Raw genomic sequence first — 56141 nt, forward strand, 5'->3', positions numbered from 1 at the left:
TGAGCAAAAGACTGTAAACTACACGCCACCAACGGCAACGCTATAGCAAGTGATTGTATTTTCATAATATTACCTTTTAAAATGTGTATCCAAACCCTCTAACTGGGCACACTTTTTTAACATAACAGCAATATTGCATACAATATATTTTATATAATATTATTTCATAAATAGCAGGATAAATTCGTTATCTTGATATTTGAAATACTGGATTATTCCTGTTGGAATGACATTGCTTCAACACTTAAAATCAAGGTAAAGCAAGTAAAGACAAATAGTTATGGAATGTTAGGACACAATTTTCCAAAGAGGCAAAGCAGCCATTCAGCTGTAATCGTTTTAGAGAGCTTAGTCAGAGGTATTTTTATTTACATATTGAATATTCACCACGCCTTGATTGCGCATGGTCACTAAAACTGTTTGCTTTTCCAATCTTAATGGGTACTCGCCATCTGGTAAATTTTTGCTTGCTAAGTTATTTAACCCTGTAATTAGGCCTAGCGTTTGTGCCTCATCATGGGAAGGAATATGTACTTGTCCACGAGTCTTTAAATAATCAACGCCTTTATCAACCGCGCCTTCTACGACTGACTTAGCAATTTTTCTACTCGCTTCATTTTTCAACGCTTTAAAAAATAATGATTTAAATATAGTTGCGATCATGCCAGTGCCCTAATGCTGAAACTTAACTTTATTGTGACATATGAAATTATTACACTCCATTACACCTACTGATTAAAGCAGCTTTTTAATTTAAGATCCGTCACGAATTAGATACAAATCGTTTCTAAATGTTTCCTGTATATACACTTTAAATTTATATTTACAGTAAAACTGCTTTTATATCTCGCCAACGCGTATTGTCGATAAGCGGGTCATGATCTAGCTTCATATAATGCGCTGCACCACCAATTTGGTTAAAACTGGGGACTTTTGCATGGCGTGCTGCTCCATGTGTGATCGCTGCCAATGCGTGTAAACGAGTTAGGCATTGTCCTGAATCTAATGTACGCTCATCGCAAGAGTAGTTTTCAGGCATCGCTTCAATATCACGTTCGGTGGCAATTTCAGCTAACCTTAACGGACACAAAGGCTCTCGTGGAAAATCACTGTGCAAACATAAATTACTGCCGTTGTGTAAAATGCGATTACAAGGCACAAATAACTCGTCATAATGATACTCATGAACCCACTTATATCCACATGTCGCCAATCGGCCAATAGTAATGGCAACTGACACCTTTTCATCAAGGCGCTCTAATTGAGATGTTTTCATCACCTCGCAGTGATCAACCCGTGCAAGGTCGTCAATGTGGGTTTGATAGGTGTAATAAGTAGAAAAACGATGTTTGTCCGAAGTACTTTGAGTAAGATTATCAAACAATAGTTCTACAAAGTGGCTTTGCAAAGCTACCTCAAAATAACTGATCCCACGCTTTTTACCCTGATCTACAATCGTATTAAATGTACTAGGGAGCGTACCTAGCTGACCCAATAGCTCCTTATCACTAAACGCCCAAGGCAAAATAGACATACCTTCTGCATCAACATAGCCCAAAGCCTTAATCGACTCGATAAATCCACTAAACGCAGGCGATCTGCCAATGGCACTTTGTTCAATTTTTTCTAACAGTGCACTATTAACAAACGCCATAGAAAAGTTATTACTTACAATGCAAACTGGACGCTCCAAGGCCAACTCATCCAGTGCATCCACATTTAAGGCACACAGTGGTTTGCCCCAGTTTAGTAAGTAGGGGTCTAACCCAAAGCAAAATAAACAATCACCTTTATCCAAGCTACTGTTCAAGTAATCCATTGTATTAAACAAATAGGATAAATTGTAATCGTGCATCACACGTTTAGCACTGCCACATAAACCAAATAAGCCAATGTCTGCATAGCCACGACACAAAGCGGCCTCAACAAGGTAGCTATGTACAGTGACACAACTTGGAGTAATCACTTCTCCCCCTTGCAGACTATGAATCCTTAGCATGGCTGGACGCCTTTTTGCATCCTGATAGACCGCGTCAAATGTACCTATGTTGAGTAGTTGGCCATTGCAAATTGATAACGCCTGCACTTTTGAGTCTGAATGTAAGAAGTCTCGGTAAATCGCGCCTTCATAAAGGCTATCGTACACATCAATAAACATTTCAGAATTCGCACTGACCGAATCACTGCTGAAGTTTGAAAATAAGTTGGAGCTATATTTATCTGCCAGCCGATTAAGCCAAGTTTGAATAAACGCGCTTTCCATTGGGTGATTTTGCAGCATGGGATTAAGAAAGTGCATAAAGTGATCACTCCTAAGCCGAGCAAAGATAGCTCGACAAAACATTCCACATTTATTGTGTTAACCGTCTAAAACTAGCCAACTGGTTAAATAAAGAACATTACACCTTATTACAGCTGCGCTTATTCTCCATATATAGCCAGCGAAACATGTTGCAATGTGCGCGCCTTGGTTTTTCATGTACACTAGCAGCCAAGTGTATTAATCCAGCATTATTTAATTTATTCAGCTACTTGGAAGTACTATGGCGAATTTCTCTACACATTTAAAAGCGTCCACCATTGTCAGTGCAACTTTCAGTTCATTGCTATTGAGCATCGCGGAAGTAAATGGCTTTCAAGCGCTTGGATTGTTCATCGTTGGCGCATTAGCTGGGTTATTACCTGATCTTGACTCAGATAAGTCCAAATCTCTCAATAGTCTGTTTAGTATTTTTGCCATTCTGGTCGCGGGTATTTTACTGCTGAATTATCAATTTAACTCTGTCATCGAGACTTGGCTCATAGGCGCACTTATCTATGCGGGCTTTATGTATGTGATTAAGCCAGTTTTTGAGCATTTTACAGTGCATCGCGCCACGTTACACTCTATCTCGGCGGTCATTATGTTCTGCTTACTCACATTTCATGGCACCATTTTGCTTGGCATGAGCTTGCACATCACTGCACTTTGCTGCTTATTTGTGTTTGTCGGTGCAATGACACATTTAATCCTAGATGAGTGTTACAGCGTCGATATAGACAATAAAGAGCTCAAAGCTTCCTTTGGCACAGCAATGAAACTCATTGATTTAAGATACCCTTTAACTTCTATATCTCAACTTGGGGTAACAGCTGTGTGCCTATATTTTGCAATGCCTTACTTTGATGATATCTCTTATTTAGTAATGAATTGGCACGATAAATTACAGTCTCTAAACTTTTTACCTGATTTAGACAACCTTTCTTGGCAAAGCATAATTTCTTAAGATGAATTGACGCCTCAGCGATGTAAACACAGGCTATGCAAACAATACTGTACAATTGAATTCGACGCAGTAATTTCGTATAGATGCCAAGTTGTGGTAAGTTACGCGCTCAAAATTATTCGTTACCTTAAATTAAAGGATATCCGATGGCTGAGTTTTTTAATCAAATCAGCGGCCTGTTGTGGGGACATATTCTTATATACCTCCTGATCGCAGCCGGTGTTTTCTTTACAATCCGACTTGGATTTATTCAATTTGCTCAATTCCCGCATATGGTCAAAGTCATGGCCAATAGCCGAAGCGGCGCAGGTGAAGGTATCTCTTCATTTCAGGCATTTTGTACCTCACTCGCAGCACGTGTAGGCACTGGTAATATGGCCGGTGTGGCGGTAGCCCTTTATTTAGGTGGTGCAGGTGCTATTTTCTGGATGTGGCTTATCGCCTTAATCGGTATGGCTACCAGTTTCGCAGAAAGCGCTCTCGCTCAGCTTTATAAAGTGAAAGATGAAGACGGTAACTACCGAGGCGGACCTGCTTATTACATGCAGTATGGTTTGAACAAGCGCTGGATGGGAATATTATTCTCACTCTGTCTTATCCTTGCTTTTGGCCTAGTATTCAATGCAGTACAATCAAATTCCATTGCCGCAGCATTTGAAGTGGCATTTGATGTACCTAAATATGTAATGGGCATTGTGCTTGTTATTGGCTCTGCGTTCATCATTTTTGGTGGTCTGAAAACCATCGCACGCTTTGCAGAGCTCGTTGTACCATTCATGGCATTAGCTTATCTGTTAGTTGCACTGTACGTGTGTTTTAGCAACTTTGAGCTACTACCAGATGTATTCATGCAGGTTATTAACAGCGCATTCGGTTTAGAGCAAGCAGCTGGCGGTGCTGTAGGCTATGCCGTTATGCAGGCGATGATCCAAGGTATTAAACGCGGCTTGTTCTCTAACGAAGCCGGTATGGGTAGTGCGGCAAATGCTGCTGCAAGTGCAACACCAAACCCAAATCACCCAGCATCTCAGGGCTACGTGCAAATGCTTGGTGTATTTGTTGATACCATTGTGATCTGTAGTGCAACTGCAGCCCTTGTTTTGCTATCAAACCAGCTGGTGCCTGACTCAGGTGTTACCGGTATTGCATTAACACAGGCAGCGCTTGTAGAGCACGTTGGTCAATGGGGTGCAATCTTCATTGCCGTTGCTATTTTCTTCTTCGCATTCACATCAATTGTAGCGAATTACAGCTACGCTGAGACTAACCTGATGTTCTTGCAGGAAAACAAAACAGCCATGATGGTATTCCGTCTGTGTGTACTAGGCATGGTGATGTTTGGTGCTGTTGGCGAACTTGGCCTTATTTGGACGCTGGCTGACATCTCAATGGGTATGATGGCCATTGTGAACGTTGCTGCGTTATTCATGTTGTCGGGTATTGTGATCTGGCTTGCAAAAGACTACAAAGCCCAGCTTAAAGAAGGTAAAACACCTAAGTTTGACCCAAGCAGTCGACCTGAAATAGCAAAAACGCTTCCTAAAGGTATTTGGCGCAAGTAAATTACCACTCACCTTTACCTAAAAAAGCGGCAGTTAATCTGCCGCTTTTTTTGTTCTCCTTGCCATTCAAAGCCATTAAATCCACTAACTTATATTAAGAGCCTATTAACAACAGGATGAACACCATTCTTAGAAAGACAACAATTGTTATAGTATAACATTTCAAATATAATGCGCGGCAACCGTCACACAAGTGTGAAAAATTGGAGTATGTAATGCAAAGTGATAATCAGCCGATCTCGGCTATACCAACTAACATCATCACCGGCTTTTTAGGGGTAGGTAAAACCTCAGCAATTAAGCACCTTCTTGCGCAAAAGCCTGAGGATGAAAGATGGGCTATCTTGGTCAATGAGTTCGGTGAGATTGGCATTGATGGTAATTTACTCAGCGGCAAACAAGACGAACAAGTATATATTCGAGAAGTACCCGGTGGCTGTATGTGCTGCGCATCAGGTTTGCCAATGCAAATTGCGCTCAATCAACTACTCAATGAAGCTAAGCCGCATCGCTTACTCATTGAACCCACAGGACTTGGTCACCCCTTAGAAGTGCTGCAATTATTATCAAATCAATATTACCAGCAGCTGCTTAGCCTTGAAAAAGTCATCACCCTAGTCGATGCACGCAATCTTACAGATACCCGCTACACAGAGCATGCTACATTTAATCAGCAAATCGCCATCGCTGATGTCGTTGTCGGTAATAAATTAGATTTATATCAAGACACTCAAAAAGCGCAGCTTAAGCTATTTTTGACTGAAAAGGGCTTTGAGAGTAAGCAATTAGAATTTTGCTCACACGGGCAACTCAACCCCCATTGGCTTAGCGGCAAAACCATCAATAACGCTAAACCACCTTGTCATCACCACCATCACCATGATGCCGATCCAGCAAGAGACATTAACGCAGAACCTTTCCCTGAAGATGGCTTCCTAAAAGCTCAAAATGAAGGAGAGGGCTTTGTTAGTGTGGGCTGGCGTTTCGCCCCTGATCAAGTATTTGACCGCGAGAAGCTGAGGGTATTTGTCACAAGTGTCGACGCAGAGCGTTTAAAGGCGGTGTTTATCACCATGGATGGCATTTTTGGCTACAACAAAACAGCCGATGGCACGACAGAAATAGAATTAGACGAATGTATTGAAAGCCGCATTGAGATCATTGGTGAAAACCTAAATCCAGACCTTGAAGCTACTCTGCTTACGTGTTTAGTAGCCCATCAATAAACACTTAGTGACAATAATTTATTAGATTATTGTCAACAAAACTTTAAACAAAGGAGGGGTTAAAAGTATCCATAAAAACCAGCTGTAAAACAGCTTTAATAAGCGAATCAAAGAAAGAAAATAAAATGAAAACAAACACATCAATACTCATTGCCGCATTTGCAACGCTGGTATTTTCAAGCGTTACCAATGCATCCGCAATAAATCAAACGAAAGGGAACTTTGAAGACAGGTTCCGACAATTAGACGAAGTGTTGCCAACACCAAACGTGTATCGCAATGCTGCGGGGGAGCCAGGACAACAATACTGGCAACAAAAGGTAGATTATAAGATCAAGGTCTCACTTGATGAGCAAAAACGTCGATTGACAGGTCATGAAAAAATCACCTACCACAACAACTCCCCTTATCGTTTAAAGTACCTTTGGGTGCAACTCGATCAGAATATCTTTAAAGATGACTCCATTGCCAATATGGCAAATAACTTTGGTGGCGTTGGTCGCCGAGGCCCTTACACCAAGCACGGTGATGAAAATAAGCCAGCAAAAATCAGCTTAGGTGAGCTCAGACGCCAACAGTTTATGATGGACAATGAACTGGGCTATGAAATAAGCGCAGTCACGGATCATCGTGGCAAGAAACTCAGCTTTACCATCGTCGGCACACAAATGCGAATAGACTTACCTAAGCCACTTAAATCAGGTGACTCGGTTAAATTTGCCATTGATTTTGCATTTAACATCGTAGAAGAAGACGCTGTATCTGCCCGCTCAGGATATGAGCACTTTGCTGATGATCCGCGTCCAGGCGGTAACGATATATTCTTGTTAGCACAGTGGTTCCCAAGACTCCATGCTTACACAGACTATGAAGCATGGACTAACAAAGAGTTTTTAGGCCGTGGTGAATTCACGTTAGAGTTCGGCGATTATGAAGTTGAAATCGATGTGCCTGCCGACCATATTGTCAGTGCCACGGGTGTATTAACCAACCCAAAAGACGTGTTAAGCAAAACCCAGCGTAATCGATTAAAAGCTGCCAAAACGGCCAAACGCCCAGTCTTTATCGTTACCGAAGAAGAAGCGCTTGAAAACGAAAAAGCGGGCACAAACAAGCGTAAAACTTGGAAGTTTAAAGCAGAAAACGTCCGTGACTTCGCATGGGCGTCATCGCGTAAGTTCATGTGGGATGCACGCGGCTACCAGCAAGGCGGTGAAGAGATGCCTGTGGTTATGGCCATGTCATTCTATCCCAAAGAAGGCGGCGACCTGTGGAAGAAGTACTCAACTGAGTCTGTGATCCACACCATGGAAGTCTATTCACGCTTTTCTTTCGATTACCCTTACCCAACTGCACAATCAGTCAATGGCCCTGTCGGCGGCATGGAATATCCCATGATCACTTTCAATGGTCCACGCACCGAGCTGCAAGATGATGGTACACGTACCTATTCTCAAGCAGAAAAACGCTTTTTAATTGGCGTGGTGCTCCATGAGATCGGGCATATTTACTTTCCGATGATAGTTAACTCTGATGAGCGCCAGTGGACATGGATGGATGAGGGCTTAAACAGCTTTTTAGATGGCGTAGCAGGGCGCGAATGGGATCCAAACATTCCTTGGGGTGTTGAGCCAAGAGACATTGTCGGCTACATGAAATCTGAAAATCAGGTACCGATCATGACGCAATCTGACAGTGTCTTGAATTTAGGCCCTAATGCCTACACTAAGCCCGCTGCCGCATTGAACATTTTGCGTGAAGTGATCCTAGGCCGAGAACTGTTTGATTTTGCATTTAAAGAATTCTCAGAGCGGTGGCGATTTAAACGCCCTACCCCGTCTGACTTTTTCCGTACCATGGAAGAAGCTTCAGGAGTTGACCTAGACTGGTTCTGGCGCGGTTGGTTCTACTCGACCGATCAAGTTGATATCTCCATCGATAAAGTTTATCAGATGCGCTTAGACACTTATGATCCTGACATCGATTTTTCGCGTCAGCGTCAGTTTGAGCAAGATAAGCCTTCTTCATTATTTGTTGAACGCAACAAAGCGGAAGGCAAAAAGTTGTGGGTAGAGCTCAACCCAGATATTAAAGACTTTTATGATGACAATGACAGATTCACCGTCACCAATAAAGAGCGTAACGAGTACAAAGAGTTCTTGGAATCTCTTAAGCCTTGGGAGCGTAAAACACTTGCTCGCGCACTAGAAGAAGACAAAAATTATTATGTACTGGAGTTTTCGAATATTGGCGGTTTAGTGATGCCGATTTTGCTCGAGTTAACCTATGAAGATGGCAGTAAAGAGAGCCAATATATCCCTGCTGAAATCTGGCGCAGAACCCCTAAACACGTTCGCAAACTAATCGTCACCGACAAAGATAAAGTACTGACCAACGTGGTTGTCGACCCTGGTTGGGAAACGGCCGATGTGGATGTAGAAAACAACCACTACCCACGCAGTATCATCCCATCTCGTGTTGAAGCGTATAAAAAAGCCAAGAGTAAAGACAAGGTCAAGCGCGATATCATGCAAGATATCAAAACAGAGCTTAAAAGTGATAAAAAGGAAGTAAGTAATGACTAACTACCTAAAAACTTTCATTATTACATTGGCTTTACTGCTCAGCGCGGTGGTTTTTGCACATCAACAAAAAGCAGCTGAAACCACAGTTTTATTCAATAAGAACTCAGGCCAATTAGAGATCATGCACCGCTTTTATCTGCACGATACTGAGCATGCGGTCCAGTCTTTATTTGATAAAAAAGCCGATATCCTTAATTCAAAAGCAACCCAACAACAATTTGCAGATTACGTCGCGAAGCATTTTCAGTTGAAAGCGCTGAATGACCAGTCAGTCGAATTAACCAATGTAGGTTTTGAAGTTGAGGGTAAGTTTTTTTGGGTTTATCAAGAAACAACCCTACCCCAACAAGCACAAGGCTTAAAAATGTATAACGGCTCACTGCGAGACCTTTGGCCTGCACAGATAAATATGGTCAACGTGGAAGGCAAAGGCAAGGTGCGCACCTTGTACTTTAGCAGCAATGATAAGTGGCTCGTGACCAAGTTTTAAAGTAACTACTAGGTGCAACTGCAAAGTTGCGCCTTTTTAACACACCGCTATTTACGCCCAATAACAAAATTCAAGCACCCAATACTACCAACCCGCCCTATCTAAGCTGTTATGACGAATTAATGTCCAAACAAACCAATTAGTTATTGCCTTTTAAAATAAAATCATTATAGTGACAACCAAGTCGGCATATAGCGCAGCTTGGTAGCGCACTGTCATGGGGTGTCAGGGGTCGCAGGTTCAAATCCTGCTATGCCGACCAGCTTTTCCTCTCCCTATTCAATCACTTACGTAAAAACTACTACTCCTTTTCAAAAATCCATTTGTATTATATTTGTATTTCATTTGTATTATTAATTTACAGATGTGCTTTGCTGCGCCTGCTTTTCCATAAAATTAGCTAATCTTTTTTCTCGCTTGCGAAACTATATCTACTAGATTTATACTGTATATATAAACAGTATAGGTAACGTATGAAAGTAATACCCATAAAGGCACAAGCTGGGATCACAGGATTTGAGTCTCCCGCAGCCGAATACCGAGAACTAGGACTGTCTTTAGATCAATTATTAGTGCAACACCCAAATGCAACGTTCATTGGCTTGGCGTCCGGTGACTCGATGCAAGGCGTGGGAATATTCGACGGCGATTTACTTTTAGTAGATAGAGCCGTGCAACCGCAACAGAATGACGTGATAGTTGCGAATTTTAACAATGAGTTTGTATGCAAACTTATAGATATTGAAAACAGACTATTACGCTCTGCATCTCCTGTATATTCACCTGTAAAGATCAGCGAGTGTGACAATTTTCAGCTAGAAGGTGTCGTCATTGGCTCAGTGCGTATGCACCGCTCTAACTCGGAATTAACTAAATGTATGCACTAGTAGATGCAACATCGTTTTATGCGTCTGCTGAGAAAGTATTTGATCCGAGCATACGGAAAAAGCCCGTTGTCGTTTTATCTAACAATGATGGGTGTATCGTTGCAGCCTCTCCCGAAGCTAGAAGGTTGGGGATTCCAAAATTTGAACCCTACTTCAAATTAAAGGACATTCTGCAAAACAATAATGTTGTTATTAAGTCGTCTAACTATGAACTGTATGCTGACCTGTCAGATAAAATGATGAACGTCATTAATCAGTTTAGCGACAATCACTATATCTACTCTATCGATGAGTCATTTTTAAAGTTCGACGGCTATAGTGGTGTAGTTTCATCTTGGTATGACTATGGCCATTTAATACGCCGCTCAGTATGGCGCAAAACTAAATTGCCTGTCGGGGTTGGCTTTGGCCCTACTCCGACTTTAGCCAAAGCAGCAAACCACGCAGCTAAAAAGTTTCCTGGTGCAACAGGTGTTGCTGTGATTGATAATGAACAAAGCCGCAAGCAAATACTTTCTAGAATGGGCGTTGGTGATGTGTGGGGCATTGGACGCAGGCTAACTAAGAAACTCAAGCTATTCGGCGTCGAAACAGCGCTCGACTTAGCAAAGCAAAACCCGAGGCTCATGAGGCAACAATTTAGCGTTGTGCTCGAGCGCACTATTACAGAGTTAAATGGTGAGGAATGCCTGTCTTGGGACGAAGTAAAGCAACGTAAAAAAGAAGTTTATAGCACCCGCAGCTTTGGCGAACGTATTACTGATCCATTTTCCCTTAAAGCCTCCTTAGCTAGTCATTGTTCTATCGTCACCAAAAAGCTAAGGAAGCAAAACTCATTGGCAAAACGTATTGTGATATTTGCCCACAGTTCTCCGCACGAGAACGACTATTTCAAAAAGTCTTTCATTAAAGAGCTACCCGTTTCATCCAATGATGCAACCGTATTTGCTAATGCAGTTGAGAGTACCTTTAGTCAATTGTATAAGCCTGGTGTTCGATACTATAAAGCTGGCGTAGGTGCTATTGAGCTAGAAGACGATGTATTCCAGCAGTCAGACATGTTTAATCAATCTCAAGATAAGCCGGAGCTGATGAAGTGCATGGACGAAATAAACAATAGATACGGCTCTACCGCTGCGCGAATTGGCTCTGAGCTGCAAACTAAAAGCTGGGAAATGCGCAGAGAGTTTTTATCTCCGCGCTATACCACTAGGTGGCCTGATATCCCCGTTATTAAGTGCTGATATTTTATCCACAATTTTTGTGTGCAGAGTGTGTTTAGCCCTGATCAAGTAACAATGAATATTCCAATATCACGGTTTTTTTTCATTCAAAATTTTCTTTGAGAGGTTAAGTGTCTCTCCCAAGAAACCAGGTAAAGCCGCCTTTAAGAAATCTTCCAAAGGGTGCTTATCTTTTCCGAAATCTACACCTGAGAATTTCTCTGCATAAGGCTTTAGAAGAGGAACAAGCAATGCACTTCTAAATGATGCTAGTTCTAAATTTCGCTGAGATTGCCTCTCGCTGATTGAATCAGAAGGAGAAACAAACTGACCATCTTTATAATTGACGTATAAACTTTCATTTTTCTTATCATTTCTTGCTTTTACGGTAGAAAATACGTGCTCATATTGAAGCAAATCAGAGTCGTTTTTTTTGGTAGCAGAAGCTTCAACACCGTGCAGTACTAAGCGTGACAAGAAATTGTCATTAATAATCTTTTGCTTATGACATCTAAGCCGCTTCTTAAGCTTTTTCCAGTTTACTTTTACACCTAAGTCAATTTCAATAGCTGCACGTGCCAACATCATGGCTTTTCCACACTCTTCTCTAGCAAAATGTGATAACACATATGCTCTCGCATACTTTTTATGATCATGAAGAATTTGAGCCTCTTCACAAAAAGATTGAGCGTTTTGTATAGCTGAAAATGCCCCTAAAATAATATTGCCAGCATCTTCTTCAAAAGTTTTTTTGTTAGTCATATTCTATCTTCCAATTTATGAAAACAGCTCTTTTTTCTGTCTTTCGCTCAAGTTATTAAGCTTAATTCGCGTACCATTCGAATCTACTAAATGAGCGGGGTTTTCACTGCACAGTCGTGCAAAGAGTGGCCTCTCTCCTTTCAATGTAATTTCAATTAGTTTTGTAGAAGCATTACAAGCTTTTCCACCTTCCAATATTTTGCATGCATTTTTTGAGTCGTTGAGAAAGCGCCCTATAACATTTCTGCGGATGCCATTCTTAAGCTTTCGGTAAGAGCTAGGGATATGTGGTACAGCAACCAGTCCACTTACAATTGTCAGGGTAGTATTCACAACTTCTATTGCGCTACCATCAATTAGGCATGCGGTTGGGCCAAGTCTTCTATTATGTTGACGCTTGTATTTTTGCTTGACTTTATTCTTATGGCTTATCTTCATACTTCGTTATCCCGTCAAAGCAACTATTAGCAGTACTCGAAACCAAAATTTAGGCAAAAACATCAGCTTAATTTCAGCTTGTTATGCATGATTCATTTAGTCGCTTTGTCATTTTTTTCAAAGTGAATACTCAGACCCAAATCACTAGGTTTAAACACTTTTGGCGCATACCTTTCATGCACTAACTTTATAACTTCTTGTAGCTTTATTGCCGTATTAATCACACCAGTTGATAGAGAACCTGCACCCTGCTCATAAAAATATCGACCAGCCATGAAATAGTTATTATATTGTTCCAGCTCCACTGTAAGGTCTACCCCTACTTTCGCGTGGTAAAGATCTTTAATATCAGTTCTGTATTCTTCTTTTATTTTTATAAATAGCTTGCTTAAAATGTGTCCGCCTACCTTTTTAGGGTAGCCTGCCCTTGCAAAGTCATCATCAAAGCACTCTTTTTCACTTAATATTGATTTAAACATAAGCTCAATTGCTAGTGCTGCGTTAACACATGCTGGAATGAGGTTTCCTCCTTCCTGCAGCGTATTGGCGGAATCTACAAATCTTCCTGCTTGTTCCCATATTCTAGTTTCAATTTCCATTTATTCTCCTTATTCGTCATAACCAGCACCTGGTTAACGTTTAATTGAATATAATATTACACAACAACCACAAGAAAGTAATAAGTTAAAATTACAAAATCATTTTTTAATCAAAACTGAATAGACGTGTTGTATAACCGACCAGATCAGTCTTGCTAGTTTTTGGTGCTCGATTAACCTATGATTTTGGAATATACGTTGAGTTTGCTTTTCTCAAGCTTTGGGGTAAAAGGAGTTATATGGTGAGTAATTCTATCTTTAATTTCGTTGGAGAGTCTAAAAGTGGTAATTGCTGGAAGGAAGCTATAAGCACCCTGTTTGATAGAGGTAATGTTGTTGTTCCCCAAACTCAAATATCTGACGCTATTTATGAAACAATTAAGGCAGATGTACTACTAGTTCAGTTAGTAGTTGAGGAGCCGTTATCTTTTTTGAAAGCTTGCAACATTGATGTGAAAAAAACCAATTGTGAGAGGGCCTATTTGTCTTCTGTGTATCACCACATTCATGTGGTGATGGACCGCGCAGCATCCTTAGAATTAGTAAATATAGAGGAAAAATCACCTAAAGATATCAAAGACGATACATATTTAGCTTATAAGTACACATTGACTTCTAAGGGTTTAGAAACAGTTTTGAAGCTTCAAGAGCATGAGGACAACAAGCGCAGACATGAGGCCTCCTTATCTCAATCAAGAAAAGCGTTTGTGGTGTCTGTCTTGGCTTTAATTACTGTAATAGTGTCTACGATATTTAGCTATTACCGTCTAAGCTTCTACGAGAATCAGGTATTATCACCCAGTTCAGAACAGGTTAAATTAAAATCAAAGCTGTCGGCACAAAAGGAAAATTAAAAAATATCTAGTTACTAATGCCGCGACCTAAAAATACAAGAAGAGTAATAAATCGACTATAAGCTTATCCTGCTTTCAATTAAAGGAATAGAAATATGTTAAAAGCACTTACAGTTATATGTTTATCTAGCTCACTGCTTACCTTTAACGCTATTGCTAACTCAGACACATGGAGAGGCTTAATTGTTGAGCCTGAGAATAGATGCTCTCCTTACGACAAGAAAACACAATACCCCTACTCTCAATCGGTTGAAGACGAGATTGTTGCATCAATGGGTGGACTAATTTACGGCCCATATACAGGCTCATATTTTGAATCAGATACTGAAACAGATATAGAGCATATAATTGCAACATCAGAAGCGCACGATAGCGGCCTGTGTGCTGCCCCACTATCAGTAAAGAAAGCGTTTGCATCGGATTTGCTTAACCTAACTTTAGCCGCCCCTCGTGTAAATAGGTGCAGTTTAACTGGAAAGTGCGGTAAAGATGCCGCAGAATGGATGCCAGCAAAGAATAAATGCTGGTTCGCTAATCGAATAATAGAAGTGCGTAGAAAGTACTCTTTATCTATAGATATTGCAGAAGCAGCCAGATTAGACACAGAACTTGCTACTTGCACAAGTACCGAGATGATCTTCTTTGCTGATAACAGTTCTGAATCTGCTCCCCAAAAAGATGATAACAATCAGGATGCCCTAGCACTGTATGATGATAACAAGAATGGGCGTATTACATGTGCAGAAGCTCGCAAACACAATATAGCACCGGTGAGAAAGTCACACATTGCTTACCCATATATGAGCGATAGAGATGGTGATGGTGTTGTGTGTGAGTAAGTGCTGGGGGCTTAAACCCAGCCTATCGCCTCTGTGAGTATTGAAGAGCCCTTCGACACACGGTTAGCATTTGATGAATTTCCATCAAAACTCATCTCTCCACTGTCTAGCCAGCGATTTCCGTCATGGTTTATGCTCTCGTATTCGTAACCTATGAATAACTGCCCATTCTGTTCAATAGTGTAATTAAGTACCTTTATTGCAACATCGGATGCAGCCCCTGCGAGATTGAACTGAGGGTGTTGAACTGACTCAATTTTTGAATCTTCACTAAACTCAAAACCGCTTACTTGAAAGCTGCGAGACCTAATTGGCTGACTCTGCTCAGGTAGTTGCTCACACAAGCTGAAAGCAAGTTTATTATGCGCCCCCACCACACAGACACCCCCAACCCCTTTTGCGGCACCAAAAACCTTTGATTTCTCGGTTTGCTCTGTCATAGCTGCGGCTGTTTTATAAGTTGCCATGATAATTTGCCCCTCACTGACAGTGACGGGTAGTGAGCTGTTGTTATCAATATCGCCAAACCATAAAGCCGCATCACCCGCCACCCAAGAAGCCCCCAAATTACCCGTAATACTTACCTCACCACGACCAACAGGGCGTGACCAATGTATTTTTTTAGGTGCTCCATTTGAACGAGTGGGTACCCACGAACCAATCCAGCCACCCCTAAGAGCGGAGCACTGCAAAACTGTTGCAGGGTCAGTCACGGCAACATCGGTGTGGCAGAACTCACCAGCTAAGGAAGGCATTGGATCTGCCTTCATAATATAACACGGATCTGTTTTATTGAGCTGACCTGAATAGCTGCCCGGCAGCTTATCGATGATGTTACTTCTATTACTTCTCAGCTCGATATGACCCGCGACTTCATGTAGCGAACCATACCCTACGTAATTTGTGGCGGGCTGGTGAATAATAACGCTACTACCTACTTTAAAGCCTAGGCTCTCAAAATTAATAAGATCCCCTGTATTGTTCTGTCCGGCTCTGAAGTACAAATTACTTGTGTTCGAGCTTCCATAATAAAACGGCTGCGCTGTAAGGAATCTTACAAAAAGGGGCTGTTCAATCCCTCGATAATGCCCGAGCTTAACTTGCAAATCCGTTTCTGCGATCTCTTCAGCTGTTAAACTTTGCGAGTTATAACGCATATCTCGACACACCCCGCCTTCACCATCCTCATAAATAGCATCATAAAACCGCCCATCGGGTCGGCCACTTTTTCCGCTAGCTATCGCACCAGAACCAGTAAGTATATTCGCTTGCTCAAAGCAGTCCGCTTTATTTGTAAGTGCAACGCTTGTTTGGTCGTAGGTTTCTCCATCCCTAGGCAGTGAAGAGCCAAGCGGGTTATGAGATGGATGGTAAATTCCAGTATTTAGACGAGACACTGTGCCGCAAACAATAAAAAAACAGTCATCATCTGTTTTTGCGGTAAATATTCCTCTTCGAGACTTTGGGTTATGAGCGTGCAAAGCAGATGATGCGAAGAATCTAGCTCCAGTCCTTGTTTCTTGGGGTGTATTTCCACTTCCTTGAACTGGTACTCTTGTGCCATTTCCCGCCTTTTGCGATAAGGGTATTGCAACTGTTGAATCAATAAAATCCCAGTCGCCATTTCCGACACCGGTGTAGCTACAGCCCCGAATGCACCACTGGTAAAATTTACCATTCAAATCATCAAAATAAATGAGATTTTCGGGATTGCTACCAATTCGCATTCGCTGAGCTTCACTAGCTATTTGCCAGTTCACGCCGCGCCCTCTACTTGTTTCATCACCGCTGTACCAGGAAAAGTAAGAGTTCGGTCGAATTGTATCATCTGTAGTTGTTACACCATCAATATTAGTCGCACGACTTTGAATTAACCCATTCGCATAAACGAAAGGGTCGTCGTCGTTTATCTCACGCAAGAAAGCCTCAAAACCCCACATATTTACCGGATCGGTAACTACTTTGTTAGTGCCATTTTCACTTGCAAATGCTATTGCAGAAGAACTGTGAGTGACTGTTATTCCTGTATCGCTATCGTATGTACGTGTACCGTCTTCAGTTGGTGGAAGTTTTAAAAAAACGTAATTGACATGACATATTCGCTTCAAATCAAAAAGCACACCTGACACATTCAAAGTTGCATGCTTGGTTCGTGACTTGCCTTGACCCCCAGAGTCAGTTTCGGCAACTCCGATGGACATTTGGTTGGGTGAGCCTGGCCATGTCCATAATCCATTACCAACAGCAGGATTTACATTAGCATCGATATGTAAGCCATGGTTAACAAAGCCACTAGCAGTATATCTTTCTAAATTTTGCTGTCTACGCGCTTCAAATTCAACCTTCCGCATAGCCCAGGGGAAAGGGTTAGAGATGTCGATTTCACTTTGCATTTGCCGTAGTGTTTTGACTGTTTGCGTATTCCCCTCTAAATCTCTGAATTGCACGGTCCCTGTTTTTGTTTGCCAATCAACCATTGATTTATAATTGTCATTGACCATCTTTGATGCGCTATTCAACGCAGAAACAGCGGTATTAAAATCACCTGATGTGGGCAAAACAACACAAGGCACTTGGCTTTGAGTGGCGTTTGGCCACGGCTTTTTGAGCTCAATAAATGTGCCATGCGTAGTAGCATATGCGTTCGATATTTCAACGGGGGCAAACGAACCCAAAACCAGTGCGTCGTTTGCTCTAACGTTCGCAACGCTCTGATTGTCATTGATTTTTATAACATTGCTACCGCTTGTAGCGTTAGAATTTGCAGAGTTGAACCAAGTCATCTCATTATCCTCGTAAGTAAATTACTGCAACTTTTTTAATTTGATCTGGTGATGTAAATGTCACCCGGTGACGCGCCTGTGCGATTGTGTATTTTCGCTCGAATTCCTGATCGTCTTGCCTCATTGCTTTACCGGGTACGTCGCTGGAACAGAGGTAATCATCAACCTCCACATCTCCATTTTGTCCGCACACATTAATAACCCCCTCTCCGAGCGCGTTGAGTTCGATTACGTCGTGTGTATGTTTGTACTCGTTGAAGCGCAACGATCCATTAAAGCCTTGCAGACCGGCGGGCAGGTTCTCGCTTGTTAGTGGCTTTCGCCCTATATACACCCCCCTAACACCTCTCTGCTTGGCTTGGGTTGACGGTTGCATCTCAAAAATTGCATTGGATATGTCCGAGATATTTACTATCTGCGCATCATAAACGATGTCGCCTGGTGTTAATCGAATACCCTTAGAAAGCAATCCTTCATGAACCCCGGTAAAAGGTTTGTAGCCTCCACCTGCGTATAGTTTTAATCGAGTCCAGAGTGCCGTAGTGTCATGCTCGTAAGCATCTACTTTAATCGCAGTGCCCTCTCGCACTTTTGCGTAGATTGCATGCTTTCCACCAAGCGCCTCGAGGGCAGTGCCGTGACTACTCATGAGCATCAAAGGGGTAGCGTTTACTGACTCAGCCGTATTGCTTATGAAACCAGCCCTACCAAGCCTTCCCGACTGAATGCTAAACGCATCCATGTCTTGCTCGTTAGATATGATTTCTAGGCGGCCAGAAAAGGTCCCTTTTGCAGCAGCTAACTCGTTCGCTACCACCGTACCTTCTACAAGTTGATTGCCGTGTACGCGCAGCTCAAAAGCTTGCCAAGTCCCGCCTATCCAAGATTTTGTTGTTTGAATCCGGGGGTCGTCCCGTTTATACAAAGTGACCACATCATAAAAAACAGCTCGACCTCCTGTGCATGCTGCGTGTGCATCTGCATCGGACCAGACTCCCGATGTTGTCGGAGCAGTGAAGCGTCCAGCCCCCCGCAAGCCATTGAGACCAATGTTGCCTTTATCTCCTTTATCTCCTTTATCTCCTTTATCTCCTTTATCTCCTTTATCACCCTTGTCCCCCTTGGTTCCATTCGAGCCCCTATCCCCTTTGTCTCCTTTATCTCCCTTATCACCTTTTGCACCAGGCAGGCCATCAGCACCGTCAAGGCCACGAATATCGCCTTCAGACTCAATAGTAAAATTGCCTAACTCCAATCGCCCGCGAAAGACATGGACAGGGTTAACGGGGTCGCGGTTATCAATGTAGGATGTAGGGACGAATGCCTCTCCAACCATGACGCCTTGGCGGATTACATCGCCGACTAAATCGAGATTTCCGATTTGCCCATCATTTAAACCGACCACACCTGTTGCCCGACCTTGGTTGTTTATCAAGAAGCCGCCGCGTGCGATCAGTCTGCCGTCCTGTGTTTCAAACGCCTGGCGAATATCAGAAATGCTCGCTTTCTCACCGCTAGCGTTTTCAACTTGTAGCTTACGGATAAATTCAGCGAGAGGGCCATCTACCCAGCTATGACCCGCCGCCACACATAAAGTGGCATCGGTTTCGTTCGTGATATTCCCTTGCGCATCGATGCAGTATCCAACGGCAGCACGCGTATAAGTAATGGCGCTAGCTAAAGTAGTCGTATCGCCTTGTTCTATTTTGGCAACCAAGTCTTGGCGTTGGCTAGCCATAGCTGAATCAAGGTTGGAAATAAGCTCAGTAGTTTCTTGAAAAGCTGCCTCAGTGTTAGCTGCAAACGCAGTGAATACTTGGTCGCGCACCAAGTTTGCTTGGTCTATGTCAGCAACAGCTTCAGTTACATCACTAAACGAAGCTTTTGTAGATTGCGTGAAAGCCGCGAAGCGTTCATCCCGCAATACCGAGGCTTGTCGTTCGTTAGCAAATGCTTTGGCGACAGACGTGATAATTGCACTGTTTTGCTGATGTATTGCACCCAGCTCCATTGTGTAGCTTGCAACACTTTCTAGCTCATTGGTTGTCGCTTTTAACTGGTCTTGGGACAAGGCAAGTTTGATGTCTAATTGCTGCAACTCGTTGTTTTGAAGTAGGGCGTTATAAGCGGTGATAACCTCATTGAGGCTCTTTGCATCGTCTGCTAGCTGCAAACCTTGAGCTTGTACGATATTACGGTTTATCTCGCCTTGAATAGCATCGAGCTTATTAGATACGTTCGAGAACTTTTCGTCCACACCATCTTGCTGGGCATTAAACACCGTGATTCGGTCTTTGATGTAACCAGCTGCGCCTGCTATGAATCGCTCAGCGGCATTGGCTTTTTCAAGTGTGCCGTTATCGTAAAATGATTGCAGTGCAGCTGTAATACCGTAGACAGCATCGAAGGTTGAAATAGCTTGATTTACTTGGCTGGATGTTTGGTAGCCTCGGCTATCGACCATTAGCGTTGCCAAGTTCATTGAGCGCTCAACCACAGGACCATCTACCCACGTATGGCCAGCTAATTCACAGGCGGTAGCATCTTCAATATCAACACGATTACCATCGCTATCTACGCAATACCCAGTGATTGCGCGGGTAAAACCCTTGGCTTCAGCAATTGCCTTTTGGTTCTCTTTGGTAATTTCAGCACGCAGTGTTTCAGTGCGCTCAGAGCTTGCTTGGCGCTCATTAGCAAAGGCTTTGCCCAGAGTGTCAACACTTGCGGCACTTTGATTGTGCAATGCAATGAGCTTTGTCGATTGCGAAGCGATTGCGCTCATTTCATCCGTCACAGCGGATAACTTATCATTGGCATGAGCCAGGGTAACAGACTGCTCTGCTAATGCGCTATCGCGTAACAACTGATTGTATGCGTCTAAAACTTCATTTAAATTCTTGTCGGCTAAATCAAGCTGTATTCCTTGGATTTGCGTGACTGACTGCTGAATTTCGCCAGCCAGCGCATCTATGTTTTGCTCGGCGGTGGCGAGCTTTTGGTTTATGCCGTCTTCTTCGTTTAAATAGCCAATGACTTGGCTGCGTATCGTTGAATTCGCACCATCTATCCAAGTTTGCGCCGCGTTCGCTTTGATGATGACATCATTGTCGTTGAGTTGTTGCAACACTGCGCTGATACTGTATTGCGTGTTAAATGAATCTATGAGTGTTTGTACGTTGCTTTGGGTTTGATAGCCTAAGCTTGAGACCCACGCGGTAGTTGCATATTGAGCCATACGGCCATTGCCCGCATCTAGCTCTTGTTCGATGGTGGAGGTTCGACTGGTAATGTCATTGAGTGCTAAATCGTTTGCGCCACGCTTACCGATTTCAATAAAGTCGATATCGCAGTGGCCCAGTGAAAACTGAAGCCAAGTGATAATACCGCTATAGCCTGCAGTACCTGTCGCGTCTACTTGAATGACCTCCCAATCAAAACTACTCGGCTCTGGTAAAAACAGCTCGCCATTATTGAATTGGATATGTCCAAGCCAGGTACTGTTTTGATGTTTACGCACGCGCACTCTAAACATGGGGTTATCGACGGTATCCAATGAAATGGCAGGGCTATTTAATGTGTTTTTACACACTAGATAACCCAACGCATGATGACTTTCAAACCCTGTAAAGCCTTCTGCACTGCTGTTAAACTGCCAGCTGTAGGCTGGCGTCAGCGCTGCGATGGCCCCTGCAATATGAGCGTCAACTTCGCTATGGGTCGTGCGCTGTGTAATTTGGCCTGCCTGCAGCTCGATTTGTGCTGTGGTATCAATGAGCTTTTCTTCAGTCTGTTTTATGCGACGGGACTCGAAATTGATGCGCGCGTGAGCACCATCGACCAAAGAAACCGCTTCACTGAATTGCGTGTCTGTATAAGAAAACGCACGATTCACAATGGTGCCCGACTCAGCATCGACAAATACGGCGGCATCAATTAGACGTTCATTGTTTAAAGTACGTCGCTCATACTCACTCCTAAAATTCGTATAACCGGCTGTGACATCAAAGACGCTTTTTTGCATGTCAGTAACGGTTAATGCGGTTTCATCGAGTTTGATTTTATTCAGCGCAATTTGCGCAGGAATACCATTAACGACTGAGCTATCTAGTACCTTAGTGATGTCTTCTAAGCCCTGTATCTGCTCAATGTTTTTAGCAACAATCGACGGGAGGTTGCCCTCAGTTTCAGGGCGAAGTCTATCCACCTGTGTATTTAGATCATTAATGAGATTCTGAGCTTCATCACTCAATTTTGTGAGTGGGATGCGCTCAATGTGTTCAAGCAGATCACTTTCAGTTGTACTAGCGCTAAATTCATACCATGAACTATGACCAGCAGGGTTTTTAGCGCGTACCTGAAAGTCGTAGGACGTTTCGGGTTGTAGGCCAGTCGTTGTGTAAACATGGCCCTGCGCAATTGTCGAGGGCTGCGGACTCTCTCCCGTTGGACCAAGCCTTTGCCACTCAAAAACGGTGCCGAGACCTGCACGGGTAAGTGTTGCTTTAAATGATAACGTATTGTAACTGCGGCTATCTATTGTAACTCTTGGTTGAGTGGGTTGCGATATGTCAAAAGTAAATGTAACCCACTTCGACCTAAATCCTAAACCAGACTGCGCCCTTACATCGATCCTGTAGCTCCCAGAGCTCAAATCTTGAATAACGAATTCAGGTAAGACAGACGTGTAAGTCGCGAATCGCAGATCATTTTTGAAGACATTTATCTCAAATGATTTATACCGCGATTGCCATGTTATAAACGCTTTTCCATCTTCACCTGGTACCGCCTGAAAATTTGTTGGGGCAACCACATTAACAGGATCAGGCAATGATGTATCAGGTATAGGTGGTCTAACGTTATCGCTTAGCCAGTTGTAGATGTAGGGTTGATGCTCTCGCAGTGTTAGCCTGTACCAGCCATCTGGTAGCATTTTAGATTTAAGTAGTCTAAAAGGCTTCTCTTCCCACCCCATTTTTTCATGAGAAATAGGGATTACATCACCACAAATGTAGCGAAGTGCAATCGGGGCAACTTCAATCTCACAGGTTAATGACTCCCGACTAAGCATCGCTAGAACGCGCGCCATCTGTCGAGCTTCATAGTAGTTTGTGATCGTATCGAACTTTACCGTGTGCTCAAGCAAAACGCCGTTATCTGCGGCTAACCACTCTGCAAATAATTCACTGTCTGGCTCTGGGTAAATCGCTTGCTGCATCGAGTACTTAACATCTTCATCGCTGTACTCAACAATCACCCTGTTGTAACGCTTATCTTTACTGCTTTCCTTGTATTTCAAGGTCCCGCGTATTAACCCTTGAGTGATCGATAAGGCTCGCTCATCATCTTGCTCGATCACAGGCATAAGCTTACCGTTCACAATGGGGAGGTAACCACGCATTGCACCAAGCAGGATTTTTACGTTTTCACGAACAGGTTTTGAGGTATCAATGATAACGTTACACGTAAATAAGCATTTTTCCTCATCTGAGCCCTTGTGTGTAGGTACAAGGGTGTTGCACACCTTCGCCGCATGAACAAACCAATCTCTAAGCAAATGGACGTCACTTAAGCCCTTACTGAATAATGGGTTGCGCAGATAATCATACAAACATTCTGCCGGGTTGCTGCTGGCGTGGTAACCCGAGCCAGTTATGAGATTTTCAACTGCCCGCCCTTCAGTGATCAAAGCGCTCACTCTCGGCTCGCCGTTAAACGGATTGTCTTCCCCTTGGATCCACTCAAGGCGCACGTAACTACAAGCAACCCCCTCTAGCCGATGCTTCTTACTTATCGGGTCAAAACCCGCCGACTTCAAAAGCGGATCACTGTAACCACTCATCCCTCTGGGGAAATTTACAGCATGAGCCCAAACACCACCTTGCTTGAAGCGCTCGTCAGAAATTGGGTAATCACCTAGGTAAATCTCACCAATGCTCGTTACAGCTTCGCCCCAAACCACAATCAGGTGCAACAAGTCATTGGGTGTGTCATCTTCATCGTGATCACTCGTTGCTTTGAATACAATGGTTCCCTTCTCTAATTTGCGCTTTCCGTAAATAACGCGTAGCGAGTCGTCACTCGCTGGCTTCGAAACCTCAACCCCTCTAGGTTCAGGTTTTTGAACAGGCGCAGGTGAAGGCATAGCCCAGCCAAAAAGCAGCTCGCCAAGACCATCAAAGAATGACATATAATCTCCAAATAATAATTAGTGAGGTTGCACCGGGATTTCACCAGGTCGTCGCCCGCCACCTGCCGCACCCCCACCGCTATTGCTGGGAGTGCTTTTGCTTTTCTGACCCCAGTCCATATCAAGCTGGACAGTGCCGCAAAATTCAAAACCAAAATCGTCAGGGTGGTGCATTTGTTGGCTTTTTAGATTTGTTCTGCGCCCGCGAACGGCTGAAAAATCAGCCCAGACGCTTGCAACTTTCAGTGTCAAAGATGCCTTTTCCAAGGACTCTTCCCCACTTTTACCCGTCAAAAATCCCTCGTACAACTTCACGGCCCCGACCGCAGTCATGTCAGGCTCAAAGTAAGCTCGCTGTATAGTAAGCTTTCTGTTCATCCATCCGTGTTGATAGAACAACGCTGTCGTTTCACCCGTTACGGCACTAAGTTGCAACGACACCTCACCAACGCGCACCTCGCCATTGACCTCAATGGCCGGTACTTTTCGGAGCATGCCGCTTTGGTATACCACCCCCCCATAAGTGACATCATGCCCTGCATCTGTGAGGTAGATACTCACCTCATCTAGCTCAATTGTTACCAAATGGGCTAGGCGAAACTCCCGTGTAAGCAGCTCCGCGAGATTCTCTCTTAACTCAATCATGTAATCGCTCACTTAGTTGCAGCACAAATGAATTTCGATATTTAGTTGCTACTAGGTCCAGCTTTAAAAGATCCGTCTTCAATGCGACATTAAAGCTCACGCCGTCGCAGCTATGTATTTTCTCCCCAGCACCGACAGCTTTTCGAAGAGAAGGACTAAAGCGCACAATTGCATGCCCAAGGCTATTAATTGTGACAGGCTCAGTGACCATATACGCCTTTTCGTGCCCAATAAAACTTATAAAATCACCTGGCATTAGTGCGTCAACTAAGCTCTGTGTTGCCCCAATTACACTAATGCTGGTTGCCATTGCATACGCCCCATCTTTAGCCCTGCAATCATCACCTAGACCTTTTCCAATGGCTGGGAAGGGGTTTGGCAGCCTGAAGTATTTGAATCTCCCTCCTAACGTATTTGCAAATGCGAAAAGCTCCATAGTCTTTGCATATACCAGAGGGACCGTAGTAAGGGACAACTCCCACTTATGCGGATCACCCAACTGGTTCGCATACTCAGGACCTGCGTGAGAGGGGTCAAGTTGCGTTTTGGATTTAGCTGTTATTGAGAGTTTTTGTGGGTCGAGTAAGTGCGTAGGAAAATGCATACGTCTCCTTCGAGTTTAATTTGGGAAATCTATGTACCCCTGAATGTCACGCAAGATGTCGGGGAATTTTTCGGAGTACCAAGCATCGACCCATGAGTGATCGACACTATCAATGTTAAACTGCAAGTTTACGGGGGATCTTCCCGCAGTACGCCCCTCTTGGTTAGCCATGCCCGCAACTTGATCTGCCATTCTATCCAAGCGCTTAGCGCTTTGGTTTGTATAGACGCGCTCACCTTTATCAAGCAGCCAAGTACCCTCTCTTGGTATGTGCTCGATACCCTCGTGAGCCATACCTTGTGGCATGGGTTGGCTTTTTATTTGTGCTACATTGGCAATACCCATCGTGGTAATAGCTGCCGCTGCAATAGGCCCAATGATGGGGCCAAGCTCAAGCGCTTTAGTTGCAGCAGTGAATGTACTTATCATTGCATTACCGATAGACATCATCTGATGCAATCTAAATGCTTTTTTGCTGTGGGTAGCTGCCTCTGCGGTAATGCTCTTACCAATGCTTGTCGCAATGTTCAAACGTTGTGCACCGCTGGCGCGGTCAAATTCGACAAACTCCTTTACCATTTGCCCATATTGACCCGTTCCGCGCAACTGTATATTACGCTTTCGATCTTCGTGCTCAGCTTCCATTGCTGATTTGCGATCTAAAAACCCCTGTAACTCAGCTATTTCCTGAGCGTATTTATCGCGACGGCTTTGATCTTCTAGCTGCCTTGCTTCATTAATTCGCGCAATACGCTGTGCTTCCGCAGCTTCTTCAATCTGCGCTTTACGCTGCTCATGACTAAGTTCAAGCTGTATTTCGAGCTGCTTGTACTCAGTGTCAGTTATGAGTTCGGCGTCTTTAGCTTGCTCTAACCACTCAACACTCCGAGCAAAAGCAGCTTGCTCAACTTCAAGTCTGGTTGCCAAATGAGCACGTAAGCGCTCTAAGTTTTTTGCGGCTTGATCAGAGTTAACATCTGTTGCAACTCCTACTGGTTTAACAAATCCAGTGCCTACCGCCCCCTCGCCCCCCTGACCTTTTACTGTACTTTCATCAGGCGTGGTGTCCGGGATATCTTCACCCGTAATTTCACGGCCAAACACTTGCTTTTGATACGTTGCTAAATTACTTTCTAATCGCTTATTTAGCGACGCTAACTTTTCCTCAACTTGTTTTATAGCGTCTTGATTGGTGGCAAAGTACCCCCAATCAAAGCCAAATTTCTTTTTCTCTTGCAATCGCTCAAGTTCTTTTGTGAGTGATGCGATTTCATTTTGGTCATCGGTGATTTTATCTGCCAACCCTAAATCGGTTAGCGGGTTATCACGCATCGTGTCGAATATATGAGACACTTCCTTGGACCAATCAGCAAAGTACTCTCCGAGCTCTTTTACTACCGGCGTGAGCGAAACCAGTGAGTTACGCAATGTTATACCACCAGTTTCACTTATGCGCCTAAGTTGCTCATTTAGCTCTTTAGATTCGACAATGGCCGACTCAGATAAAGCGCCGCCATATTGATCCATGCTTTCGGCTAGCTCAATAAAGCTAGCAGCTCCATCTTCAGCTATTTCGCTGAGTGCTTGCGCTGCATCACCACCTATTTGTTGCAAGTATAAGTTACGCTCTTGCTGTGAGCTGAGCGCACTTAGTGACTCCATCATTTTGAGAAACATCTCATCAGGCTTTAAGCTTTTAAACTCATCGACGCTGATGTTTAATTGCTCAAACATGTCGAGCGCTTCACCTGTTCCGATGGTGACAAGCTCGGTAATGCGTTCGCTGGTATCTGATAAAAGCTGGGCAAACTCTTCTTGATCAACGCCATACTGTCGTGCAGCAAAGGCCATTTTATCAAAGCGCGTAGTATTCACTTCTAGGCTTTGCGCCATGCGATCCATCTCGACCACCGCCGCTGCATTATCAGCCACTAGGCTAATCATTCCAATTGCAGCACCGCTTAGACCCAACCCAAGACCTGCAATTGCCCCCGTTAGCGCCGTGACCGAGCTTTTTGTTGTGGTCATAGATGCGCTGGCACGTCGAGCAAACTGATTGCTGTCGTTAATGGCTGCGCGAATGCCTGCACTATACTCACTGCTGTCAGCTTTAAGTTTTACAATTAAGTCTGAGACTGATTTTTTTGACATTACATTTTCTCAATGCTGGCAATTAAGTCATCGACTGATTTCTCAGGTCTGTGAGCCAAAGAAAAGTCTGCCTTTTTGAATGTTTGCTTGAAGTTACAAGTAGAGTTAATAACGCTCGTGTTGAGTTGTGAAAAGTGCGTATCAAATAATCTAAAGCCCGCCGGCTCTAAGTCGAAATAATCTAGCCACATTTGCAACTGTGTTGATGATAGCTCGTCAAAAAACTCATCATAGTCAGGTCGCTGAAATAAAAAAGCCACACGCATGGCTTCCATTAAGTGTGGGGCTTCAACCAGCGGATTTACTTTTTTTCAGCGCTAAACCCGCTTAATTCTAAAATAGCCTCTTGTAACGTAATCAGAGAATCACCACCAAGATTGACCAGCTCGTCAATGTCCTCTTTGTTTTTGTGATCGTAAACTAACTCACCGTTTTCGCGTAAACCGAGACTAACTACCATCGCTTGATAAAATGTGTAGTGGCCTTGTGAAATTGTGCTGTCTTCCTGCCTTTTGCAGATTTCAGTAATTAGCTCTTTAGTAACTATACGGCCTTTAGCGTCCATTTCTGAGACTTCAACGTCGCCATTTGGCAGCTTCACAGTTTTAGTTTTTAAGGCAGCTGCTTTCTTAACTTGCTCTCTTAAGTTCATGACCAAGTACCTCTCCTAATCTTGCCTGAGATTTTGATTTTAAACTCTTGCATTACGTCTTCGCCTGCGGTCATCGGCTCACTGCAACTGGTGACAATACCCGTAAATTCGCGCGTGGGATTTCCCGTTTTTGGCAATTGAATTTGATAGTCGGCTTTACCTTCACCGGCATCATAAAATTCGTTTTCCATCGCTTGCGCACCTTCATTACCAGTGACTTTGTACTTCACTTTTACCGCGACTTCGCCGCCGTCAAACAAACCTCGCTCGTACGTTTTAGAGTCAGCATCATCAGAGCTACTCTCTACACCGTAATGAGTACTTTCTTCAACTTCGCGCGTTGGTGTTAAACCATCAATATCAGTGATATTACCGACCAGCGCGAATGCGGCACCGTCATGTCGTAAAAACTTAATTTCTCTATTCTTGATTGCCATATTATGTCTCGAATGTTGCGTTTAATATTAGAGTGAGCGTACCAAGACTGCTTGAATCATCCTTGTCATACTCATATTTGTTTAATAGCAATTCATCGACGCTTCCACCGAGCGTATGATTTGCTTTTATTGCCTGCCTGATTGAGATTAAAAATTCATCCAGGCGATCATCAATATTTAGCTTTGCAATGTCATAGACTTGTATTATTAACGTGACCTCGTCTTGGTCTATGCTATGCAAACTCTCCACCTCACCACCATCGACGTACACGCACGCCACAGGTAAATTATCCCCTTCATTTATGCGACTTAGATGGCAAGGGTATACACTCTCAGAGTCGAATAATGGCGCACCATTTAGCGTGACGGATTTAAGAAGTTCGGCTACAGCATGGCGCAGCTTTTTATTGTTCATAATTAACTCAGTAGCTTGTTGATACGGTAGTTCATGTCTTTGATTAATATTGTTGGCAAATATTCGTCAATGATGTTTTTGCTGTATTTTGTCGCTGCTGTAGTGATTGACTGCTGTATGGGTACTTTAGCGATATCGATAGGGTAACGACTGTCTGACGTCCGCTGCATAATGTGCCAACGACCAGACTCCAAACGCTGTAAAAAAGCATTATTAAAAGTATGGCGACCAACTTTAATAGCAGTGTTCCCAGCGTGCTCTCGCTTGGCAAACCGACCTCGCTCACCGCGCTTTGCTTGGCTAATGAGGTTTTTACCTTTGCGGCGTTTTACTTGACTGCGAGCTGCACCGATTTTAATTGCTGGTATCGCTGTTCTACCAATCACCACTACAGCTAAACCTTTTGCACGATACTGGCTAATGCGAATTTTCTTTTTAATTAACCCTACTTTTAAGCGCTCAGTCTTGGCGGTATCTCGACTTACCAAGGTGGCTAAGCGCTTAGAGCTACGGTTAAGCGCTCGATTGCGCGCATTGCGCGCCTGGTTGTTATCGAGTGTCATGAGTGTTTTCTCAAGCTTACGAACCTGCGCATCGAGCGACATATGCTATCCAATTAGTGAAATAATGAGGTCTGAACCACGCACGCGGGCATTGTAAACATCGTATTCAACGCCTGTTTTGATACGTGTTATCGTGGCTTTATTGCGGCGAGGGTGTGAACCTTGCCATTGATTAATGGGGGTACTAACAATGTACCCCGTTGTTTCTAGCTCATCGAGCAAGATTTCTTCACCAGAGAAAGTACCTTTAAATTCCCTACGCTCACCTGACAGTGTTTTGAGCTGGAGTGATTCGCCAAAAGCCTTGAGAACCGCTCGACTTAATCGCTTTTCAGCCCTGTCCAGCCGGCTCATTTGGCAGCTTTAGGTGTGAACTTAATACGGCGAACAGCGAGAGGGCTAGTGCAAACATTTATCGGGTTGGATTGTGATTCTAGCTCAATGCCCTTGTTCATTTTCATGGGTTCTGAGTTAGTGTAATAAGGTAAGCCCTTAGTGTTTACCGCACCTGTATAATTAGCGTAGGCAAATTTTGTTAGATAAAGACCTCGCTTCCCGGTCGGGATCATAACGGCACCATACTCCGAAGGCATCGGGTCTTTTTCACCCAGCGTTTCGTTATACTCTTCCCAATAAACACCTTGCCAAAACACCCCAGCGCGCACATCATCACGTAGGGCTTGCCCGTCATTTTGGCGCTCAAAAGCTTTGAAAAAGTCTTCATTTTCGAGCATTTGATCGAAAAAACCTCGACGGCATAACACCCTATACCCTGTGGCTTTTATGCCTTTTTGGTGATCTTCGGAGTGACGCTTCACATCTAGCAACTGCGTTCTGAGCGGCTTGTTAAAGTCAACTGTATCCTCGCCATCAACTTTTTTGATCTTGAACACATCAAAAAGATCGACAATGACATTCCCTTTTTTGCCATATACTTTGCCGAAGATTGCACCAAATCGAAGGTACTCAATAGTTACATCAATACTCATTCGAGCCGCAATTAACTTTTCGTCAATTTTTTCTTGCAGAGGCTCAAGCTCACTTTCTTCTCCAAAAGCTCGGACATTCTTAATATCATCCGCCATTATCTTTGCCGGAACAGGCAAATGCACGGCATCGAATGTATAGAGCGCACGCTTGTCATCTTCTAAAGGCTCACCATCATCTCCACGAGGCACATCCGTTACAAGTTGGATCATCCCCTCTTTGTATTCAATTTTAATTGACGTTGTGTCTACACCGTCCTCTTCAAACAAATTTAACTCAGCCAATCGAGTTTTAGGCGCATCAACGTTGTTGATTGCATTGGTTAACCTCACTAACTCAAAGCTGCCCGTATCTAAAGCTTCAGCGACTTCCATATTTTTCTCTCTATTTTAAAATTTGGGTTAAGTGCACTTGCTAGCGCAAAACTATGTGATTTTTTGTGAGTGCCTTTTCTGCACTCTCAAGCTGCTCTTGAGTTATTCCCTCCGGCCACGTCAATTTAGACGAATACATCGAGCATACTCGGGCATGAGCTAAGCACTGTCCCGCATCTTTATCACGCTTGTGACCATATAAAATACGTGATGCCATATTTGCTTCCACTGCACTTGCATCGATATTTAGCTGGGTGTAGGTGCCGTCGTCTTTCTCAGCCAACACAGTGCCTGATACATAAGGGCCGCCTACAACGGTGATTGAGTCTTTGGAAATGTGCTCTAAATCACTAGCAACATGAACGCTAGCGCGAGGTAAAATTGTTTCTGCTTGCATAATTTGCATCCTTGTTCAGGAATAAAACGGAAAAGTGACTAAACACCTTTTCTTTTTTGATAAATCTTTCTGGCATTTAATGTCGGATTAGCTACACCCGACTCAGTGAGCGAGAGAGGGGTTTCTGTAGTTTCATCTGACTCCGCGCGAGCCTCATGAATAGCGGCACCTACCAGCTTGGCGGGGTCATCTATTTTTGCCAATAAAGAGTTAAAGCTATCAGGCAGGCCTGATGCAGAAAGCGTATTCTTTAACTCTTTGGCTTGTTCAATTCGCGCTTTTGCTGTGGCAAGCGGTACCCCGCTGACTAACAGGCTTGTAGCCATTGCTGGCATATCAGCTTCATTACACATGTTGACGACTTTAGAGACGGCGTCGAGCGCCATTTTTTGAGGTGGATTAATCGCTTCAATTACATCAGGCCGATTTTCAGTTAATGCTTCAAGCAAGGCGCTAGCACTCACCTGCTCCGCACTGGGTAACACCAAATTAAATTCAGTGCTTTCTTCTGAGGCTGTTGTATTACCAGACATAGAGTTTTTACCTTTATTGTTTTTTAATTCGCTAATTACGCTTTCAAGTGAGCCAAGGCGATGCGCCATTTTGTTATTTATGGCCTCCTGACCAACTAATGATCCGCCTTTTCCAAAATGCTCAAGCACATGATTTGTAGAAACCCCCATATTTCGGGCAACACGTTGAACAAAAACATCACCAAGCTGATCGACAATATGTTGATTTGCCTTTTTCCCCTCTTCACTAAATCCATCAAGTCGTTTATTTGGGCTTTGACTTGAAACGATTTCGAGTCGCTCACGCTTGCTGTTTTCGTCAGGCTTAGTACGCTCAAGTGTCATTACTACTCCGACTGAACCAAGCATGGCAGTGGCATCTATTACTAGCTCGCCACACGCACTGGCTATCCAATAAATCGCCGATGCACCTGTGCCGCCCACGTAGCCTATAACTGGCTTTTTGCCACGTGCGTTATAAATCATTTCAGCAACTTCGTGGATGCCGTTCGCATCTCCACCAGGTGAATCAAAGTTCATTGCAATGCCACTCACACTGGGGTTATTTAGAGCAGCATTAAAATTTTTAGCTAACGCCTCGGTTGAGATGCCTCCGCAAATATCATCAAACATGCTGGCATAGCGACTGATCACACCTTTGACATTAATAACAGCAACGCCACCCTCGCGCATTTCCATAATTGAAGAAGACGGCTTCCCTGATTTGGCTGAAACAGCTGTTATTGGGCTTAAGTCAAAACCCTCAAGCGACACATCATCACGAGCCGCAATATCGCCAATAACACCTAGCGTGTTTTGATCTAGCGCCCAAGGCTGGGCCATTAAATAATTGAGTGCGAGCTGTTTTTTCACTCTGTACTCCCTCCACGAGATGCAGCAAATAAGCCTGTTAATTCAGTCGATTTAACACCGTGTTTTTCACAAATCTTCTCCCACTCTTTAAGTGCTTGGGCGTTTCGCTCCATATTCTCTGTAAGGTCTTGACCATATTCTGCCGCTTCACTCGCTAGGTTTGAGTGTTGCGAACTGACAGCCTTGATGCGTGCATTAATATCTTGTTCTGGGTGAAGGTGTTTAAACGCATCCGGGCGTATATCTAGTGCCAAATAGAACCACTGGTCTTGAGCGTAATTTGGCGCCATCACAGCACCTGTGGTTATTGCAGTTTCAATAAACCAACGCCAGATACCTAGCGCCAATTGAAAACCAGAGAGATTTGTTTGAGCAAAGCTGATATCTCGTCGATATTCATTCATAAACGCTCGCACTAAACGATCATTTAATCCGGACCAATCCCCGGTCAATAGCGCATGCGGTACATCTTGACCAGCTGCGAGCATAAGCGATTGCCAGCGAACCCAGTCCTTATAGCCCTGTCCAGTGTTATCGCCGTCGAATAAATCAAGCTTTTCGCCTCGCATACCGCGCAACATAGTTCCAGCTTCTAAGCGCACAACACCATCATATTGATCCATGTCCGCTTCACTGTATAACGCCTGACCCGTCTGACTGTCATACTGAGCGTCTTCATCTCCAATCTCTTCGCGATATAAAAAGCCTGTAAATGCTGAGCGCTCCTTTTTACGGGTCAGCTCTGCAGAGTCATACTCTTTAAAATCACGATCCTTTTCGAGTGCCGCTGCAGCATCTATTTCTGCGCGCACTTGACTCGGTCGGGCTGGAAAATAATGATGTATCACATCGCGAGCGGGAACCCGCTCCAAGTTATTTAAACTTGCAGGCTCTAGCCCATCTTGAGGGTGCGAGCGGTAAAACCAATAGGCAACTTTGACACGACCGTGAAATTCAACACCTTGAATGATTCGCTTACTTTTACTTATGCGACGATTGTAATTCATTGGGCATATTTCCGATTCGTACAACTCGACTTGAACAGGAACCTTTAAACCAGAATCAATTCGCCTGTTTACTCGACGCACAAACACTTCTCCACTCAAGCGACGTGCTTGTACTGCAATTTTTACAATTGCGCCAAAACTGAAATTCCCCCACGGATCGAGCTGCTTACTTGCAACCTTCCAGAGTTTGTTAATATCCTTTTCAAAGTTGCTGTCTTGGCATGTTGATAGTAGGGTAAAGCCACGACCCACTTCGCTGGTGACATTTTTATTTATTGCACTTCTGAACAAAAGTGAGTTGCGGTACCCATGGCGCGCGCGATTTCTTAAGGTATTACCTGCTGAAGCGACCGTACGATTTGGCCCCATTACAGATGAATTAGTTGACGCGCGGCGCGAGACACCTTCATAAGCTGAAGCTTTAATAAGTGGCTGACCATCTAAACCAATGATTTTGCCACTCATTACAACCTCCTAGATAATCGCGTTACAGTTTTATGGCCTAGCGGGTGCGCTTTATAACCCGCTTTTTTGGCAAGTAGCCTCGCTACATGACGGCGCGCAGTTTTTAATTCTTCTATTGAACGATAAGTTACTTTTTTACCGTCTATTTCTACTGACAATTCAGCGCTAGCTATCGCCAGATCTAACTCATCTAAATCAGCTTGAGATAATGACATTACTCTTCTACCTTCTTCGTCTGCGCCTTGTGGGAACTGCTTGTTGTTTATCTGTAGAAATTAATTCGGGGTTACTATCTTGCGGCAAAGCCCAGAGGGGTGGGTTTTCCCAGTCGCGGATTCGGTCAGCTTTACGCTCATAGATAGCAGCCCAGTTATAAACAAATAGATCGAATGCCTCATTACGCGCTTGCGAGTTTGGCTTTCTCCACTTTCCATCTGGCCCGCGTTCTTCAACTGTGAGCTCGTCAAAGAAGGATTCGGGTAGCCATTTTGGAAAATGAACGTAACGCGGCCCCACCTTGTCTCTAGATAAACTGTTTTGAACCGTATCTTTTATTTTGTCAGTTAAGAGCAGGAAAACAGGAACATCCCCTTTGGCCTTGGCTTTTCGATCTTCCCTTTTTGTATTGTCTGGGTAGCTTTTCTCTATCACAGAGGTATCTTTTCCTCCTTTGCCATCCCTCCCTTTTATGAGCATAATCTTGCGGGATAGGCCTAACTTTTTGATGCGGCGATAAAATTGATACGCCATATCAGTCACACCCGCCTCACCGCCTGAGTCACAAGCAGTTAAAAGAACAGGCATGAAGCGCCCGGTCCCATCGGTGAGAGGGTATGTTTTATTTATTACTTTTTCAGTAATGAGATCCCAATCTTCCAAATAAGCACTAGGCTTTACCCTTACAAACTTATCTGGGTTTTCAGGGTCTTGCCGCTTTGACTTTTCAATATTAAATCTATCAATGACTGTGCTTTGTAAATCCTCGCCCCAACCTAAAACCATGACTTCAAAGCGGGATTTTTTACCCCCTTGGACGTCGATTGCGGCTGTTAAAAAGCGCACATTCTCGGGCACTTCTTTACAGCCATAATCATCGCGGCGGTCCATAAGTTCGTTTGCGCTTCGATCTTGGTCTTTTGGGGGGATAAATGGCAAACCTTGGTCAGTGTTGACCGTGGTTTGTAAATCATGCATTTCGCCTGTGGACTCATAAACCTGCATGGCCGCAAGATACTTATAAACTAGCTCATTCCATGTTTGGAAAGCTGCTGTCGGACCTTTTTGCCAAAAGCTAGCTATATGCGTATCTTTACGCTCGCCGTGTAGTTGTCTGTTCTGATCGACTGTACATCCTTCAGGCACCCACACGCCTCTTTTGTTGAGGCACCACTTTAGGGATTTCCCGCGCTCTAATGGCTTCTTTTCTTGATGCATTGCGCCGCAATGGGGGCAGGCTAAAAAAACCTCTTTGGATGCTTTTCCGGGGTCATCTATTTCCTTATCCCAAACGAGCAATTTAAATTCAGGCTCAAAGTGCTCACCGCACTCTGGGCACTGCCAAAAAAATAAGCGCCTATCACCTAAGTTATAGAGTGAAAGAATGCCCGGTGTTGGCGGTGCCTCATGCGGCGAACTAACTCGATACGTCGAGTCTGTTACGTAAAACCCCGGGGAGCTTTCAGCCATTGTCATGCCTGAAGACATGAAGGACTGCGTCCGTTTGGATGCTTGAAAATATGTAGAGCCATCGCCGCCAACGTTCAACGGAATTCGATCGTAATCAGTTATTGCTACTCTCTTATAAGTAGATGAAGCAAATATGTTTTTACTAGGCCATCCAATTTTTAGAAAGTTGCCAGCTTTGAAAAACTTGCTATGGATATTGTTATCATGCGCTCGTGGAGATAACGCTGCTCGCACCTCAGGGCAGGCGTTAAATCCTCTATCTAATCGCTTTTGGCTATGCTCTGCAGCTTTTTCTTGGCTTATCTGAACAAGCAAAAAGTCGGCAGGATCATTTACGATAGTATCCATAGCCCACGCATCTACTAGCGACACCGATTTCGCGGTCCTAGCTGGGCCTACAAATATTGTTGAGGTATATCGACGCGACTTTAATGTATCCATTGGCTCGGCCATGTAGGGAGTTAAATCCCCATCCCATGGAACCATGGAGTTTCCAAGCTCAACATAAAGCAAGCGCCTGGCGCTTTGTGATAATGGCTCACGATTTGGGGGTTTAACGATCTCCGCTACATTTATCCGAGTATGGCTCGCTCTAGCGTAGCTACTCATCAGGTGTTATCTCAATTAGCTTGTTGTACATCTCATGACGACATTTATCCCCTTCTTTCTCCAACAACTCTAATTGTTCTGGTGTAAACAGCCCGGTCCTTTCCATTTTGTCAGGGAGATTCTCAAAATAGTTAACTACGATGCTGAGTGAGAAATACAGGTCTTTTCGATAATCGCTATCAGGGATTAGCTCACCAATTTCCTCTTCAAACTTGAGTCTTTCACGCTCTGATTGAAAATAATCCTTCCTATCTTTTGGAAGCATTTTTGACGGGTTGAGAAAATCATCATCACCTACATTTCGCTCACCTGAAAAAAGAGCAGGACCCACATCTGCTAAAGCGTAAACATCGACACCAGCCCTTTTTCCGGAAGGCTTCACTTTGCTACTGCGTAACCGCTTTCTCACAGTTTCACGATGTAACCCAAATGCTTCAGCTATCCGAGTGATATTCCACGAATTAGAATCACTTATGTTAGATACATTATTCATGAAGATTTAAAAATTGCTGGTCCAGCTTCACGCATATCGTAGACATTTATCCCTGCTTTACGCTGAGAAGGGGTAACACTTGAAGCAATCAAGCGACCTCTAATCGTCTTTCGAGACAAATCGAACATGCGAGACATTTGAGTGATGTTTAAGTGACGCAAAGCTAGTTTTTTACTCATTTCGTCACCATAAAATTCATTAAAATCAATTAACTTACCACCTAACTGGTAAAGGTGGTGGCGGCCCATGCAAAACCGAAAATTTATCAATAACCGCGAGTTTGCTCCCCGTGGTTGATCTCCAACTCTCTAGGGTCCCCGAGCTTTTGGAATTTCACTTTGATGAGTTGCTTATTAGCTCATCTAACTTCCGCTCTATCGAGTCGAGTCGCTTTTCTAGTCGCCTCAAGTCTTCCTTTCGCTGCTCTTGTATGTGAACTATCTGCGTTGTGTTTGTTGTTATGCGCTTATCCATGTCAGATAGAAATGTTAGTCCTGATACGATTAGCGCTACGGTTGTAATGATGTGGGCAATGTTGATTTCTTTTTTCATGTGCCATTGCTCATTCATTTAGTTACTCCCTTTATCTTTTCTATAGTGCGTAGACCTGCAAGACCTAACATGCCAAGAGTTAATTCAAGCATTACATCTAATGGCAATACTGGTGCGCCAATGTCAGGTAATAGCCATTGAAGTATTGGGTTAATAACAAAGGCGAACAAAAAGCCGAGGCCACATACCCACATTAGGAAAGGCCTAGCACCAGCAACGAATCGACTGCGATGTGACGCTTGTACTGAATTGATATGCGCTTGTATCTCTCTTTGCTTGTTGAGAAGTCGCGCTTTAATTACCTGCTGCTCAAGTACTTCTTCTTCACTCGTGTAAAGTTCATCTATGATATTACTTACTACTTGAAGTGGCTCTTTTGTTGCAACAGAAAAGATATTGGATAACCAGGTCACGATTGCCACTCTCCCGATTTCATTTGCAGTGCCAGCTCTGCGGCTCGTTCGGGTGTTTGTTTCGCCCACAGGCTATTGAGCATTTCTTTAGCTGCTAATTCATAATCACACAATTGCGCATGTTTTAGCATTCGCTTAAAACTCTTAAACCCATTGAAGCCCATTTGATATGTCATATTGATAAATACAGCCTGCCTAGCCGGTACCATGTTTGCGTACCATGGGACAGCGTTAGCTAATCGCATTCGAATACCTTCTATGCGCATAGAGAGAATGAGATCCGCCTCTTCTTCACTTATACCGCCACTATCAAGATTAAAGCCGTAACCGATAGTTAACGCGCCTTCAGTGCAATAGTAAGGGTGGCACCTAAAGCCCTCGTGCGCTTTTATCTGCTCTATTGTGTTCATAGACATGTTTTTACCTTTGTATGGGCAATAAAAAACCCCGCATTTGCGGGGCTTGTTTGATTAGATTCTAAATCGGTTCCTTAGGCCTAGACCTATAAGGAATATAAATATAAATGAGAAGAAAGAATGTAAGTAGCTTAGTAAGTTAAACCACCTTATTCGTTTGTCTTGATACAGGAGCTTCATACCATCTTCTCTAGCGCTTTTTGATACTGATAAAAAAGGGGTGACAGTGGCGATCGATAACTCTGTAGCTAGGGTGTATTTATCAACCGCACCAAGAGAATCATTGTTTGATTTATTTACAGCATAAACAGCGAATAAAGTAATACAAAAAGCTAACCACACAAAAGGTCGTAATATGCTTTGCCCGTAGTTGCTTGTTGCTGAGTAAAATATATCCAGAACAGATTGCAACGAACTTAACTCGCCCCACCTATTAGCTCTCTGCTCATCAGCATGAAACGCTAAAGCTCTTTTGTGATTCTTATTTTCATCAGCTATTTCTTTTAATCTGCACAAGCGTTCAGCATCATCTAAGTCAACAGCTTTTTTTTGAAAAGCGACATACTTTTCTCTAGTTCTCACTAAATGAACACGCAATTTACTCAGATCCACATGGAGATTCGTTTTTATTTGCCTTAAGTCTGGTATGCAACCGAAACTACCAGATATTAAAAACCTCTTTTCAAACACAGCACCTTTGAAGTCAAGTGATGTTAGGCGCTCAGCATTTTTTACATCAAACATAAATTCAGATTGAAATACTGCACCAACAAAAGTCACAAAATCACCAAAGGCTGACCGAATAAAATCAACTTTGCTACTGAAGACAGCTCCAGAAAAAAGCACAGGTCCACTGAAAGTTACTGTATTAATGAACACGCATCCGTTTAAAGTAACGTTATGAAAGGTAACTTCGTCTCTGAACGTTACCATGTTAAAATTGAGATTATCGCATGAAATTGTTTCGCGAAAGTTAGTGAAATCATTAAAAATTACTTTCTGAAACAAAGTGCTGCCGCCAAAGGTTGCATTCTGAAAGGAAGCGGTGGTGCCAAAAGTTACATTTGAAAAGTAAACATGGCTGTTAAACGCTGCATCAGAAAAGCAAACTGGGCTACTGAAAGTTACATTGCAAAAGTAAACATTGCCGCCAAAGTTGTATTCACTAAAGCACACTAGCTCTTTATTAAGCCTAAAAGGAGTTTCTCTTAGCCTCTCTACATTATCATTACCAGGAAAGCGCTCTTTCAATGCTTCATAACTAAATTCTACCCCTGTAAAGAAAACTTCTACCTCTGGATTTTCCTCAACCCACTTATTCCAAGCATCTTTTCCTTTAAGCCAGAGAAGAATAGCCTCGTCACCTTTGAGAGCTACTTCTCCATAGAGCTCAGATAAGCGGTTGATGTAATCTCTTAATTCCAACTCCTTTTCCATACTGATATATCTCGTAGTGGTATATGGATTCTATGATACTGATTTAGAGGGGATATGGAATAAAAAAGCCCCAATTCAATGTGGGGCTTTGTTTGTTTAAATCCTGAACCTATTTCGAAGACCTAAGCCTATCAAGAAGATAAAAACAAATGAGATACCTGCGTGGGCATAGCTATATAGACCATAATCTTCAGGTGGACTATCTCCATAGAGTTTTGCTATACCAGCTTCACGTTCTGTTTTAGATATAGATATAAAAGGAGTTACGGTTGCTATTGATACTGTAATAGCAGTTTTAAACTGACCTTCATCTTTATGTATGTTTTCAGGTTGTTTAAGGCTATATATTGCGAACATTATTATTGATAGAGCTAGATAGAAAAATGGCCTTGCTATGCTTTGTCCATAGTTACTTGTTAGTGAATAAAACATATCTAGTACTGATTGCAGTTTACCAAATTTGATCCACCTGCTGGCCCTCATTTCATCAGCGTGAAAAGCTAATGCCATTCCATGGTTTTTATTTTGTTCAGCAATTTCTTTTAATCGGCAAAGCCTGTCTGCATCGTCATCATCAAGAGCCTCCTCAACGCCACAGCCAGCTTTAAAAAACCGTTTTAATCGTACCCTCAATCCACCCAAGTCTACATGATGGTCTATTTTTGATTGCCTTAAGTCGGGTATACATTTGAACTCCCCCTCTATTCGCAAAGAACCTGAAATTCTAGCTTTCTTACAATCAAGCTGTGTGACATTACCCTTAAATAGCCTAAGCTCAACCGATGAATCTGAGATAAAATTATATAAGTTTATTTTCGAGTTTCCCGTCGATTTTATTACTATTCTTATATCCCCTTTACCCTTTATAGAGTTCTTCATACTTAATCCAGACCTCAACTCAGTATCAAAGATATGAAAATAGGAATCCCCTAAAGACGCTCCCCCAAAAGATAGGCTATCTAATTTGTTTCCGAGTAAATCAATGCTATCACAGCAAAATACTGAGCCAGCAAAGTTTATATGTAAATTAGGCTGTAAAATGAATTGAAAAAACAAATAGCGACATTGAAAATTACACCTTGAGAAAAATACCTTCTCCGCATTAAACTCAACCTTTCTAAACACCACACTCCCCCTAGGAAAGTTGAACTTAGAGAAGCTTATTGACGTTAGTTTTTCATTTGGGAATACAAAATTTTCAACCTTTATATTCGCATCTGGGTTTTCTTCTACCCACTTATTCCACTCTTCTTTACCTTTTTCAAATAAATCAACCACACCTTGGTTTTGTAGTGTAATCGCCATAAAAACATCCTAGCTCGGCTTTGATGGTTTTATGCTAACCGAAAGAAAAGGCTTAGTGAACCTACTTGTTTATTTGTCGGCAATGATAAGTATCACCATTAAAGCGCTTATTAAATGACAGAGTCTATATAAGAATAATTGACGTATGCCTCTCGCGAGCATATTTAAATTATGACACATTCCCGCCTGAAGAAAACGACATATGGTGTCGTGTTTAGCGACTTTTCAGGGTTGCACTAGCTCATTAGGCTTTTTTCAGCCCTTAACAGCCAAAAATCAACACTGTAACCATCACCAAGTGTGGTCGCCCAATTGGATATTTCAGTATTACCCATGCCCTTGACGTATTTACCGACTAATACCTGCTTATGCTCTGTTCGCAATTTATCAATTTGCGCGGATAGCTCTTTAATATGCTCAGGTGGGTTTATATTGCTTGATCCATGGCTATATAAGTGACCATCAGATTTAAATAACCCACCGAGCAAATGATTTTCACGTATCTTCTCTGCGTTAGATTTACTCGAGTAACCCTGAAGCTGTTCTTTGCTTGCCCAGTACCGTCCCCACTGTTTAAGAGCTTTCCTTACTTCTTTAATTGTTTTCATTTGATTGCTGCTCCAATAGCAGTACAAAGCCAAGTTTTAAATCACATACCTGCTCGACCACCGCTTTTACGGTATCCCACTTTAACTGCACAGTGTCTTTTTCCCACCTTTGAACAGTCCGAGTACATACACCATAGAGTGAGGCAAGTTCTGCCTGAGACATTTCACGATAACGCCTTGCTGTTCTAATCGCTTGCCCACCAGTCATTAAGCCACCTTAATTAAGCCTTGGCTTAACCATATTTGCTGGGTTCTAAAAGCACCCTCATATGCGCAATTTTCAACATACTCCAGCGAACAAATGCGTGTCCGACGGTCGATTTCATCATGACAAGCGCTACAACAGAAAGTCGCGTGAATGTCATCGCACTTTTGACCCATACCAGAGCCTTTGCCAACGTGAGCAAGCACTACGGTTTCTGGATTGCCATTACAAACACCCGGGATACGAACTTGGCATTCCTGACCTTGAGCACTATTCCTTAGTTTTTTACTTTTTAAACTCATCCAAACTCTCGCACTATTTGATTAACGGTGTCTTCTACTTCTTGGTAGTTTCTGTAGCTGCTTAGCAAATTTTTAAGCAGCGCATCAATTGATCTTGAGTACAGCTTTTGAAATTCATCTTCACTCAATTTACTAAACGCAATAGATTTAGCTCTGACTCGAAATTCTTCACCGGGGAATGCCACAAATTCATAATGACCCGCACATATGGCGACCCACTTTCTAAACTCATCGAAGTTTTTACCGGGTGTAATCATCCGGCCTTTATACTCAACAGGCTTTGGTTCAAAGTGGTCGTAAGCTAAGTTAAGCAGCGCCATATATTTCCTATGAAACTTGCAATTGCGCGGCTGAGTTATCTTGGCCTGAACAGTTTTACCAAGAGCAATTCCCTTAAGTGCTTCTCTGCTTTGCTCATCAGCAGGTATAAGTGCGTTTGTGGTTCTAGCTAACTGTAATTGCATCGCTACCACTAGCCTCTTTGCATACGTCTAGAAAGTCCTGACCCAACCCCTCAACTACACCGACAACATCTCTGAAATCGGGGTTGCTTTCCTTGTTTTCCCAGCGCCTTAATGTTCGCTCTTCAACACCATAGTGTGCAGCTACCTCAGCTTGAGTTAACCCCGCGCGCATACGTGCTGTGCGAATTACTTGTGATGCTAATAGATTCATGCGACCTCCTGATCTGAGTTTGCTGCTTCCTTAATTTCAATCCTGTATTCCCAAAGGTTTTTGGTCCCTGAGCGAACACGTTTATGCTTAATAAGAAATGCCGATTCGTGAATGTCACGCCACCTTGCAGACATAGCAGTTTGGGTGTCAGTTTTGCCAAACTGCTGAAAGCTCGCATTACACACCTCTTCTAAGGTCCAAAATTTTGAGCCTGTAATAATGAATTGCAGTCGATCTTTCTGAGTTTTTATTGCCATATTCCTTCACCTATAAAGCGATATTTTGTCTTTCTAGAACGTTAATCAAATCAACTCGCAAACGACCTGCACGCCACTCTGTGAGTAGATTATCTTTATGAATTTGCGGGAGCCTACTAAATGAATAGCCTTGCAACAGAGCTTCACCGACTTCTTTTTTTCCAGAGTGCTCGGTGATCTCTCCAGTTTCAAAAAACGATGCAACTTCACCTTGAGGTGCCCTCAAGCGCTGTAAACCCAATTCTTTCAAATCAGGGTTGACCCAATCGTACATGAACCGCTGCCACCCTCTGACCACCCATTCGGAAAGACACTCATCAATAGTCAGTCCGTTTTCAACTGCCAGCGTCAATTGCTTAACGTAGTAATTCAGAATGGTCTGTGTTACGGGGGCTTTTTTGGCTTTGCGAGATGCCTCCCAATCTTTGCGAACTTGCACACTTGGCACTTGAGGCCAAACGGAATAATCGAGAGAATTTTTTGATTTATTTTTTAATGGTTCTTTGGGTGGTTCTAATGGGTGGTTCTGACCCCCAAAAACGGGGGTATTCAAAGATCCAATTTCGGGGGTATTCACCGATCCGTTATTGGGGGTATTGGAATTAGCAATACATCCGCTTTTGGGGGTATTTGGTTTAACACCCTCTTGAGGGGCTTGATTTAAATGGCCCTGCGAAGGTGGCTGTTTTTCAATACATCCACTTTTGGGTGTATTAGTGTTTTCGCCCTCTTCAATACCTACTATACGATAGACTTTAACTTTACCTGTTACACCCTTACGCTTACCTGTGTCCTCAATTAAACCGAGAGACTCTAGCTTCTTAATATTGGAACCAATCGTCTTCTCATTTAATCCTGTGTCTTTTACTAATCTTGCAATGCTTGGCCAGCAACAGTGATCTTCATCGGCTCTATCAGCAAATGAGAGTAAGAGGAGCTTTTGTGTTGAGGTGCTTAGCTCTTGCCGCCAAGCCCAGTCAGTTGCAGCCCTACTCATACGTTACCCCTGTTTGATTTTTGTGCTGTGTGTGTCATAATACATCCTGTTATTGATTCGAAACCCGCCCCTCGCCAAAGTTTGCGGGTTTTGTTTTATCTAGACTTTTTACTTTCTTGCTTAACCAATTTACACCGACAGCCCTTGCAGCCACCCTCAGTGTTTTTGCATCTACTTTTCTTTTTTCCCGGTCCATGTTCAGGGTATTGTGTGTATATATTTTCAAACATAATGACTCCTTGATTAACTCTTATAAGCGCCCTTCCTGTCTGATAATATGCATGTGCTAACAAACAATTTTTTCAAACAAGAAGGACTTGAAATGGAAGGTAAAAACATTGAAAAAATGAATGAATACATAGCGAAAATTTTCGAAAAGCTGTATTCAGAATTTCCAAACCCGACATATATCGAATCATCAACCGTCACAGGTTTGCCATCAGTTGATTTCAATGACTGGGACGCATTCAGAGAGTTTAAGACTAATAAGGATACAGAGTTATTTATTAGCACTGCCGCATACCTATTTAATGAAGGGTACATTCGCTCATCGCAATTAGAGAGTGATGGTAAGCCTTGTGACCCTCTGAATTGGAATGTTGCTACACTGACAAATACAGTTTTGACAGAAAAAGCCCTGCAAGTTCTGAGTGCAAGACCGAAAGCCCTGCAAGGGAAGTCAATAATTGACATATCCAGAACCTTTAAAGAAGAAGGTATTAAGGCAGCGTCCAAGGAGCTAGTTAGTGCACTGGCCCAAGCGGGTATAAGCTTAGTTGACCGAAAATTAAAAATTCGAGACAACGAGTAAGCCTTAAACACTAACAGGTTTTTTAGGTAACCCTTAATTCTAGAGTGAAGCTCCATGATGATTTTCCTTAATTAACTTTATCGTGTGGGCTAATGGTTTATTGCGTCTGGGCTCAGCGCTTCAACACCCGAATGAAACACTTGAGTCAACTCTTGCGAGCTTGCTGACCATGGTTTTATTTGTGATGCAAGTTCATGCGCTACAGCTGAGCCGGGTAGCTTTGTATTTGTATACGCGATGAAATAACGCCATAACTTTGCTCTTGCTAGGTTGCGGTTTTTAAGAAGACGCTCTGCACGCTCCCCTTCTGTACAGTGCTTTTCTTGCGACGCTAGAAATTCTGCATCACTACACACCCATAAGTGATAAATTTCATCTTGCGCTAAAAGTGGATAGTCAGTCGGATCAAAACCTCCGTTGGACGCTTTAAAGAAACGTATAAAACCATGGTTATTCAATGCTTCTATTAAGACTTGTTTATTCATGCTCTTTCTCCCGATAGATTGCGGAGTTGCATGCGAGAGCTGTTGCAGATACCAAGCTCCTCCACTTGCTGTTTGGGCACAAGTAGAATTACATAATCAAGCTCCAGCACCGATATAGCCTTGCTTAAACTTGGCTCGCGTATCCTGCCAGAGCGACATGCATTTACCCAATCGCGTTTAAGTCCAGTCCCTTTGATTAAGCGCGCTATTGGCACATCATTAATTACCCTTATAAATTCCTGTTTCATTTACAATCCGTGATTATATTCAACACAATTGTGAATATATAACACAAAAAGCTTGCTTTACAATGTTTTTTCACATTTTTGTGGATTATTTTGCTCAAATCGTGCTTAATATAATAAACACAGCAAACAAGTTAGCAGCATGACCCCGAATTCGATTGTAAAAGACAACATTTGTAATTTGATGGAGCTTAATGGCTTAAACCCTTCCAGCATTGCAAAGCTTGTTGAGAATTTAGGGTTCAAAATTACACGCTCTTATATGTCGAAATTGACTGATCCCAACAAAGAAGCTCTGAATTTATCCTTAGATAAACTAGAGGCTATTGCTAAGGCCTTTGATATTGAGCCTGCAGATCTGTTAAACCCAATCTCAATAGAAAAAGACGGCACCATTAAGAAGGCAGAAGTTAGTTTGAATATTAAAATACTTGAGGATGCAATTCTTCAGGTGAAGGGCACAGCCAAAGAGGTTGGTATCGACAGTGTTGAGTTTGAATCCCGCGCCATTCCATTGGTATACGAGGCCCTACTTAGCGAGGATACAGACAGACTTAATTTAGAACTTATAAAACTGGCGAGAAAATACTGACTTAAAGCCAGTATTTCCAATCTGACTTACTTAGGATCGAGCCCGCCTCCGCCAGTTAAGGGTTTTACTTTATCACCTTTCCCAAAGAGAGAGTAATCGCTTTTTTCTGCTGGAGGTTCCGTACCACCTCCGCTACCCATAGGGTCAAGTCCAAAGCCATTTGTAAGCACTTCATAGGTATTGTGTTTTGATAAGCTGCCGCCGCACACTAAGCGCAGCTCTTTAAGTTTTTCAATCATAGCCACTTTAAAGTCTCCTTGTTTGTAAATTGCTCAGGTGGGTAATTTAATCAAGCCACTATATATTACCCGGTTCATAAATTTTCTAGATAAATAACAGTCAAAAGGACTGGTGCTTCATTAGATTTTTTTAAAACTCATGAAGCATCAGCCCTTTTCGATGACATCTATAATTAAAGAGGTTACGAGAGCCTTGCTGAAAATAATTGAAGCCATAACAGATTATGAAAAAACCGTTTCAATAAATATTTTTATAATTAAACTCGACGGCTTTTGTTACCTAGTCTTAAATTACCCTCTTTTAATTGGATTTAATACTGCATCCTTGCATGCTTTCTTTAGCAAAATCTCAGCCTCAACATCTAAACCAAGTAACTTCACTGCACGCTCAGAATCAGTGAGGGTAATATCTTTTTTTACAAAAACCCTTTTTGAAATATTATCCATAGCCTCGTCAGCATATTCTTTTCTAACTCTGATTTTCCTTAACGTGTTGATCAAAAGCATCAAAGAAGAAACGATGCACACTATAACAACTGTTAATGCGATCGGTAGATCCATTTTTGTATATTCCTGTATCCAATTATGACCAATGGTAAATAGCAACAAATAACAACTAGGTTATTTAAAGTTGGCATGCCGCTCTTGTATATTAAGGTGCTGTATTCGACATTGAAAAAATGAATATCAACTAGCCTGAACGCTTGAAGCGCAATTTCAGCCACAGATAAGCTGATAAACACAAGCGCCTGCTTAAAATACACAAGTTCCTTTTTCATTAATGTGTAGATAACTGCTGATGCCGCACATGTATTTAAAGTCCAAATTACATATCTCCAAATAAACTCTGGATCCATTAATTTGATTTCACAATGAAAATATACCGGTATGAAATAAAAAACCGATACAGCAAGAGCAAAGGCTGTCCACTTTTTATCCTTCAAAAAAAAGGCAGCCCCAAGCGAGGCAAGCACAGCCATAAAATGAGCTTGATCTACCAGCCTCAAAAACGAGCTATCTACACATTCCAAAATATTCCCTCCGTTATGGCTTGTCGCCATGAATCACTTTAAATGTCCCATCAATTGAGGCTAGTCTCTTGGGTTTTGGATTTCCATCGTCACCACCGCCGCCACCAACGCCACCTCTAACAAGTGTAAGCAAGTCCGTTTTAAGCTGTTTCATAACAATACCTTTAACATTAGGTTTAAAAAATGTAACACAATTGGAATTTATCGGTCAACAATCTGAGACCGACACACAAACTTATCACAATATATTACACATAGAAACGCTAAAACAGACCATTTACAAAGCTCAATTTATCACATCCGTGAATATTTTCAACATTTACCGTTAATATAGTTGACACCACTGTGATTATATTACACACTCATAGCATCAATTTTAACCAAGGCGTGAATCATGAAACTCACTGCTGAGAAAGCCCAAGAATTGCTTAGCGATCCTTTTGAGGCTCACGATGTTGAATTTCTAGTTACTGATAAAGTAATTTCTAAAGATGGTTCTGTATGGGTCAAAGTAGTCCCTTACATTACAGCAAGGGCTGTACAGCAGCGTTTAGATGACATCTTTGGCTTGACGGGGTGGCGCAATGAGTTCCGCGAAGTAAAAGGCGGTCAGATGTGCGGACTGAGTTTGCTGATTGAAGATCAGTGGATTACTAGGTGGGATGGCGCTCCTCTTACTGAAATAGAAGCATTGAAAGGCGCGCTGTCTGGTGCAGGTAAAAGAGCAGCTGTTCAATTTGGTATTGGCCGATATCTGTATGCTATCGAGCCTTATTTCATTAACTGCCAGCTACTAACAGATAAATCTGAGTGCACCGCTAATTATGTATTAATAAGGCACGACACAAGCGAAAACGAATCAACTTATCTATCAGCTCAATGGGAGACTCCAGAGCTACCATCTTGGGCTCTACCTCAAGCTGACTTTACTCCTTACATAGAAGCAATAGAGAGCGCCCTAACAAAAACCGAGCTTACCAAAACATATAGAAGCGCAATTAAATTTGCTGATGCGCTTGGCCGTAAAGACTTGAAAGAAAAAGTTGAGGCAGCTCGTAAAGCTCAGTTCGACAACATTGAGATTGAAACAAAACGGGAACGAAAAGCAAAAATAGAATCCCTCAATCGCAAATTTAAGAGTTTCACAAAAGAGCTTGAGAGCGCAGAAAACGAAACGGTTCTAGAGCTCGCATTCAAAAAAATAAAGCCTGAGCTATATGGGTTATGCAAAGAATCAACCTTAAACGCAGAAGAATACCAAAACACACTCAACCAAATTAAACAGCAACAAATCTCACGTATCCAAGGAGCGTAACGATGCAATCAACAGACTTGACTACTTTAGCATTTAGCAGCGAATTGACTGAGCAAGGCCTTAAAGAGCTTAAAAGGCGGTACCCCAAAAGCAAAGTTCCAGACATGACTATTGATGAGAACTACAAGCAAGGGCGCCAAATCCAGACTGAAGCAAATAAGCTTACTTCCAGCTTAGACACTCGCAGAAAAGACTTAGCAAAACAGCTGAAGTTAGCTGGTGATGACTTAATCGCTAAAGCGAGTGATATTTACGCCCCTTATGTTTCCGCATATAAAGCCGAACAAGCTAGACGTAAAGAGATTGAAGATAAGAAAAAGCGCGAGCGTGAAGCCCTGCTCAACGCGCAGCGCGCCAAGATTGCCGAGATAAGCAGATTTGTTGATAGCTGTAAAGGCGCATCTCTACAGGAAATCTCTGATTGCCTTGAAGCCGTGAATCTAATTGATACATCAGCTTTCGATCCAGAGCTAATTCACGAAGCTATTGAAGCCGTTGAATCAACAATTCAAACCCTATGGCAAATGCACACAGACACCAAGCAACGCGAAGAATTGGCGGCGCAACAAGCTGAACTAGAAAAACAATTAGCTGTCGGCAAAATAGCGCTGGCCCCCACCGAAATGATTGGAAAAAGCAGCGACGAAATATCGGCAAAAATCACAGAGCTTCAAAACAAACCAATTACTGAAGAGTTTTTTGCAGATGCAGTTGCCGCTGAGCAAGCCGTCTCTATCGCTATTTCACAACTAAAAGCAATGCATGACCAAGCGTTGCAACTTGAAGAAGTAGCCTTACAACAAGCGCCAGCCGCAAATGATGATTATACAGTCGAAGAGTCAACAAGCGCCGAATCCACAAGATACGAATACAAATTCTACGACCAGTGGCCTACCGAAAGTGAATTAGCACAAAGCGCTGCACTAAGGGTTATGAATATTAAGCTAGGTGAAGCTGAAGATTATATTCGCTACTTAACACAGCAACTTGAGCGTGCGCAGGTAGCATAAATTTGTCCCAACCTGAGGAGGGCTTAGCCCCCTCTTTTCAAGGAATAGATAAATAGATATGAACGAGTTAATCAAAACACCGGAAGAAGCTAAACGCATTATCGAAGAACGTAACGCTCGTATTAATCAAGTTCTTCTTGATCAAGGTAAAGCACGAAGAAGACGTGAATTGCATCAAGATGAGATGGCTCTAGTGATTGAATCAAAAGAGGTTTGGGAATAATGGCTCGAGGTGTAAATAAAGTGATCCTAGTAGGTCACCTCGGCCAAGACCCTGAAGTGCGCTATTTGCCGAATGGTAGCGCGGTGGCAAATATCAGTTTAGCTACAACAGATAGCTGGAAAGATAAAAACACAGGTCAGCCAAAAGAGCGTACTGAATGGCATCGCATAGCTATTCACGGAAAGCTAGCTGAAATTGCAGGGCAATACTTGCGCAAAGGTTCTCAGGTGTACATAGAGGGCAGTTTGCAAACACATAAGTGGGAAGATAGCCGCAACCAAACGAAGTACACAACGCAAATAGTAGTGAACGTAAATGGCCAGATGCAGATGCTAGGCAATCCAAATAATGTCGGACATCAAAACCAGCAGCACGGACTACCAAACGAGCGCAGCCAGCCCAGTGCACACAATGTATACGGGGCACAACAGCGTAACGACTGTATGGGTATTTAACATCGAGGTTAATCATGTTTTATGTGTTCGGAGTAAGTTCGGCTAAATGCCGACAAGCAGCTATCAAAAAAGTAAACGATTTTCGGGGTGAAAACGCCCCCAATAATGCCAATGAGTGGGAAGTAAAAGTAACTGAATTGCAGCAAGAACTATTTGAAAAAGCCAAACCAACCTGCATTAGCGGTGAACTGGCAATGCCAAGCTCTGTAGACGAATACATAACTCAGGCGAAGAAGTTACCAAACGAATTTAGAGCTTTAAAGGGCATGAAAAAAGTGCCTATCTTGGATAGCTCTGGCAACCCAAAACTTACAAAGGCGGGGCGCACTAAGTTCGAATGGTTACCCATGTAACTAATTAAAATTAATTGAATTAAGGAAAGCACAATGAGATTCACAAACTTAATAGCATACAAATACAAAACACCTATTGCATACACTCAGGAGCAGCTTGAGCAATCACTTCAGCAAGATGCGTTTAGAAAGTGCGGCGCTCAAGAGTACAGCACTTTTGGTTGGACAAAAGCACTGGGCAAGCATGGCGCTACCCTCTCCCATTTCTCAAAAGAATTTATTTTGCTTTGTGCCAAAGTTGAAGAAAAGATCCTTCCTGCCACTGTCGTGAATGAGAAGCTTGCCGAAAAAGTTCAGCAGATTGAACTTGATGAAAACCGCACCGTTAAAAAGAAAGAAAAAGACGAGCTTAAAGATAGCGTCTACAACACTCTTCTAGCACAGGCATTCACAAAATCCAGCTTACATTTTGCTTTTATAGACATGAAGCGCGGGTTGTTTGTGGTCAACAGTTCCAGTTTTAACAAGGCGGAGCAGCTAGCAGCCCTATTTAGAAAATCAGTCGGTACACTTCCTATAATTCCTGCATTTTGTGACTTTGATTTAGACGTACACCTAACCGATTGGTTAACAAAAACCCAAGCACCTGAAAACTTCTCGCTGGGCTATGACACAAAACTTGAAGACCCGACAGGCGAAGGGGATGAAGTGGCATTGAAGCGTCACGCACTGGGTAGTGACGAAACCAGATTGCATCTAGACAGTGGAAAGCGCGTCACTGAGCTTGCGCTCAAGTGGGGTGAAAACATTGAGTTCACTCTAAAAAATGATGGCTCACTCAAGCGTCTTAGTTATTCCGACACCATCAAAGAATCCAATGCTGACATTCCCAAAGAAGATATACCAGCCAAATTGGATGCTGACTTTTTACTGTGCGCTGGTGAAATTAGCGAATTACTAGATCGTTTATTTAGTGCTATGGGTGTAAGTGATAATCAAGAGCAAGCGGCTTAAGAGATTAATAATGAACTCAATATATAAAAGAGCAATTGAACACTGGGGTGCAGCAGCGCAAGTAAGTATGGCTATGGGTGAAATGGGAGAGCTTACCGCTGAATTAAATAGATTTCACACCCAAAATCGCAAAGACCGTTTAAGTAATCTTCAAGACGAAATAGCAGACGTTCAAATCATGCTTAACCAGCTAAAAATGATGCACGGGCAGTTAGCTATTGAAGAAATCATGGAGCAAAAGCTAGCTCGCTTGGAGAGTATCATCAATGGACAGCAACAACACAACCATCAACCGGAGGCGCCGCATGAGCACACAGCGTAAATTAATGAGAGCAAGAGCATGGGCTAAATTACACTTTGCTGAAGGCTCGGTTCCCGGCTATACGATATTAAGAGAATGGGTTATCAATGGATATGTAGATGGAGAGCTTATTGGTGATAATAGTGGTCAAGCATATATATATGAAGACCAAAAGCCGGGTATGCATTCCAAGGCTAAAGAATTTGCGCAAGCTCTAGCGCTAAGTGAGTAACAATGGCACCTAGAAAAAGACTTTTCAAAAATAGGGATTTACCTCCCTATTTATATTTTGACAAAAACGCAGGCTACACGCTAAAGCTTGTAAGTGGAAAGCGTCGAGTAATCAGTCAGAATCGAACTGAGGCAATAATCATTGCGAATGAATACAATCGCATTAAGCGCTCTAATGAAGTACTAGACTCGCTACTAGCTGAAGAAAACTCGGGCACTCCATTTTCTGATCTCGTTGATAAGATAATCGAAAGGGTCACCAATGATAGGTCTCCAGGCGAAAGCTTAAAAGCTCAATGGAAAAATGACTCTTTAAGAGTTAAAGAGTTTTTTACTATGCCAGGTTCCGAAATCACCTTAACTGAAGTTACCGAGTACCTTGATAAGTACCACCCTAATGCGAGTAACAACGTTTTCAATAGAAAGTTGAGTTTTCTTGAGATGTTGTTTGATTACGCAAAAGATATTGGTGAAATGGAGAAGAACCCAGCCGCGTTAAAGATCAAAAAGCCAAAAGAAGAAAAAGTGAGAAAGCCTTTAGATATCGACGCATTCAATCGAATTCGAGCAGCTGCGCCACTATGGCTCAAGACTGCAATGGATCTAACTATGCAGACAACTCATGCAGTATTAGAAATCTCACGTATTAAATACAAACTCAAGAAAGCTGAGGCTGGCAAGTGCGGTTGTATTTGGTACGAAACCCCGCAAAAAGATGGCTCTGCAACGATTTATGGTGAACTTGCTATTCACAGACAGAAAACCAAGAAAACTGAAGCGTCCCACGTAATAATCCCTATTAATGAGACTATCAAAGCAATCATTGATACAAGTAGAGATAGGATCGCATCACCCTATGTAGTCCATCGACTACCAAAAACGCGCTCTAACCCAGTCAGTAAAGAAGTCGATCATGTAACCCAAATAGTGAGCCGTAATATCAGTAAAGAGTTCTCCAAAGTAAGGGATGATTTGGGGTTATATAAAGAGCTGCAGTTTGAGGAGAGGCCAACTTACCATGAAATAAGAGGCCTATCTGCAAGAATTATTGAAGAGTTGGGCCATAACCCACAACACCGAATGGGACATGCTGACAGCAAGTCTACTAAAATCTATACAGAGCAAGGTAAGCCGATTGAGTGGGTCCAAGTTCCAAATGTTGTGGTTGCCACAAAGTAGCAACTACAATTCTTACTCTATTTCCTTTGAACTCGGTTCCATTCCTTTTTGAGCATTTCAGAAGTCAACTTTCGTAGTTCTACTAATTCTTGCTTGATCTCTTTCTGTTTATTTCGCAGAGCAGAAGAAAGAGATATATTAGTAAACAGCTCTTCCAAATTTGTAAGCGATTTATAGATAGGAAAGTCATTGCTTTTCTCATTTTCACTTACTATATCTTTACTATTGAGCATCATAATAAGTCTTTCTATTTGGCCTATTATTTTTGATTCAAGCTCTTTAACTTTATAGTAAGGGTGTTCTTCATAAATCGCTTGCAATAACTTCAACTCCTCCAGCTTAACTAAATATAAATTGTGGTCTAAAGAACCATCTTTAATTTCCTGACTCAACAAGCTGAGCTTCCTTCTTATAATTCTATAGTCTTTCGTTTTAAACAAAGAAATTGCATCTACATCAGAATATGAAAGTATTTGATAAGTATTTCCGATTAACTCACTAGTGAGCAATCTAAAATCATTTATCCAACCTTGACGAAACTCACTGATAGTTCGCTCATACTGTTGCTGAAAATTTTTATTACTAGCTGAAATTTGGTGGTCAAGCTCTTCCTTTCGCTTATTTCTTTCTTCAATAATCAAGTCGTTTTGCTTTTTTGTTTCTCTTTCTAAGGTTTCCTTATACTTCTCATTCTCATTAACTAAAATTTCATTTTGCTTGGCAGCCTCGTTATTTAGTGTTTTTCTAACAACCCTATATGAAATATACGCAGACAAAGTTATAGCGAAAAAGTTAAACAGCACCGCAGGCCAATCAGTAGCTATACTATGAGCAATATCTACATCTTTATTTTCTAAATCATTAAATGATGCTTTTTGGCTTTTAATGTAATTCGATATTTCTCGATTAGAGGATTCAATCCCTTTTAATGCTGATGTTGTTGTTTTGACAATCTCACTAACATCTTCGGCAGCTTGAGAGTTTTGCTGCTCCATTTCCTCTAACTTTAGCTTTAATGCATCTAACTGCGCATTGAGACTGTTTATCTTTTTATCATATTCTAATTGAGGCTTTGAATTGTTTGGTTGGCTATCTTGTTTGACCTCTTGAGAAACTCCCATCACTGAGAAAAGTGCAAGACAAAACATACACAGAATTATCATTTTCCTCATTATTAAACATCCTTTCCATAATTTTTCACTAGCTATTGTTCACAGAGTTTACATTCTTTGGTATTAAAGATCATTAGTTGCTCTAACCCAAAAATCCGTCAATATCATTTGTAAAATAAGAGGTAACTATCTGATATTAAAAGGGTGAATTTATGAAAATCAATAAAAAATGACACATAGCCAATCGACTTAATATATGAATAAACAATTGAAATATATACACTTTAATCATTCCTGACTATAATGATGGGGTGTCAGGGGTCGCAGGTTCAAATCCTGCTATGCCGACCAGCTTTTCCCCTATCTTTCAATCTCTTAGAAAGATATTTAAAACCCTAAATTCTCTCTGGTGCAAAATAGTTGCAAAATAGTTGCAAAACCTCAGTTAAAAACTCCTAGCAAAACAAGCACTGAAACGAGTGTCACGAGCACTGATATTACAAGCAATAAGTAATGTATATTTACCACGCCTATATATAGGTCTCTGAGAGTCAGGGGGGCCTTCGGAAAATGGTAACATTGGTAACCTCTTTCAAAAAAACTCCATAACATACTGATTTATATTGCTTTGTACGAAAGCAAAAAAGGTAACATATAGGGTAACTAAATAGTAACTATGTTACCTTTATAAATGGTGATATCTGCATTTTTAAAACCTTATATATTTCAAACACCTAACCAAAAATTACCTTTTGAGTTACCAAATATTACCTTCTAATGGTAACCACTAGACTGCTTTTAAATCATAAACTTAGAACACCTAAAACTAGTGCATGACCAATGTTACCTTTTTCCGAAGCCCCCCTCCCAATCTCACAGTAAGACGGCGCATTCTTTGCTAATTTACAGCTGACTCTGTTTTTGCGTTTTTTTGCGTTACTAACTGCCACATAGTTTGTGGCCGCAGCACCAGTACTGGCGTATCGTTTGAGCTTTGCATGACTGCATTATTTTCAACGCATAAAGCGTGCAGGCGTGGCGTGGGTTTAACGGCGCGCGCTGGGTGAGAATTCAAGTTTTTTCTTGCACAGCTTCATTTGTGCTACCTTGTCTAATGTCGAAATAGAATTGTAAGGAAATCCGTATGGCAGTCGTATTATTGGGTGCAGGAGCTAGTTTTGGTAGCGAAGAGGAGGCTATCTCAACCCCTCCTTTGGGGCCGAGTTTATTTAAGGAGTTAGTTAAAAAAGGTGGAGTTGCATCAGAATTATCCGAAGAACTGAAGCAAAAATTTGAAGATGATTTTGAAAAAGGAATGGAAGCATATTATGAAGGCACAAATAAAAATATCATGACGTTTCAAAGAGAGTTAGCTGAATATTTAGCTTCTTTCAAACCATCAGATAATAATGTATACCTAGATTTGATAAGAGAGTTAGGGAACGAAAACGTAATATATAGTAGCTTAAACTATGACCTGCTTTTTGAATTGTCAGTATTTAAACTTGGGTATCACATAACCTATCACTCCAATTATGCTCAAGACGATTTCTGTATACTGAAAATTCATGGCTCCAGCAATTTTTGGCCTAATATACCGGAAGTTCTAGCTAATGGATTTGAATATGAGGGGAATGGTATAGGTGATATCAACGCTGGTATAAAGCCTGTTTCTCAACCTGAGACTTTACATAAATGTGCAAATTGGGGAAGTGTAGCTCCAGCAATAGCCATGTTTGCTGTTGGCAAGGAAGTAAGAGTTTGTAATTCTTACGTTGAAGAACAGTATGCTATGTGGAAAGCTGAAGTAGAAAAATCGTCTCAAATTTTCATTGTAGGAGTACGTGTTCACGAAGTTGATGAA

64 protein-coding genes, 1 tRNA gene and 1 pseudogene (2 of these 66 cut by a window edge) are annotated in these 56141 nt (G+C 42.4%); 22 read left to right on the plus strand and 44 right to left on the minus strand.

The features are described 5' to 3' along the window. The 3 genes from QNM16_RS21430 to QNM16_RS21440 all read right to left on the minus strand — a co-directional run. On the minus strand, window positions 1-65 hold the 5' end (the start) of the coding sequence (locus tag QNM16_RS21430) for a collagenase (RefSeq protein ID WP_284022321.1). Its footprint begins 2728 nt before the window's first position; 65 of the gene's 2793 nt are visible here — the first part of the coding sequence; the start codon lies at window positions 63-65; the stop codon falls past the left edge of the window. Between the two features lie 283 nt (window positions 66-348). Then, window positions 349-663, minus strand: coding sequence for a hypothetical protein (locus QNM16_RS21435; protein ID WP_284022322.1), 315 nt, complete (start codon window positions 661-663; stop codon window positions 349-351). A gap of 160 nt (window positions 664-823) precedes the next feature. Beyond that, window positions 824-2299, minus strand: a complete 1476-nt coding sequence (locus tag QNM16_RS21440; protein ID WP_284022323.1) for an amidohydrolase family protein — start codon at window positions 2297-2299, stop codon at window positions 824-826. A gap of 244 nt (window positions 2300-2543) precedes the next feature. Between QNM16_RS21440 and QNM16_RS21445 the strand changes: the two genes are divergently transcribed. From QNM16_RS21445 to QNM16_RS21480, 8 genes are all read left to right on the plus strand, one after another. Then, window positions 2544-3266: a metal-dependent hydrolase gene (locus QNM16_RS21445; protein WP_284022324.1), complete on the plus strand. Its 723-nt coding sequence runs from the start codon at window positions 2544-2546 to the stop codon at window positions 3264-3266. Window positions 3267-3412: 146 nt separating this feature from the next. Continuing rightward, window positions 3413-4828: an alanine/glycine:cation symporter family protein gene (locus QNM16_RS21450; protein ID WP_039609348.1), complete on the plus strand. Its 1416-nt coding sequence runs from the start codon at window positions 3413-3415 to the stop codon at window positions 4826-4828. A gap of 215 nt (window positions 4829-5043) precedes the next feature. After that, window positions 5044-6054 carry a CobW family GTP-binding protein gene (locus QNM16_RS21455; protein WP_284022325.1) on the plus strand — a complete coding sequence of 337 codons (1011 nt, stop codon included), beginning with the start codon at window positions 5044-5046 and terminating at the stop codon, window positions 6052-6054. Between the two features lie 125 nt (window positions 6055-6179). Next, entirely contained in the window at window positions 6180-8639 is a 2460-nt protein-coding gene (locus tag QNM16_RS21460; protein ID WP_284022326.1) for a M1 family metallopeptidase, read from the plus strand. Continuing rightward, complete coding sequence (locus tag QNM16_RS21465) at window positions 8632-9129, plus strand: DUF6702 family protein (protein ID WP_284022327.1); 498 nt, start codon at window positions 8632-8634, stop codon at window positions 9127-9129. Before QNM16_RS21460 ends, QNM16_RS21465 begins: the two co-directional genes overlap by 8 nt. A gap of 185 nt (window positions 9130-9314) precedes the next feature. Beyond that, a tRNA-Pro gene (locus tag QNM16_RS21470) sits at window positions 9315-9391 on the plus strand. 211 nt (window positions 9392-9602) lie between these two features. Next, on the plus strand, window positions 9603-10016 hold the full coding sequence (locus tag QNM16_RS21475) for a LexA family protein (RefSeq protein ID WP_284022328.1): 414 nt from the start codon (window positions 9603-9605) through the stop codon (window positions 10014-10016). After that, window positions 10004-11260 carry a Y-family DNA polymerase gene (locus tag QNM16_RS21480; protein ID WP_284022329.1) on the plus strand — a complete coding sequence of 419 codons (1257 nt, stop codon included), beginning with the start codon at window positions 10004-10006 and terminating at the stop codon, window positions 11258-11260. The genes QNM16_RS21475 and QNM16_RS21480 overlap by 13 nt, the downstream gene beginning before the upstream one ends. 69 nt (window positions 11261-11329) lie before the next feature. Here QNM16_RS21480 and QNM16_RS21485 read toward each other — a convergent pair whose 3' ends face one another. From QNM16_RS21485 to QNM16_RS21495, 3 genes are all read right to left on the minus strand, one after another. Next, complete coding sequence (locus tag QNM16_RS21485) at window positions 11330-12001, minus strand: AbiV family abortive infection protein (protein ID WP_284022330.1); 672 nt, start codon at window positions 11999-12001, stop codon at window positions 11330-11332. Between the two features lie 15 nt (window positions 12002-12016). After that, window positions 12017-12439: a hypothetical protein gene (locus tag QNM16_RS21490; RefSeq protein ID WP_284022331.1), complete on the minus strand. Its 423-nt coding sequence runs from the start codon at window positions 12437-12439 to the stop codon at window positions 12017-12019. 92 nt (window positions 12440-12531) lie between these two features. Then, window positions 12532-13038, minus strand: a complete 507-nt coding sequence (locus QNM16_RS21495) for a hypothetical protein (RefSeq protein WP_284022332.1) — start codon at window positions 13036-13038, stop codon at window positions 12532-12534. A 239-nt stretch (window positions 13039-13277) separates the two neighbouring features. Between QNM16_RS21495 and QNM16_RS21500 the strand changes: the two genes are divergently transcribed. After that, entirely contained in the window at window positions 13278-13892 is a 615-nt protein-coding gene (locus QNM16_RS21500; RefSeq protein ID WP_284022333.1) for a hypothetical protein, read from the plus strand. Window positions 13893-13987: 95 nt separating this feature from the next. After that, a complete protein-coding gene (locus tag QNM16_RS21505; protein ID WP_284022334.1) occupies window positions 13988-14731 on the plus strand; it encodes an excalibur calcium-binding domain-containing protein in 744 nt (247 codons plus the stop codon). A gap of 11 nt (window positions 14732-14742) precedes the next feature. On the opposite strand, the gene QNM16_RS21510 is transcribed toward QNM16_RS21505, so the two are convergent. The 32 genes from QNM16_RS21510 to QNM16_RS21665 all read right to left on the minus strand — a co-directional run bounded on the left by QNM16_RS21510 (window position 14743) and on the right by QNM16_RS21665 (window position 43967). Next, complete coding sequence (locus QNM16_RS21510; RefSeq protein ID WP_284022335.1) at window positions 14743-17514, minus strand: hypothetical protein; 2772 nt, start codon at window positions 17512-17514, stop codon at window positions 14743-14745. Window positions 17515-17518: 4 nt separating this feature from the next. Further along, window positions 17519-23704: a hypothetical protein gene (locus QNM16_RS21515; RefSeq protein ID WP_284022336.1), complete on the minus strand. Its 6186-nt coding sequence runs from the start codon at window positions 23702-23704 to the stop codon at window positions 17519-17521. Between the two features lie 18 nt (window positions 23705-23722). Then, a complete protein-coding gene (locus QNM16_RS21520) occupies window positions 23723-24361 on the minus strand; it encodes a baseplate hub domain-containing protein (protein WP_284022337.1) in 639 nt (212 codons plus the stop codon). After that, window positions 24342-24953: a hypothetical protein gene (locus tag QNM16_RS21525; RefSeq protein WP_284022338.1), complete on the minus strand. Its 612-nt coding sequence runs from the start codon at window positions 24951-24953 to the stop codon at window positions 24342-24344. The genes QNM16_RS21520 and QNM16_RS21525 overlap by 20 nt, the downstream gene beginning before the upstream one ends. 15 nt (window positions 24954-24968) lie before the next feature. Further along, window positions 24969-27104 (minus strand): hypothetical protein, encoded by a 2136-nt coding sequence (locus QNM16_RS21530; protein ID WP_284022339.1) that lies wholly within the window; start codon window positions 27102-27104, stop codon window positions 24969-24971. Next, a complete protein-coding gene (locus tag QNM16_RS21535; protein WP_284022340.1) occupies window positions 27104-27364 on the minus strand; it encodes a phage tail assembly protein T in 261 nt (86 codons plus the stop codon). Before QNM16_RS21535 ends, QNM16_RS21530 begins: the two co-directional genes overlap by 1 nt. 41 nt (window positions 27365-27405) lie before the next feature. Continuing rightward, entirely contained in the window at window positions 27406-27756 is a 351-nt protein-coding gene (locus QNM16_RS21540) for a hypothetical protein (RefSeq protein WP_284022341.1), read from the minus strand. Next, entirely contained in the window at window positions 27753-28193 is a 441-nt protein-coding gene (locus QNM16_RS21545) for a phage tail tube protein (protein ID WP_284022342.1), read from the minus strand. Before QNM16_RS21545 ends, QNM16_RS21540 begins: the two co-directional genes overlap by 4 nt. A gap of 1 nt (window position 28194) precedes the next feature. After that, on the minus strand, window positions 28195-28608 hold the full coding sequence (gene gpU, locus QNM16_RS21550; RefSeq protein ID WP_284022343.1) for a phage tail terminator protein: 414 nt from the start codon (window positions 28606-28608) through the stop codon (window positions 28195-28197). A gap of 2 nt (window positions 28609-28610) precedes the next feature. Continuing rightward, a complete protein-coding gene (locus tag QNM16_RS21555) occupies window positions 28611-29213 on the minus strand; it encodes a phage tail protein (protein WP_284022344.1) in 603 nt (200 codons plus the stop codon). Window positions 29214-29216: 3 nt separating this feature from the next. Then, window positions 29217-29525, minus strand: coding sequence for a hypothetical protein (locus QNM16_RS21560; RefSeq protein WP_284022345.1), 309 nt, complete (start codon window positions 29523-29525; stop codon window positions 29217-29219). Beyond that, complete coding sequence (locus tag QNM16_RS21565) at window positions 29522-30532, minus strand: major capsid protein (protein ID WP_284022346.1); 1011 nt, start codon at window positions 30530-30532, stop codon at window positions 29522-29524. Before QNM16_RS21565 ends, QNM16_RS21560 begins: the two co-directional genes overlap by 4 nt. Before the next feature lie 40 nt (window positions 30533-30572). Further along, complete coding sequence (locus QNM16_RS21570) at window positions 30573-30929, minus strand: head decoration protein (RefSeq protein ID WP_284022347.1); 357 nt, start codon at window positions 30927-30929, stop codon at window positions 30573-30575. Window positions 30930-30967: 38 nt separating this feature from the next. Next, window positions 30968-32314 (minus strand): S49 family peptidase, encoded by a 1347-nt coding sequence (locus tag QNM16_RS21575; RefSeq protein ID WP_284022348.1) that lies wholly within the window; start codon window positions 32312-32314, stop codon window positions 30968-30970. After that, window positions 32311-33786: a phage portal protein gene (locus QNM16_RS21580; RefSeq protein WP_284022349.1), complete on the minus strand. Its 1476-nt coding sequence runs from the start codon at window positions 33784-33786 to the stop codon at window positions 32311-32313. The genes QNM16_RS21575 and QNM16_RS21580 overlap by 4 nt, the downstream gene beginning before the upstream one ends. Beyond that, window positions 33786-34001 carry a phage head-tail joining protein gene (locus QNM16_RS21585; RefSeq protein WP_284022350.1) on the minus strand — a complete coding sequence of 72 codons (216 nt, stop codon included), beginning with the start codon at window positions 33999-34001 and terminating at the stop codon, window positions 33786-33788. The genes QNM16_RS21580 and QNM16_RS21585 overlap by 1 nt, the downstream gene beginning before the upstream one ends. 7 nt (window positions 34002-34008) lie before the next feature. Next, window positions 34009-36081 (minus strand): phage terminase large subunit family protein, encoded by a 2073-nt coding sequence (locus QNM16_RS21590; RefSeq protein WP_284022351.1) that lies wholly within the window; start codon window positions 36079-36081, stop codon window positions 34009-34011. Then, the gene (locus QNM16_RS21595) at window positions 36074-36574 is read right to left on the minus strand and encodes a DUF1441 family protein (protein ID WP_284022352.1); all 501 of its coding nucleotides are present in this window, start codon (window positions 36572-36574) and stop codon (window positions 36074-36076) included. The genes QNM16_RS21590 and QNM16_RS21595 overlap by 8 nt, the downstream gene beginning before the upstream one ends. Next, entirely contained in the window at window positions 36571-36753 is a 183-nt protein-coding gene (locus QNM16_RS21600) for a hypothetical protein (RefSeq protein WP_284022353.1), read from the minus strand. Before QNM16_RS21600 ends, QNM16_RS21595 begins: the two co-directional genes overlap by 4 nt. A gap of 154 nt (window positions 36754-36907) precedes the next feature. Continuing rightward, window positions 36908-37144 carry a hypothetical protein gene (locus QNM16_RS21605; protein ID WP_284022354.1) on the minus strand — a complete coding sequence of 79 codons (237 nt, stop codon included), beginning with the start codon at window positions 37142-37144 and terminating at the stop codon, window positions 36908-36910. After that, complete coding sequence (locus QNM16_RS21610; RefSeq protein WP_417710446.1) at window positions 37141-37548, minus strand: 3TM-type holin; 408 nt, start codon at window positions 37546-37548, stop codon at window positions 37141-37143. Before QNM16_RS21610 ends, QNM16_RS21605 begins: the two co-directional genes overlap by 4 nt. Then, window positions 37536-37955: a glycoside hydrolase family protein gene (locus QNM16_RS21615; protein WP_284022356.1), complete on the minus strand. Its 420-nt coding sequence runs from the start codon at window positions 37953-37955 to the stop codon at window positions 37536-37538. Before QNM16_RS21615 ends, QNM16_RS21610 begins: the two co-directional genes overlap by 13 nt. Before the next feature lie 54 nt (window positions 37956-38009). Further along, entirely contained in the window at window positions 38010-39392 is a 1383-nt protein-coding gene (locus QNM16_RS21620; protein ID WP_284022357.1) for a pentapeptide repeat-containing protein, read from the minus strand. A gap of 96 nt (window positions 39393-39488) precedes the next feature. Beyond that, window positions 39489-40697 (minus strand): hypothetical protein, encoded by a 1209-nt coding sequence (locus QNM16_RS21625; RefSeq protein WP_284022358.1) that lies wholly within the window; start codon window positions 40695-40697, stop codon window positions 39489-39491. 236 nt (window positions 40698-40933) lie between these two features. Further along, window positions 40934-41305, minus strand: a complete 372-nt coding sequence (locus QNM16_RS21630; RefSeq protein WP_284022359.1) for a hypothetical protein — start codon at window positions 41303-41305, stop codon at window positions 40934-40936. Beyond that, window positions 41292-41513 carry a helix-turn-helix domain-containing protein gene (locus QNM16_RS21635; protein WP_284022360.1) on the minus strand — a complete coding sequence of 74 codons (222 nt, stop codon included), beginning with the start codon at window positions 41511-41513 and terminating at the stop codon, window positions 41292-41294. Before QNM16_RS21635 ends, QNM16_RS21630 begins: the two co-directional genes overlap by 14 nt. Continuing rightward, window positions 41513-41812, minus strand: coding sequence for a DUF1364 domain-containing protein (locus QNM16_RS21640; protein WP_284022361.1), 300 nt, complete (start codon window positions 41810-41812; stop codon window positions 41513-41515). The genes QNM16_RS21635 and QNM16_RS21640 overlap by 1 nt, the downstream gene beginning before the upstream one ends. After that, entirely contained in the window at window positions 41809-42276 is a 468-nt protein-coding gene (locus QNM16_RS21645) for a DUF1367 family protein (protein WP_284022362.1), read from the minus strand. The genes QNM16_RS21640 and QNM16_RS21645 overlap by 4 nt, the downstream gene beginning before the upstream one ends. Continuing rightward, window positions 42257-42487 (minus strand): helix-turn-helix domain-containing protein, encoded by a 231-nt coding sequence (locus tag QNM16_RS21650; protein ID WP_284022363.1) that lies wholly within the window; start codon window positions 42485-42487, stop codon window positions 42257-42259. The genes QNM16_RS21645 and QNM16_RS21650 overlap by 20 nt, the downstream gene beginning before the upstream one ends. Beyond that, entirely contained in the window at window positions 42484-42744 is a 261-nt protein-coding gene (locus tag QNM16_RS21655) for a hypothetical protein (RefSeq protein WP_284022364.1), read from the minus strand. Before QNM16_RS21655 ends, QNM16_RS21650 begins: the two co-directional genes overlap by 4 nt. A 10-nt stretch (window positions 42745-42754) precedes the next feature. Beyond that, window positions 42755-43741: a helix-turn-helix domain-containing protein gene (locus tag QNM16_RS21660; protein ID WP_284022365.1), complete on the minus strand. Its 987-nt coding sequence runs from the start codon at window positions 43739-43741 to the stop codon at window positions 42755-42757. 49 nt (window positions 43742-43790) lie between these two features. Next, a complete protein-coding gene (locus QNM16_RS21665) occupies window positions 43791-43967 on the minus strand; it encodes a hypothetical protein (protein WP_284022366.1) in 177 nt (58 codons plus the stop codon). 96 nt (window positions 43968-44063) lie between these two features. Between QNM16_RS21665 and QNM16_RS21670 the strand changes: the two genes are divergently transcribed. Continuing rightward, window positions 44064-44552 carry a hypothetical protein gene (locus QNM16_RS21670; protein ID WP_284022367.1) on the plus strand — a complete coding sequence of 163 codons (489 nt, stop codon included), beginning with the start codon at window positions 44064-44066 and terminating at the stop codon, window positions 44550-44552. An 89-nt stretch (window positions 44553-44641) separates the two neighbouring features. Here the strand turns inward: QNM16_RS21670 and QNM16_RS21675 are convergent, their stop codons facing one another. Further along, window positions 44642-45037, minus strand: a complete 396-nt coding sequence (locus QNM16_RS21675) for a hypothetical protein (protein WP_284022368.1) — start codon at window positions 45035-45037, stop codon at window positions 44642-44644. Between the two features lie 387 nt (window positions 45038-45424). Here QNM16_RS21675 and QNM16_RS21680 point away from each other — a divergent pair, with 387 nt between their 5' ends. After that, the gene (locus QNM16_RS21680; protein ID WP_284022369.1) at window positions 45425-45874 is read left to right on the plus strand and encodes a helix-turn-helix domain-containing protein; all 450 of its coding nucleotides are present in this window, start codon (window positions 45425-45427) and stop codon (window positions 45872-45874) included. Window positions 45875-45900: 26 nt separating this feature from the next. On the opposite strand, the gene QNM16_RS21685 is transcribed toward QNM16_RS21680, so the two are convergent. From QNM16_RS21685 to QNM16_RS21700, 4 genes are all read right to left on the minus strand, one after another. Further along, window positions 45901-46119: a hypothetical protein gene (locus tag QNM16_RS21685; RefSeq protein ID WP_284022370.1), complete on the minus strand. Its 219-nt coding sequence runs from the start codon at window positions 46117-46119 to the stop codon at window positions 45901-45903. Window positions 46120-46404: 285 nt separating this feature from the next. Continuing rightward, window positions 46405-46674: a hypothetical protein gene (locus QNM16_RS21690; protein ID WP_284022371.1), complete on the minus strand. Its 270-nt coding sequence runs from the start codon at window positions 46672-46674 to the stop codon at window positions 46405-46407. After that, window positions 46653-47174: a hypothetical protein gene (locus QNM16_RS21695; RefSeq protein WP_284022372.1), complete on the minus strand. Its 522-nt coding sequence runs from the start codon at window positions 47172-47174 to the stop codon at window positions 46653-46655. The genes QNM16_RS21690 and QNM16_RS21695 overlap by 22 nt, the downstream gene beginning before the upstream one ends. Beyond that, window positions 47158-47298: a hypothetical protein gene (locus QNM16_RS21700; RefSeq protein WP_284022373.1), complete on the minus strand. Its 141-nt coding sequence runs from the start codon at window positions 47296-47298 to the stop codon at window positions 47158-47160. The genes QNM16_RS21695 and QNM16_RS21700 overlap by 17 nt, the downstream gene beginning before the upstream one ends. Before the next feature lie 240 nt (window positions 47299-47538). Here QNM16_RS21700 and QNM16_RS21705 point away from each other — a divergent pair, with 240 nt between their 5' ends. The 9 genes and pseudogenes from QNM16_RS21705 (at window position 47539) to QNM16_RS21745 (ending at window position 53165) form a co-directional block, all read left to right on the plus strand. After that, a complete protein-coding gene (locus QNM16_RS21705) occupies window positions 47539-48459 on the plus strand; it encodes a Rad52/Rad22 family DNA repair protein (RefSeq protein ID WP_284022374.1) in 921 nt (306 codons plus the stop codon). A gap of 2 nt (window positions 48460-48461) precedes the next feature. Next, window positions 48462-49469, plus strand: a complete 1008-nt coding sequence (locus QNM16_RS21710) for a hypothetical protein (RefSeq protein ID WP_284022375.1) — start codon at window positions 48462-48464, stop codon at window positions 49467-49469. Between the two features lie 58 nt (window positions 49470-49527). Next, complete coding sequence (locus QNM16_RS21715; RefSeq protein ID WP_284022376.1) at window positions 49528-49692, plus strand: hypothetical protein; 165 nt, start codon at window positions 49528-49530, stop codon at window positions 49690-49692. Next, window positions 49692-50069: pseudogene (gene ssb, locus QNM16_RS21720) on the plus strand (single-stranded DNA-binding protein); the annotation flags it as partial. The gene QNM16_RS21715 and the pseudogene ssb, both read left to right, overlap by 1 nt. Before the next feature lie 92 nt (window positions 50070-50161). Further along, window positions 50162-50500: a hypothetical protein gene (locus QNM16_RS21725; RefSeq protein WP_284022377.1), complete on the plus strand. Its 339-nt coding sequence runs from the start codon at window positions 50162-50164 to the stop codon at window positions 50498-50500. 33 nt (window positions 50501-50533) lie between these two features. Then, entirely contained in the window at window positions 50534-51454 is a 921-nt protein-coding gene (rdgC, locus tag QNM16_RS21730; RefSeq protein ID WP_284022378.1) for a recombination-associated protein RdgC, read from the plus strand. Between the two features lie 10 nt (window positions 51455-51464). Next, entirely contained in the window at window positions 51465-51776 is a 312-nt protein-coding gene (locus QNM16_RS21735) for a nucleoside triphosphate pyrophosphohydrolase family protein (protein ID WP_284022379.1), read from the plus strand. Then, a complete protein-coding gene (locus QNM16_RS21740) occupies window positions 51760-51987 on the plus strand; it encodes a hypothetical protein (protein WP_284022380.1) in 228 nt (75 codons plus the stop codon). Before QNM16_RS21735 ends, QNM16_RS21740 begins: the two co-directional genes overlap by 17 nt. A gap of 2 nt (window positions 51988-51989) precedes the next feature. Beyond that, entirely contained in the window at window positions 51990-53165 is a 1176-nt protein-coding gene (locus QNM16_RS21745) for a recombinase (protein WP_284022381.1), read from the plus strand. A gap of 17 nt (window positions 53166-53182) precedes the next feature. On the opposite strand, the gene QNM16_RS21750 is transcribed toward QNM16_RS21745, so the two are convergent. Next, window positions 53183-54337: a hypothetical protein gene (locus QNM16_RS21750; protein WP_284022382.1), complete on the minus strand. Its 1155-nt coding sequence runs from the start codon at window positions 54335-54337 to the stop codon at window positions 53183-53185. 1084 nt (window positions 54338-55421) lie between these two features. Between QNM16_RS21750 and QNM16_RS21755 the strand changes: the two genes are divergently transcribed. Continuing rightward, on the plus strand, window positions 55422-56141 hold the 5' portion of the coding sequence (locus QNM16_RS21755; protein WP_284022383.1) for a hypothetical protein. Its footprint extends 174 nt past the window's final position; the window shows 720 of its 894 coding nt (coding positions 1-720); its start codon is at window positions 55422-55424; its stop codon lies beyond the right edge, outside the window.

Source organism: Pseudoalteromonas umbrosa (assembly GCF_030125375.1).
Lineage (GTDB): Bacteria > Pseudomonadota > Gammaproteobacteria > Enterobacterales > Alteromonadaceae > Pseudoalteromonas > Pseudoalteromonas umbrosa.

Excerpts from the sequence above, each read along its gene's own strand:
- rdgC (WP_284022378.1), top strand. The coding sequence starts at position 50,534 with ATGAGATTCACAAACTTAATAGCATACAAATACAAAACACCTATTGCA.
- QNM16_RS21460 (WP_284022326.1), top strand. The coding sequence starts at position 6,180 with ATGAAAACAAACACATCAATACTCATTGCCGCATTTGCAACGCTGGTA.
- QNM16_RS21440 (WP_284022323.1), bottom strand. The coding sequence starts at position 2,299 with ATGCACTTTCTTAATCCCATGCTGCAAAATCACCCAATGGAAAGCGCG.
- QNM16_RS21540 (WP_284022341.1), bottom strand. The coding sequence starts at position 27,756 with ATGAACTTAAGAGAGCAAGTTAAGAAAGCAGCTGCCTTAAAAACTAAA.
- QNM16_RS21680 (WP_284022369.1), top strand. The coding sequence starts at position 45,425 with ATGACCCCGAATTCGATTGTAAAAGACAACATTTGTAATTTGATGGAG.
- QNM16_RS21585 (WP_284022350.1), bottom strand. The coding sequence starts at position 34,001 with ATGTCATTATCTCAAGCTGATTTAGATGAGTTAGATCTGGCGATAGCT.
- QNM16_RS21450 (WP_039609348.1), top strand. The coding sequence starts at position 3,413 with ATGGCTGAGTTTTTTAATCAAATCAGCGGCCTGTTGTGGGGACATATT.
- QNM16_RS21435 (WP_284022322.1), bottom strand. The coding sequence starts at position 663 with ATGATCGCAACTATATTTAAATCATTATTTTTTAAAGCGTTGAAAAAT.
- QNM16_RS21715 (WP_284022376.1), top strand. The coding sequence starts at position 49,528 with ATGAACGAGTTAATCAAAACACCGGAAGAAGCTAAACGCATTATCGAA.
- QNM16_RS21455 (WP_284022325.1), top strand. The coding sequence starts at position 5,044 with ATGCAAAGTGATAATCAGCCGATCTCGGCTATACCAACTAACATCATC.
- QNM16_RS21660 (WP_284022365.1), bottom strand. The coding sequence starts at position 43,741 with ATGAGTAGGGCTGCAACTGACTGGGCTTGGCGGCAAGAGCTAAGCACC.
- QNM16_RS21570 (WP_284022347.1), bottom strand. The coding sequence starts at position 30,929 with ATGCAAGCAGAAACAATTTTACCTCGCGCTAGCGTTCATGTTGCTAGT.
- QNM16_RS21495 (WP_284022332.1), bottom strand. The coding sequence starts at position 13,038 with ATGGAAATTGAAACTAGAATATGGGAACAAGCAGGAAGATTTGTAGAT.
- QNM16_RS21565 (WP_284022346.1), bottom strand. The coding sequence starts at position 30,532 with ATGGAAGTCGCTGAAGCTTTAGATACGGGCAGCTTTGAGTTAGTGAGG.
- QNM16_RS21620 (WP_284022357.1), bottom strand. The coding sequence starts at position 39,392 with ATGGAAAAGGAGTTGGAATTAAGAGATTACATCAACCGCTTATCTGAG.
- QNM16_RS21655 (WP_284022364.1), bottom strand. The coding sequence starts at position 42,744 with ATGGCAATAAAAACTCAGAAAGATCGACTGCAATTCATTATTACAGGC.
- QNM16_RS21595 (WP_284022352.1), bottom strand. The coding sequence starts at position 36,574 with ATGAATAATGTATCTAACATAAGTGATTCTAATTCGTGGAATATCACT.
- QNM16_RS21635 (WP_284022360.1), bottom strand. The coding sequence starts at position 41,513 with ATGACTGGTGGGCAAGCGATTAGAACAGCAAGGCGTTATCGTGAAATG.
- QNM16_RS21510 (WP_284022335.1), bottom strand. The coding sequence starts at position 17,514 with ATGACTTGGTTCAACTCTGCAAATTCTAACGCTACAAGCGGTAGCAAT.
- QNM16_RS21705 (WP_284022374.1), top strand. The coding sequence starts at position 47,539 with ATGAAACTCACTGCTGAGAAAGCCCAAGAATTGCTTAGCGATCCTTTT.
- QNM16_RS21530 (WP_284022339.1), bottom strand. The coding sequence starts at position 27,104 with ATGTCAAAAAAATCAGTCTCAGACTTAATTGTAAAACTTAAAGCTGAC.
- QNM16_RS21750 (WP_284022382.1), bottom strand. The coding sequence starts at position 54,337 with ATGAGGAAAATGATAATTCTGTGTATGTTTTGTCTTGCACTTTTCTCA.
- QNM16_RS21740 (WP_284022380.1), top strand. The coding sequence starts at position 51,760 with ATGAGCACACAGCGTAAATTAATGAGAGCAAGAGCATGGGCTAAATTA.
- QNM16_RS21590 (WP_284022351.1), bottom strand. The coding sequence starts at position 36,081 with ATGAGTAGCTACGCTAGAGCGAGCCATACTCGGATAAATGTAGCGGAG.
- QNM16_RS21600 (WP_284022353.1), bottom strand. The coding sequence starts at position 36,753 with ATGAGTAAAAAACTAGCTTTGCGTCACTTAAACATCACTCAAATGTCT.
- QNM16_RS21695 (WP_284022372.1), bottom strand. The coding sequence starts at position 47,174 with ATGGCGACAAGCCATAACGGAGGGAATATTTTGGAATGTGTAGATAGC.
- QNM16_RS21605 (WP_284022354.1), bottom strand. The coding sequence starts at position 37,144 with ATGAATGAGCAATGGCACATGAAAAAAGAAATCAACATTGCCCACATC.
- QNM16_RS21505 (WP_284022334.1), top strand. The coding sequence starts at position 13,988 with ATGTTAAAAGCACTTACAGTTATATGTTTATCTAGCTCACTGCTTACC.
- QNM16_RS21670 (WP_284022367.1), top strand. The coding sequence starts at position 44,064 with ATGGAAGGTAAAAACATTGAAAAAATGAATGAATACATAGCGAAAATT.
- QNM16_RS21725 (WP_284022377.1), top strand. The coding sequence starts at position 50,162 with ATGTTTTATGTGTTCGGAGTAAGTTCGGCTAAATGCCGACAAGCAGCT.
- QNM16_RS21445 (WP_284022324.1), top strand. The coding sequence starts at position 2,544 with ATGGCGAATTTCTCTACACATTTAAAAGCGTCCACCATTGTCAGTGCA.
- QNM16_RS21650 (WP_284022363.1), bottom strand. The coding sequence starts at position 42,487 with ATGAATCTATTAGCATCACAAGTAATTCGCACAGCACGTATGCGCGCG.
- QNM16_RS21480 (WP_284022329.1), top strand. The coding sequence starts at position 10,004 with ATGTATGCACTAGTAGATGCAACATCGTTTTATGCGTCTGCTGAGAAA.
- gpU (WP_284022343.1), bottom strand. The coding sequence starts at position 28,608 with ATGAACAATAAAAAGCTGCGCCATGCTGTAGCCGAACTTCTTAAATCC.
- QNM16_RS21465 (WP_284022327.1), top strand. The coding sequence starts at position 8,632 with ATGACTAACTACCTAAAAACTTTCATTATTACATTGGCTTTACTGCTC.
- QNM16_RS21555 (WP_284022344.1), bottom strand. The coding sequence starts at position 29,213 with ATGTCGCTCGATGCGCAGGTTCGTAAGCTTGAGAAAACACTCATGACA.
- QNM16_RS21485 (WP_284022330.1), bottom strand. The coding sequence starts at position 12,001 with ATGACTAACAAAAAAACTTTTGAAGAAGATGCTGGCAATATTATTTTA.
- QNM16_RS21745 (WP_284022381.1), top strand. The coding sequence starts at position 51,990 with ATGGCACCTAGAAAAAGACTTTTCAAAAATAGGGATTTACCTCCCTAT.
- QNM16_RS21675 (WP_284022368.1), bottom strand. The coding sequence starts at position 45,037 with ATGAATAAACAAGTCTTAATAGAAGCATTGAATAACCATGGTTTTATA.
- QNM16_RS21515 (WP_284022336.1), bottom strand. The coding sequence starts at position 23,704 with ATGTCATTCTTTGATGGTCTTGGCGAGCTGCTTTTTGGCTGGGCTATG.
- QNM16_RS21625 (WP_284022358.1), bottom strand. The coding sequence starts at position 40,697 with ATGGCGATTACACTACAAAACCAAGGTGTGGTTGATTTATTTGAAAAA.
- QNM16_RS21640 (WP_284022361.1), bottom strand. The coding sequence starts at position 41,812 with ATGAGTTTAAAAAGTAAAAAACTAAGGAATAGTGCTCAAGGTCAGGAA.
- QNM16_RS21645 (WP_284022362.1), bottom strand. The coding sequence starts at position 42,276 with ATGCAATTACAGTTAGCTAGAACCACAAACGCACTTATACCTGCTGAT.
- QNM16_RS21545 (WP_284022342.1), bottom strand. The coding sequence starts at position 28,193 with ATGGCAATCAAGAATAGAGAAATTAAGTTTTTACGACATGACGGTGCC.
- QNM16_RS21490 (WP_284022331.1), bottom strand. The coding sequence starts at position 12,439 with ATGAAGATAAGCCATAAGAATAAAGTCAAGCAAAAATACAAGCGTCAA.
- QNM16_RS21580 (WP_284022349.1), bottom strand. The coding sequence starts at position 33,786 with ATGAGTGGCAAAATCATTGGTTTAGATGGTCAGCCACTTATTAAAGCT.
- QNM16_RS21475 (WP_284022328.1), top strand. The coding sequence starts at position 9,603 with ATGAAAGTAATACCCATAAAGGCACAAGCTGGGATCACAGGATTTGAG.
- QNM16_RS21500 (WP_284022333.1), top strand. The coding sequence starts at position 13,278 with ATGGTGAGTAATTCTATCTTTAATTTCGTTGGAGAGTCTAAAAGTGGT.
- QNM16_RS21710 (WP_284022375.1), top strand. The coding sequence starts at position 48,462 with ATGCAATCAACAGACTTGACTACTTTAGCATTTAGCAGCGAATTGACT.
- QNM16_RS21560 (WP_284022345.1), bottom strand. The coding sequence starts at position 29,525 with ATGAGCCGGCTGGACAGGGCTGAAAAGCGATTAAGTCGAGCGGTTCTC.
- QNM16_RS21615 (WP_284022356.1), bottom strand. The coding sequence starts at position 37,955 with ATGTCTATGAACACAATAGAGCAGATAAAAGCGCACGAGGGCTTTAGG.
- QNM16_RS21630 (WP_284022359.1), bottom strand. The coding sequence starts at position 41,305 with ATGAAAACAATTAAAGAAGTAAGGAAAGCTCTTAAACAGTGGGGACGG.
- QNM16_RS21525 (WP_284022338.1), bottom strand. The coding sequence starts at position 24,953 with ATGCATTTTCCTACGCACTTACTCGACCCACAAAAACTCTCAATAACA.
- QNM16_RS21690 (WP_284022371.1), bottom strand. The coding sequence starts at position 46,674 with ATGGATCTACCGATCGCATTAACAGTTGTTATAGTGTGCATCGTTTCT.
- QNM16_RS21735 (WP_284022379.1), top strand. The coding sequence starts at position 51,465 with ATGAACTCAATATATAAAAGAGCAATTGAACACTGGGGTGCAGCAGCG.
- QNM16_RS21700 (WP_284022373.1), bottom strand. The coding sequence starts at position 47,298 with ATGAAACAGCTTAAAACGGACTTGCTTACACTTGTTAGAGGTGGCGTT.